This is a genomic window from Amaricoccus sp. (assembly GCF_017995835.1).
Taxonomy (GTDB): Bacteria; Pseudomonadota; Alphaproteobacteria; order Rhodobacterales; family Rhodobacteraceae; genus Amaricoccus.
Window position 1 is genome coordinate 1 of the sequence record NZ_JAGOID010000012.1, and the last position, 50,245, is coordinate 50,245.

48 protein-coding genes, 1 tRNA gene, 2 pseudogenes and 1 riboswitch are annotated in these 50,245 nt (G+C 72.7%); of the genes and pseudogenes, 22 read left to right on the forward strand and 29 right to left on the reverse strand.

Features of this window, described 5'->3' with window-relative positions; genetic code table 11:
* Together KBA23_RS03565 and KBA23_RS03570 are read left to right on the forward strand one after the other, a co-directional pair.
* Positions 1-819: glutamine synthetase family protein (locus KBA23_RS03565; RefSeq protein ID WP_290736975.1), on the forward strand; the 819-nt coding region annotated here is incomplete at its 5' end.
* A gap of 12 nt (positions 820-831) precedes the next feature.
* Positions 832-2,133 carry an FAD-binding oxidoreductase gene (locus tag KBA23_RS03570; RefSeq protein WP_290736977.1) on the forward strand — a complete coding sequence of 434 codons (1,302 nt, stop codon included), beginning with the start codon at positions 832-834 and terminating at the stop codon, positions 2,131-2,133.
* Between the two features lie 63 nt (positions 2,134-2,196).
* On the opposite strand, the gene KBA23_RS03575 is transcribed toward KBA23_RS03570, so the two are convergent.
* Together KBA23_RS03575 and KBA23_RS03580 are read right to left on the reverse strand one after the other, a co-directional pair.
* On the reverse strand, positions 2,197-3,279 hold the full coding sequence (locus tag KBA23_RS03575) for a 2'-deoxycytidine 5'-triphosphate deaminase (protein WP_290736979.1): 1,083 nt from the start codon (positions 3,277-3,279) through the stop codon (positions 2,197-2,199).
* Between the two features lie 10 nt (positions 3,280-3,289).
* A tRNA-Pro gene (locus KBA23_RS03580) sits at positions 3,290-3,366 on the reverse strand.
* A gap of 258 nt (positions 3,367-3,624) precedes the next feature.
* Between KBA23_RS03580 and metG the strand changes: the two genes are divergently transcribed.
* The 3 genes from metG (at position 3,625) to KBA23_RS03595 (ending at position 7,099) form a co-directional block, all read left to right on the forward strand.
* Positions 3,625-5,340, forward strand: coding sequence for a methionine--tRNA ligase (gene metG / locus KBA23_RS03585; protein ID WP_290736981.1), 1,716 nt, complete (start codon positions 3,625-3,627; stop codon positions 5,338-5,340).
* A gap of 86 nt (positions 5,341-5,426) precedes the next feature.
* Positions 5,427-6,353 carry an SMP-30/gluconolactonase/LRE family protein gene (locus KBA23_RS03590; RefSeq protein WP_290736983.1) on the forward strand — a complete coding sequence of 309 codons (927 nt, stop codon included), beginning with the start codon at positions 5,427-5,429 and terminating at the stop codon, positions 6,351-6,353.
* A gap of 146 nt (positions 6,354-6,499) precedes the next feature.
* A complete protein-coding gene (locus tag KBA23_RS03595; protein WP_290736985.1) occupies positions 6,500-7,099 on the forward strand; it encodes an outer membrane lipoprotein carrier protein LolA in 600 nt (199 codons plus the stop codon).
* 109 nt (positions 7,100-7,208) lie between these two features.
* Here KBA23_RS03595 and KBA23_RS03600 read toward each other — a convergent pair whose 3' ends face one another.
* The 12 genes and pseudogenes from KBA23_RS03600 to KBA23_RS03655 all read right to left on the reverse strand — a co-directional run bounded on the left by KBA23_RS03600 (position 7,209) and on the right by KBA23_RS03655 (position 19,363).
* Positions 7,209-7,988, reverse strand: coding sequence for an ABC transporter ATP-binding protein (locus KBA23_RS03600; RefSeq protein ID WP_290736987.1), 780 nt, complete (start codon positions 7,986-7,988; stop codon positions 7,209-7,211).
* Entirely contained in the window at positions 7,985-8,983 is a 999-nt protein-coding gene (locus KBA23_RS03605) for an iron ABC transporter permease (RefSeq protein ID WP_290736989.1), read from the reverse strand. Before KBA23_RS03605 ends, KBA23_RS03600 begins: the two co-directional genes overlap by 4 nt.
* Positions 8,980-9,792, reverse strand: a complete 813-nt coding sequence (locus tag KBA23_RS03610; RefSeq protein WP_290736992.1) for an ABC transporter substrate-binding protein — start codon at positions 9,790-9,792, stop codon at positions 8,980-8,982. The genes KBA23_RS03605 and KBA23_RS03610 overlap by 4 nt, the downstream gene beginning before the upstream one ends.
* On the reverse strand, positions 9,792-11,663 hold the full coding sequence (locus tag KBA23_RS03615) for a TonB-dependent siderophore receptor (protein ID WP_290736994.1): 1,872 nt from the start codon (positions 11,661-11,663) through the stop codon (positions 9,792-9,794). The genes KBA23_RS03610 and KBA23_RS03615 overlap by 1 nt, the downstream gene beginning before the upstream one ends.
* Before the next feature lie 151 nt (positions 11,664-11,814).
* Positions 11,815-12,024: riboswitch (cobalamin riboswitch) on the reverse strand.
* A gap of 129 nt (positions 12,025-12,153) precedes the next feature.
* Positions 12,154-13,005 (reverse strand): 3-deoxy-8-phosphooctulonate synthase, encoded by an 852-nt coding sequence (gene kdsA / locus KBA23_RS03620; RefSeq protein WP_290736996.1) that lies wholly within the window; start codon positions 13,003-13,005, stop codon positions 12,154-12,156.
* Between the two features lie 19 nt (positions 13,006-13,024).
* On the reverse strand, positions 13,025-14,170 hold the full coding sequence (locus tag KBA23_RS03625) for a hypothetical protein (protein ID WP_290736998.1): 1,146 nt from the start codon (positions 14,168-14,170) through the stop codon (positions 13,025-13,027).
* A gap of 247 nt (positions 14,171-14,417) precedes the next feature.
* Positions 14,418-14,769 (reverse strand): annotated as a pseudogene (locus tag KBA23_RS03630) (NADPH:quinone oxidoreductase family protein); the annotation flags it as partial.
* 79 nt (positions 14,770-14,848) lie between these two features.
* Positions 14,849-15,568, reverse strand: a complete 720-nt coding sequence (gene cysA, locus KBA23_RS03635; RefSeq protein WP_290737000.1) for a sulfate ABC transporter ATP-binding protein — start codon at positions 15,566-15,568, stop codon at positions 14,849-14,851.
* Positions 15,569-15,589: 21 nt separating this feature from the next.
* Entirely contained in the window at positions 15,590-16,477 is an 888-nt protein-coding gene (cysW, locus tag KBA23_RS03640) for a sulfate ABC transporter permease subunit CysW (protein ID WP_290737002.1), read from the reverse strand.
* 309 nt (positions 16,478-16,786) lie between these two features.
* A complete protein-coding gene (gene cysT, locus KBA23_RS03645) occupies positions 16,787-17,620 on the reverse strand; it encodes a sulfate ABC transporter permease subunit CysT (protein WP_290737004.1) in 834 nt (277 codons plus the stop codon).
* Between the two features lie 5 nt (positions 17,621-17,625).
* Positions 17,626-18,807, reverse strand: a complete 1,182-nt coding sequence (locus KBA23_RS03650) for a sulfate ABC transporter substrate-binding protein (RefSeq protein ID WP_290737006.1) — start codon at positions 18,805-18,807, stop codon at positions 17,626-17,628.
* Between the two features lie 94 nt (positions 18,808-18,901).
* Positions 18,902-19,363: an Rrf2 family transcriptional regulator gene (locus KBA23_RS03655; protein WP_290737009.1), complete on the reverse strand. Its 462-nt coding sequence runs from the start codon at positions 19,361-19,363 to the stop codon at positions 18,902-18,904.
* A gap of 97 nt (positions 19,364-19,460) precedes the next feature.
* On the opposite strand from KBA23_RS03655, the pseudogene KBA23_RS03660 reads away from it, so the two are divergent.
* The 3 genes and pseudogenes from KBA23_RS03660 to KBA23_RS03670 all read left to right on the forward strand — a co-directional run.
* A pseudogene (locus KBA23_RS03660) lies at positions 19,461-19,769 on the forward strand (IS3 family transposase); the annotation flags it as partial.
* A gap of 224 nt (positions 19,770-19,993) precedes the next feature.
* The gene (locus tag KBA23_RS03665; protein WP_290737011.1) at positions 19,994-20,959 is read left to right on the forward strand and encodes an NADPH:quinone oxidoreductase family protein; all 966 of its coding nucleotides are present in this window, start codon (positions 19,994-19,996) and stop codon (positions 20,957-20,959) included.
* 174 nt (positions 20,960-21,133) lie between these two features.
* On the forward strand, positions 21,134-21,832 hold the full coding sequence (locus KBA23_RS03670) for a L,D-transpeptidase (protein WP_290737013.1): 699 nt from the start codon (positions 21,134-21,136) through the stop codon (positions 21,830-21,832).
* Between the two features lie 472 nt (positions 21,833-22,304).
* Here KBA23_RS03670 and KBA23_RS03675 read toward each other — a convergent pair whose 3' ends face one another.
* Complete coding sequence (locus tag KBA23_RS03675; RefSeq protein ID WP_290737015.1) at positions 22,305-23,258, reverse strand: magnesium transporter CorA family protein; 954 nt, start codon at positions 23,256-23,258, stop codon at positions 22,305-22,307.
* Positions 23,259-23,342: 84 nt separating this feature from the next.
* A complete protein-coding gene (locus tag KBA23_RS03680) occupies positions 23,343-24,215 on the reverse strand; it encodes a LysR family transcriptional regulator (protein ID WP_290737018.1) in 873 nt (290 codons plus the stop codon).
* Positions 24,216-24,338: 123 nt separating this feature from the next.
* Here KBA23_RS03680 and KBA23_RS03685 point away from each other — a divergent pair, with 123 nt between their 5' ends.
* Positions 24,339-24,584 carry a DUF1127 domain-containing protein gene (locus KBA23_RS03685; protein WP_290737020.1) on the forward strand — a complete coding sequence of 82 codons (246 nt, stop codon included), beginning with the start codon at positions 24,339-24,341 and terminating at the stop codon, positions 24,582-24,584.
* On the opposite strand, the gene KBA23_RS03690 is transcribed toward KBA23_RS03685, so the two are convergent.
* Positions 24,552-25,238, reverse strand: a complete 687-nt coding sequence (locus KBA23_RS03690; protein WP_290737022.1) for an arylesterase — start codon at positions 25,236-25,238, stop codon at positions 24,552-24,554. The two genes, KBA23_RS03685 and KBA23_RS03690, sit on opposite strands and share 33 nt — an antisense overlap.
* On the opposite strand from KBA23_RS03690, the gene KBA23_RS03695 reads away from it, so the two are divergent.
* The 4 genes from KBA23_RS03695 to KBA23_RS03710 all read left to right on the forward strand — a co-directional run bounded on the left by KBA23_RS03695 (position 25,237) and on the right by KBA23_RS03710 (position 30,893).
* Positions 25,237-25,908 (forward strand): ABC transporter ATP-binding protein, encoded by a 672-nt coding sequence (locus KBA23_RS03695; RefSeq protein ID WP_290737024.1) that lies wholly within the window; start codon positions 25,237-25,239, stop codon positions 25,906-25,908. The two genes, KBA23_RS03690 and KBA23_RS03695, sit on opposite strands and share 2 nt — an antisense overlap.
* Positions 25,909-26,233: 325 nt before the next feature.
* Positions 26,234-28,759: an FtsX-like permease family protein gene (locus tag KBA23_RS03700; RefSeq protein ID WP_290737025.1), complete on the forward strand. Its 2,526-nt coding sequence runs from the start codon at positions 26,234-26,236 to the stop codon at positions 28,757-28,759.
* 147 nt (positions 28,760-28,906) lie between these two features.
* Positions 28,907-29,686 carry a Bax inhibitor-1/YccA family protein gene (locus KBA23_RS03705; RefSeq protein WP_290737026.1) on the forward strand — a complete coding sequence of 260 codons (780 nt, stop codon included), beginning with the start codon at positions 28,907-28,909 and terminating at the stop codon, positions 29,684-29,686.
* A 172-nt stretch (positions 29,687-29,858) separates the two neighbouring features.
* Positions 29,859-30,893 (forward strand): LacI family DNA-binding transcriptional regulator, encoded by a 1,035-nt coding sequence (locus tag KBA23_RS03710; RefSeq protein ID WP_290737027.1) that lies wholly within the window; start codon positions 29,859-29,861, stop codon positions 30,891-30,893.
* A gap of 32 nt (positions 30,894-30,925) precedes the next feature.
* Here the strand turns inward: KBA23_RS03710 and KBA23_RS03715 are convergent, their stop codons facing one another.
* Positions 30,926-32,476: a CYTH and CHAD domain-containing protein gene (locus tag KBA23_RS03715; RefSeq protein ID WP_290737028.1), complete on the reverse strand. Its 1,551-nt coding sequence runs from the start codon at positions 32,474-32,476 to the stop codon at positions 30,926-30,928.
* A gap of 363 nt (positions 32,477-32,839) precedes the next feature.
* Here KBA23_RS03715 and KBA23_RS03720 point away from each other — a divergent pair, with 363 nt between their 5' ends.
* The gene (locus tag KBA23_RS03720; protein WP_290737029.1) at positions 32,840-33,367 is read left to right on the forward strand and encodes a hypothetical protein; all 528 of its coding nucleotides are present in this window, start codon (positions 32,840-32,842) and stop codon (positions 33,365-33,367) included.
* Between the two features lie 31 nt (positions 33,368-33,398).
* Here KBA23_RS03720 and KBA23_RS03725 read toward each other — a convergent pair whose 3' ends face one another.
* From KBA23_RS03725 to ade, 8 genes are all read right to left on the reverse strand, one after another.
* Positions 33,399-33,965, reverse strand: a complete 567-nt coding sequence (locus tag KBA23_RS03725; protein ID WP_290737030.1) for an ion channel — start codon at positions 33,963-33,965, stop codon at positions 33,399-33,401.
* Positions 33,966-34,014: 49 nt separating this feature from the next.
* On the reverse strand, positions 34,015-34,527 hold the full coding sequence (locus KBA23_RS03730; RefSeq protein WP_290737031.1) for a histidine phosphatase family protein: 513 nt from the start codon (positions 34,525-34,527) through the stop codon (positions 34,015-34,017).
* Positions 34,518-35,285 (reverse strand): adenosylcobinamide-GDP ribazoletransferase, encoded by a 768-nt coding sequence (gene cobS, locus KBA23_RS03735; RefSeq protein WP_290737032.1) that lies wholly within the window; start codon positions 35,283-35,285, stop codon positions 34,518-34,520. The genes KBA23_RS03730 and cobS overlap by 10 nt, the downstream gene beginning before the upstream one ends.
* On the reverse strand, positions 35,282-36,289 hold the full coding sequence (gene cobT, locus KBA23_RS03740; RefSeq protein ID WP_290737033.1) for a nicotinate-nucleotide--dimethylbenzimidazole phosphoribosyltransferase: 1,008 nt from the start codon (positions 36,287-36,289) through the stop codon (positions 35,282-35,284). Before cobT ends, cobS begins: the two co-directional genes overlap by 4 nt.
* Positions 36,286-37,170: a DMT family transporter gene (locus tag KBA23_RS03745; protein ID WP_290737034.1), complete on the reverse strand. Its 885-nt coding sequence runs from the start codon at positions 37,168-37,170 to the stop codon at positions 36,286-36,288. The genes cobT and KBA23_RS03745 overlap by 4 nt, the downstream gene beginning before the upstream one ends.
* 45 nt (positions 37,171-37,215) lie before the next feature.
* Complete coding sequence (locus tag KBA23_RS03750) at positions 37,216-37,506, reverse strand: HU family DNA-binding protein (protein ID WP_290737035.1); 291 nt, start codon at positions 37,504-37,506, stop codon at positions 37,216-37,218.
* A gap of 184 nt (positions 37,507-37,690) precedes the next feature.
* Positions 37,691-39,118 carry an AMP nucleosidase gene (locus tag KBA23_RS03755; RefSeq protein ID WP_290737048.1) on the reverse strand — a complete coding sequence of 476 codons (1,428 nt, stop codon included), beginning with the start codon at positions 39,116-39,118 and terminating at the stop codon, positions 37,691-37,693.
* A 68-nt stretch (positions 39,119-39,186) separates the two neighbouring features.
* Positions 39,187-40,983: an adenine deaminase gene (ade, locus tag KBA23_RS03760; RefSeq protein WP_290737036.1), complete on the reverse strand. Its 1,797-nt coding sequence runs from the start codon at positions 40,981-40,983 to the stop codon at positions 39,187-39,189.
* A gap of 80 nt (positions 40,984-41,063) precedes the next feature.
* On the opposite strand from ade, the gene KBA23_RS03765 reads away from it, so the two are divergent.
* A complete protein-coding gene (locus KBA23_RS03765) occupies positions 41,064-41,741 on the forward strand; it encodes a DNA alkylation repair protein (RefSeq protein WP_290737037.1) in 678 nt (225 codons plus the stop codon).
* A gap of 316 nt (positions 41,742-42,057) precedes the next feature.
* Here the strand turns inward: KBA23_RS03765 and KBA23_RS03770 are convergent, their stop codons facing one another.
* Together KBA23_RS03770 and KBA23_RS03775 are read right to left on the reverse strand one after the other, a co-directional pair.
* Complete coding sequence (locus KBA23_RS03770; protein WP_290737038.1) at positions 42,058-42,447, reverse strand: hypothetical protein; 390 nt, start codon at positions 42,445-42,447, stop codon at positions 42,058-42,060.
* Between the two features lie 99 nt (positions 42,448-42,546).
* Positions 42,547-43,299, reverse strand: coding sequence for a LuxR family transcriptional regulator (locus tag KBA23_RS03775; protein ID WP_290737039.1), 753 nt, complete (start codon positions 43,297-43,299; stop codon positions 42,547-42,549).
* A gap of 148 nt (positions 43,300-43,447) precedes the next feature.
* Here KBA23_RS03775 and moaA point away from each other — a divergent pair, with 148 nt between their 5' ends.
* The 4 genes from moaA to KBA23_RS03795 all read left to right on the forward strand — a co-directional run bounded on the left by moaA (position 43,448) and on the right by KBA23_RS03795 (position 48,254).
* On the forward strand, positions 43,448-44,479 hold the full coding sequence (gene moaA / locus KBA23_RS03780; protein WP_290737040.1) for a GTP 3',8-cyclase MoaA: 1,032 nt from the start codon (positions 43,448-43,450) through the stop codon (positions 44,477-44,479).
* 147 nt (positions 44,480-44,626) lie between these two features.
* A complete protein-coding gene (locus KBA23_RS03785; RefSeq protein ID WP_290737041.1) occupies positions 44,627-45,049 on the forward strand; it encodes an OsmC family protein in 423 nt (140 codons plus the stop codon).
* 8 nt (positions 45,050-45,057) lie between these two features.
* On the forward strand, positions 45,058-47,172 hold the full coding sequence (ligA, locus tag KBA23_RS03790; protein ID WP_290737042.1) for an NAD-dependent DNA ligase LigA: 2,115 nt from the start codon (positions 45,058-45,060) through the stop codon (positions 47,170-47,172).
* Positions 47,169-48,254, forward strand: coding sequence for a Tat pathway signal protein (locus tag KBA23_RS03795; RefSeq protein ID WP_290737043.1), 1,086 nt, complete (start codon positions 47,169-47,171; stop codon positions 48,252-48,254). The genes ligA and KBA23_RS03795 overlap by 4 nt, the downstream gene beginning before the upstream one ends.
* Before the next feature lie 7 nt (positions 48,255-48,261).
* On the opposite strand, the gene KBA23_RS03800 is transcribed toward KBA23_RS03795, so the two are convergent.
* Positions 48,262-48,813 (reverse strand): methylated-DNA--[protein]-cysteine S-methyltransferase, encoded by a 552-nt coding sequence (locus tag KBA23_RS03800; protein ID WP_290737044.1) that lies wholly within the window; start codon positions 48,811-48,813, stop codon positions 48,262-48,264.
* A gap of 89 nt (positions 48,814-48,902) precedes the next feature.
* Between KBA23_RS03800 and KBA23_RS03805 the strand changes: the two genes are divergently transcribed.
* The 3 genes from KBA23_RS03805 to KBA23_RS03815 all read left to right on the forward strand — a co-directional run.
* Entirely contained in the window at positions 48,903-49,463 is a 561-nt protein-coding gene (locus tag KBA23_RS03805) for a helix-turn-helix domain-containing protein (RefSeq protein WP_290737045.1), read from the forward strand.
* On the forward strand, positions 49,460-49,981 hold the full coding sequence (locus KBA23_RS03810; protein ID WP_290737046.1) for a GNAT family N-acetyltransferase: 522 nt from the start codon (positions 49,460-49,462) through the stop codon (positions 49,979-49,981). Before KBA23_RS03805 ends, KBA23_RS03810 begins: the two co-directional genes overlap by 4 nt.
* Before the next feature lie 43 nt (positions 49,982-50,024).
* The coding region (locus KBA23_RS03815; RefSeq protein WP_290737047.1) for an FAD-dependent oxidoreductase at positions 50,025-50,245 on the forward strand (221 nt) is incomplete at its 3' end.

Genomic DNA, 50,245 nt, shown 5'->3' on the forward strand with positions numbered 1-50,245 from the left:
GAGTACGGCAAGGTGATCGACGACATCTACGAGTTCTCCGAGGCCCAGGGCTTCGAGATCGACACGATCATCCAGGAGGGCGGCGCCGGCCAGGTCGAGATCAACTTCATCCACGGCGATCCCCTCAAGCTCGCCGACCAGGTGTTCTTCTTCAAGCGCACGATCCGCGAGGCGGCCTTGCGCAACAACTGCTTCGCCACCTTCATGGCCAAGCCGATGCAGCACGAGCCGGGCTCGGCCATGCATGTCCATCACTCGGTGGTCGACGTCGGGACCGGCCGGAACATCTTCACTGGCGAGAACGGCGGGCCGACCGACCTGTTCCATGCCTTTATCGCCGGGATGCAGCGGCACCTGCCGACCGTGGTCTGCATCCTCGCGCCATACGTCAACTCCTACCGCCGCTTCGTCCCCGGCGGCTCGGCCCCGATCAACCTGGAATGGGGGCCGGACAATCGCACCACCGGCATCCGCGTGCCGATCTCCTCGCCCGAGGGGCGTCGGGTCGAGAACCGGGTGATCGGCATGGACTGCAACCCCTATCTCGCCATCGCCGCGTCGCTCGCCTGCGGCTATCTCGGGATGAAGGGCGGGCTCACCCCGCGCGAGGCGGTGTCGGGCGAGGCCTATCACCGGCCGCGCGCGCTGCCGCGCGACCTGCTCGCAGCGCTCGACCTGTTCGAGAACTGCCCCGACGTCACGGCGACGCTGGGCGAGGAGTTCTGCACGCTTTACAAGGCGATCAAACGCGACGAGGTGGAGACCTATCTCCGGGTGATCTCGCCCTGGGAGCGGGACCACCTGCTTCTGAACGTCTGAGCCCGGCGCCCGATGCCGGGGCTCGACCTCCTGACCGCCAACGACCGGCCGGGCGTCCATGCCGGTTCTTGGTACGCCGCTTCGACGTCGATCCCGCCGGCGGAGCCGGCGCTGACCGGGGAGGCGGCGGCCGACGTCTGCGTGATCGGCGGCGGCTACACCGGCCTTTCCGCCGCGCTGCATCTCGCGGAGGCGGGCTACGGGGTCGTGCTGCTCGAGGCGAACCGGATCGGCTGGGGCGCCTCGGGGCGCAACGGCGGGCAGGTGGGGCCGGGGCAGCGGCAGGACCAGGACTGGCTGGAGGCGCAAGTGGGGCGGGTCGCGGCGCGGGCGCTCTGGGACCTCGCCGAGGAGGCGCAGGCGCTGGTGCGCGACCTCATTGCGCGGCACGCCATCGACTGCGACCTGCGGCGCGGGATCGCCTATGCCGCGCACAAGCCCGGCTACGTCGCCGAGTATAACGCCTATGGCGAGAAGCTCGCGCGCGACTACGGCTATGACGCGGCGCTGCCGCTCGACGCGGCGGGCGTTGCGGCGATGCTCGGGACGGACGCCTATTTCGGCGGGCTCCACTATCCCCGCGCGGCGCATCTCCAGCCGCTCGCCTATGCGCTGGGGCTCGGACGGGCGGCGAAGGCGGCGGGCGTGCGCATCCACGAGCGGAGCCGGGCGCTGCGCCGGGCCGGCGGGCGGGTCGAGACCGCGGCGGGCGCGGTTGCGGCGCCCCACGTCGTCGTCGCCTGCAACGGCTACCTCGGCGGGCTCGAGCCGGCGCTGGCCGCGCGGGTCATGCCGATCAACAACTTCATCATCGCCACCGAGCCGATGGGCGAGGACCGCGCCGCGGCGCTGATGCGGGGCGGCGTGGCGGCGGCGGACAGCCGGTTCGTGGTGAACTACTGGCGGCTCTCGGCGGACGGGCGGATGCTGTTCGGCGGGGGCGAGAGCTACGGCTACCGGTTTCCCCGCGACATCGCCGGGCTGGTTCGGCCGCGGATGCTGGGGACATATCCCGGGCTCGCCGATCTGCGGATCACGCACGCCTGGGGCGGGACGCTGGCGATCACGGCGAACCGGATGCCGGCCTTCCGGCGTCTCGACGGGTTCGCGCTGGCCGCGGCGGGCTATTCCGGGCACGGGGTCGCGATGGCGACGCTGGCGGGAAAGCTGATCGCCGAGGCGCTGCGGGGATCGGCGGAGCGGTTCGAGGTCTTTGCACGATTGCCCCAGCCGTCCTTCCCCGGCGGCACGCTGCTGCGCTGGCCGCTGCTCTTCCTCGCCATGAGCTGGTACGCGATGCGCGACCGGCTGTGAGGCGATCTCCGGGCAAGACGGCGCGAAGGCCGCTTGCCCGGGAGAGGCGAGGCAGGTCTGGCGTCACGCCGCGCGGAAGTGCTTCGACAGCTTCAGCCCCTGGCCCTGGTAGTTCGACCCGAGACCCTCGCCGTAGAGCCGCTCCGGCCGTTCGGCCATCCGCTCGTAGACCAGCCGCCCGACCACCTGGCCGTGGTCGAGGGCGAAGGGGGCCTCGTGGCAGCGCACCTCGAGCACCCCGCGCGCGCCCCGGCCGCCCGCGGGGGCGTGCCCGAAGCCCGGGTCGAAGAAGCCGGCGTAATGGACGCGGAACTCGCCGACCATGGCAAGGTAGGGGGCCATCTCGGCGGCGTAGTCGGGCGGCACGTGCACCGCCTCGCGGCTGACGAGGATGTAGAAGGCCCCGGGATCGAGGATGATCCGACCCTCGCTCGCCGTCACCGGCTCCCAGAAGTCCTGCGGCGCGTAGGCCCCGATCCGGTCGAGGTCGATCAGCCCGGCATGGGGCTTCGCCCGCCAGCCGGCGATCCCGCCCGCCTGCGGCCGCAGGTCGACCGAGAAGGCGAGCCCGCCGGCGATGTGCGCCTCGCCGTCGACCAGCCGCTCCGCGGCGTTCAGCCGCGCGAGGGCGGCGTCGTCGAGGGTGGCGTCGCCGCGGCGGAAGCGGATCTGGTTGAGCCGCATCCCCGGCCGGACCAGCACCGAGAACGACCGCGGCGAGATCTCGGCGTAGAGTGGGCCGGCATAGCCGGCGGCGATGCGGTCGAACTCGGTCCCGCGGTCGGTGATCAGCCGGGTGAACAGGTCGAGCCGCCCGGTCGAGCTCTTGGCGTTCGCCACCGCCGAGACTTCCGCGGGCAGCGCCAGCGCCTCCTGGAGCGGCACGACGTAGACGCAGCCCTTCTCCAGCACCGCGCCCGGCCCGAGGTCGATGCGGTGCATCCCGAACTCGGCGAGCCGGTCGGCGAGGGGCGCCGCGCCTGGCAGGAACGAGGCGCGCACCCGGAACGCCTCGGCGCCGAGGCGTAGGTCGAGGCTCGCCGGCTGGATCTGCCCGGGCTCGATGGCGCGGGCGGCGGTGATCTCGCCGCGCCCGGCCATGCGCGCGATCTCCCGGTCGGGGATCACCCCGGCGGCCGTGGTCATGCGGGGGATTTGGTCGGGCTAGCGAGATTCGAACTCACGACCTTTCGACCCCCAGTCGAACGCGCTACCAGACTGCGCTATAGCCCGACACGCCCGCCTCTATAGCCGCCGGCGCGGGCGGGGCAAGCGGAAAACGCCCCCGAAGGGGGGGCGGGTCGCGGGGGGCATCGAGCCCCCCGCGACCCGACGCGCACGCAGGCGCGCCGCAGGGAGGCGCGGGGCTCGCCAGGGGACATCGGCCACGGGGCGCGGCTCGGGGGACTTGCCCCGCCGGAGGGGCAGGAGGCGCTGGCGGGGGCGGGGCAAATCGCCTATCCCGGCGGGGCTGCTCGCGAAGGATCCTCGATGCCCCGCACCCTCATCACCTCGGCGCTGCCCTATATCAACGGGATCAAGCACCTCGGCAATCTCGTCGGCAGCCAGCTGCCGGCCGACGTCTACGCCCGCTACCTGCGCGCGCGCGGCCATGAGGTCATGTTCATCTGCGCCACCGACGAGCACGGCACGCCCGCCGAGCTCGCCGCCGCCAAGGCGGGCGAGCCGGTCGCCGACTACTGCGCGCGGATGTGGGGCGAGCAGAAGGCGCTGGCCGAGGGCTTCCGCCTGTCGTTCGACCATTTCGGGCGCTCCTCCAGCCCGGAGAACCGCCGGCTCACCCAGCATTTCGCCGGCCGCCTCGCCGACGCCGGCCTGATCGCCGAGGTGATGGAGCGGCAGGTCTATTCTCCCGCGGACGGACGCTTCCTGCCCGACCGCTACATCGAAGGCACCTGCCCGAACTGCGGCTATCCACGCGCCCGCGGCGACCAGTGCGAGAACTGCACCAAGCAGCTCGATCCGACCGACCTGATCGACCCGCGCTCGGCCATCTCCGGCTCGACCGACCTCGAGGTGCGCGAGACCAAGCACCTCTACCTGCGCCAGTCCGCGCTCCGCGAGGAACTGCGCGCGTGGATCGACTCCAAGACCGACTGGCCGATCCTCTCGACCTCGATCGCGCACAAGTGGCTCGACGACGGCGATGGGTTGCAGGACCGCGGCATCACCCGCGACCTCGACTGGGGCGTGCCGGTCATGCGCGGGACCGAGCCCTGGCCGGGCATGGAGGGCAAGGTCTTCTACGTCTGGTTCGACGCGCCGATCGAGTACATCGCCGCCACCGCCGAATGGGCGCACGCCAACGGCCTGCCCGAGAGCGCCTGGCGGCGCTGGTGGCGCGAGGACGAGGGCGCGGCCGACGTGCGCTACGTGGAGTTCATGGGCAAGGACAACGTGCCCTTTCACACGCTGTCCTTCCCGGCGACCATCCTCGGCTCGGGCGAGCGTTGGAAGCTCGTCGACTACATCAAGAGCTTCAACTATCTCAATTACGACGGCGGGAAATTTTCCACCTCGCAGGGCCGCGGCGTCTTCATGGACCAGGCGCTCGCCATCCTGCCCTCCGACTACTGGCGCTGGTGGCTGCTCTCCAACGTGCCCGAGGGCGGCGACGCCAACTTCACCTGGGAGAGCTTTCAGGCCGGGGTGAACAAGGATCTCGCCGACGTGCTCGGCAACTTCGTCTCCCGCGTCACCAAGTTCGCCGCCGCGCGCTTCGGCGCCGCCGTCCCCGACGGGGGCGACTGGGGGCCGCTCGAGGTCGAGGCGGCCGAGAACGTGGCGAACGGGATCGTGGCCTACCAGACGGCGATGGACGCCATCCAGCTCCGCCGCGCCGCGCAGGAGCTGCGCCAGCTCTGGGTGACCGGCAACGAATACCTGCAAGCCGCGGCGCCCTGGACCGCGATCAAGACCGACCCGGGGCGTGCCGCCACGATCACCCGCTTCGCCTTCGACCTGATCGCGCTCTACGCCGCGCTCTCGGAGCCGTTCATCCCCGACGCCGCCGCCGCCATGCGCCATGCGCTCGGCCTCGACGCCGCCCCGTGGCCGGACGATCCCGCCGACGCGCTCGGCCGGCTGCCGGCGGGCCAGCCCTTCGAGGTCCCGCCTGTCCTCTTCGCCAAGCTCGACGACGCCCGCCGCGCCGAACTGGAGGCGCAGTTCGCGGGGGCGGCCTGAGCGGCGACCCATGAGGTTCTCGCCGCCGCGCTTGACCGCGGCCCGGTCGGCGGGCTTTCCTCCGCCAGAACTGGACGGGGGAAGCGATGTATCACGGCTGGATCGAGGGCACCGGCTTCGATGCGCGCGACCGGCGCTTCGCGCGGCTCCTGACCGGTCACGGCCGGGTCGAGCGGCTCTGGACCGGGGCGCGCTGGTGCGAGGGTCCGGCATGGTTCGCCGCGGGGCGATACCTGATCTGGTCGGACATTCCCAACGACCGGATGCTGCGCTGGGACGAGACCGACGGCTCGGTCTCCACCTTCCGCCAGCCGGCGATGAACTCCAACGGCAACGCCGTCGACCGCGAGGGGCGGCTCGTCACCTGCGAGCATCGCGGCCGGCGCGTCACCCGCACCGGGCATGACGGTCGGGTGACGGTCCTCGCCGACTGCCACGACGGCAAGCGTTTCAACTCGCCCAACGACGTCGTGGTGAAGTCCGACGGCTCGATCTGGTTCACCGATCCGAGCTACGGGATCATGTCCGACTACGAGGGCGACCGCGGCGACAGCGAGATCGGCGCCTGCCACGTCTACCGCATCGATGGCCGGACCGGCGCGGTCACTGTCGTCGCGGACGATTTCGACATGCCGAACGGCCTTGCCTTCTCGCCCGACGAGAGCCGGCTCTACGTCGCCGACACCGGCGCCTCGCATTCCGAGGACGGCCCGCGGCACATCCGCGTCTTCGACGTCGACGGCGACAGGCTCTCGGGCGGGGCGGTCTTCGCCGAATGCGAGGCGGGGTTCTTCGACGGGTTCCGCGTCGACACCGGGGGCCGCATCTGGACCTCGGCCGGCGACGGCGTGGACTGCTACACGCCCGAGGGCGAGCTGATCGGCAGGATCCTGATCCCCGAGCTGGTCGCCAACGTCTGCTTCGGCGGGCCGAAGCTCAACCGGTTGCTGATCTGCGGCACGACCTCGCTCTATTCCTGCTTCCTGACCGCGCAGGGCGTGAGCCCGGTGTGACGATGGCGCGCGTCTGCGCTCCTGGGGCTTGCGGCGCCGAGGCGGCAGGGTTCGGCGGCGCGGCTGATCTCCGCCATACGCGGGGGTGTCGAAACCGTGAGCGGCGACGTGGTGCGCGCCGTCGCGGGTCGGGCTAAGAGGGGCGCATGGATCGCCGCACGCTTGTCGCCGCCCTCGCCGCCGCCGCGCTCGCGCCGCGGCTCGCCGCCGCCCAGTCCGTCGACGTCTCGGCGATCGACGCCTACCTGCGCCGGTTGCGCACCGCCGAGGGCCGGTTCCGCCAGACCAATCCGAACGGCTCGGTGCAGACCGGGCGGGTCTATCTGTCGCGGCCGGGGCGGATGCGTTTCGAGTACGACGCGCCGAAGGGGGCGATGGTGATCGCCGACGGGGTCAACGTCGCGGTGTTCGACCCGAAGTCGAGCCGCGTCTCGACGCGCTATCCGCTCGGGCGCACGCCGTTGTCGCTGCTGCTGCGCGACGACGTCAGCCTGCGCGAGCCCGGCATGGTGCGCGGCGCGACCCGCGACGGCGGCGAGGTCACGCTCACCGTGGTCGATCCGCGCATGCCGGACGAGGGGCGGCTGGCGCTGAGCTTCGCGGAGAATCCGGTGGCGCTGCGTCGCTGGGTGGTGACGACCAAGGCCGGGCAGCGCACCGCCGTGGACCTGAGCGGCCTCAGGACCGGGGTCGCGCTCGATCGCAGCCTCTTCAACATCGAGCTTGCCGAGATCAAGGCGCGCTGAGACCCGCCCGGCGTCGAGGCTGCGTCGCCCGGGTCAGGCGGGCGACGCAGCCTCCGGGCGGGACGGAACCGGACCCCACCAGGCCGTTTCCGCCCGCCCTGTCGGCTGCCTAGCCGCGCTCCGGACGCGAAGGGGCCGGGCCGACAGGAACAAGGATCGGGCCATCCGCGTCCCGATCGAGGTGCGCGACGATTCCGTAGACTTCCGCCAGCCGCGCCGCGGTCAGCACCGCCTCCGGCGGCCCGTCGGCGACGATGCGGCCGCCGTGGAGCAGCGCGGCGCGGTCGCACCAGCGCGCGGCGAGGGACAGGTCGTGCAGCGCGACAAGAACGCCGCGCCCGGTGCGCGCCAGCAGGCGCAGCCGCGCCATCAGCGCGATCTGGTGGGCCGGGTCGAGCCCCGCCGCCGGCTCGTCGGCGAGGAGCAGCGGCGCCTCCTGCGCCAGCGCCCGCGCGATCAGCGCCCGCGCCCGCTCGCCGCCGGAAAGCTCCGTCGCGGGCCGCGCCTCGAAGCCGGCGAGGTCCATCGCCGCGATCGCCTCCGCCACGGCCGCGCGGTCCGCCTCCGGCGTCGCGCGGTGGGGCAGGCGGCCGAGGCCGACCAGCGCCGCGACGTCGAGCGCCCAGGCGATCTCGCGTTCCTGGGGCAGGTAGGCGACGCGCAGCGCCCGCGCCCGGGCGTCGAGCGCGCCGAGCGCCGCGCCGCCGAGCCGGATCACGCCGCTTGCCGGCGCGATCCCGGCCGCCGCCCGCAGCAGCGTCGACTTGCCGGCCCCGTTCGCGCCGAGCAGGGCGACGACCTCGCCGGGGGCGACCGCGAGGTCCACGCCGGCAAGCACAGGCCGCCGACCGCGCGACGCCGTGACCCCTTCGAGCGCGAGGAGGCTCACGTCAGCGTCCTGCGGCTGCGCCAGACGAGGTGCAGGAACAGCGGCGCGCCGACGAGCGCGGTGACGACGCCGAGCTTCAGATCGCGCTCGGGGGCGATCAGCCGCACCGCGACGTCGGCGGCGAGAAGCAGGATCGCGCCGCCGAGCGCCGAGGCCGGCAGCAGCGCCGAGGGCCGGCCCCCGACCAGCGGCCGCAGCAGGTGCGGGGCGACCAGTCCGACGAAGCCGATCGCGCCGGCGACGGCCACGCCCGCCCCGGTGGCGAGCGCCACGCCGAGGACGACGCGGATCCGCGCGCCCGGCAGCGAGACCCCGAGCGAGGCGGCCGCGTCCTCGCCGAGGGTGAGCGCGTCGAGGCTGCGGCCGAGGGTGAGGAGGAGCGCCATGCCGGCGACGAGGAACGGCCCCGCCAGCCAGAGCTGGGGCAGCGAGCGGTCGACGAGCGATCCGAGGAGCCAGTGCACGATCTCCGAGGCCGCGAAGGGATTGGGCGCGAGATTGAGCGCCAGCGCCGTCAGGGCGGAAGCCAGGGACGAGACGGCGAGCCCGGCGAGGATCAGCGTGATCGACGACGACCCCGCGCCAGCGAGCCCCTGCACGAGCAGCGCCGCCCCGAGCCCGAAGCCGAGCGCCATCAGCGGCAGCGCCAGGGGGAAGGCGGCGGAGAGGCCGGAATAGAGCGCGATGACCGCCCCGAGCGCGGCTGAGCCGGATACGCCGACGAGCCCGGGCTCGGCGAGCGGGTTGCGCAGGTAGCCTTGCAGCGCCGCCCCGGAGAGGCCGAGGCCCGCGCCGATCAGCAGGCCGAGCGCCGCGCGGGGCAGGCGCAGCTCGCGCATGATCAGCGCTTCGGCCGGCGGCGCGCCGCCGAGGAGCGCCGCGAGGCTTTCCCCCGGCGGCAGCCGCGCCGGACCGACGAGGAGCGAGGCGACGACGAGCGCCGCCGCGAGCGCGGCGAGAACCCCGAAAACCAGCGCGGGGCGCGGGCGGCTCACGGCTCGGTCCGGGCTGCGCGCAGGGCCGCGACGGCCCGGGCGAGGCGTGGCGTGCCGCAGACCCAGAGGTTGTCCGCGACCGCGGCGCGCTCCGCGCCGAGCGCGGCGACGATCGGGTGCGCCAGCGTCTCCTGCGCCAGCGCCGGCGAGCCGTAGTCCTGGCCGAGGACGAGGAAATCGGGGGCTTCCTCCGCCAGCGTCTCGAGCGGCAGCCGTCCCATGCCGACGATCCCCATTCCGGCGGCGACGTTGTCGAAGCCGGCGGCGGACAGGATCGCGTCGGCAAGCGTGCCGGCGCCGGAGGTCCAGGAATTGGCGTAGAGGATCGCCGCCCGCGGCCGCTGGCCCGGCGGAGGCGGCGGCGGCGCGGCGAGGGCGGCGTCGAGTTCGGCGACCAGCGCCTCGGCCCGCGCCTCGCGCCCGAGCGCCGCGCCCATGCGGCGGAAGCTGGCGCGCACGTCGTCGAGGTCGGTCTCGATCGGAAAGGTCTCGACCGGGATGCCGAGCCGGCGCAGCATGTCGAGCGTCGCCGGCGGCCCGCTCGCGCCCGCCAGCACCAGGTCGGGCGCGAGCAGGAAGAGTTCCTCGGCGCTGCCGTGATTGACGGGATAGCGCGCCGCCTCGGCGGCCATCGCCGAGGCGACCGGGTCGCGCGCCACCGCGCTCACCGAGACGAGCTGACCCGGCGCGGCCATCAGCATCGCGAGCTGGTCGGTGCAGAGGTTCGTCGACGCCACCCGCGCCGGCGCCGCGGCGACCGGCGCCGCCGCGAGCCCGAGAGCGAAGGCGAGGACGAGCCGCCCGCGCATCAGAAACGCGCGGTCACGCCGGCGTAGAAGGCCCGGTCCGACGTGCCGTAGCCGCGCGCGGTCTGGTACTGCTCGTCGAACAGGTTCTCGGCCCGCACATAGACCTCGGCCGCCTCGGTGACGGCGTAGGCGACGCGCGCGTTGACCACCACGAAGTCCGTCGCCCAGCCCTCCGACTCGATCACCCCGCCGGTCATGAAATCGATGGCGCTGTCGTCGACGTAGTCCCAGACGAAGTCGGCCCCGAGATCGTAGCTCAGGCGCTTGTAGGCCCCCGTCGCGGTCAGCGACAGGTCGTGCTTCGGAACGCGGTTGATCGGCGTGCCGTCCGGCGTCTCGGTGTCGGTGTAGGTATAGGCGCCGCGCAGCGCGAAGAACTCGTTGAACGTCCACTGCCCCGACAGCTCGAGCCCGCGGCTCCGCGTCGTGCCGTTGGTCTGCACGTAGCGTCCCCAGGGCGCGGCGGTCAGGCTCTCGAACTCGATCAGGTCCTCGATCTCCAGCCAGAACAGCGTCGCCGCCACCTCGCCCCTGTCGGCGAAGCGGCGGCTGACGCCGATGTCGGCGCTGACGCTTTCCTCCGGTTGCAGGTTGGGGTTCCCGTAGAGCGAGAACAGCTCGTAGTTCGACGGCGCCCGGAAGCCGTTGGCGAGCGCGCCGCGGATCGTCGTCTCCGGCGTGACCAGCCAGGCGAAGGTCGCCCGCGCCGTCGGATAGTAGCCGAACTCGGAATGGTCGTCCGCCCGGAACGCCCCGTTGAAGACCAGCGCCCCGGTCGGGGTCCACGTCCCCTGCATCCACGCGCCCGCGATCCAGTTCTCCGCGGTCTGATCCCAGGTCGATTCGGATTCCTCCCGCGTCCAGTCCGCGCCGAACTGGAGCCCGACCGCTTCCGACACGTCCCAGCCGCCGAGATACTCCGCCTTGGTGCGATGGCCCTTGAAGGTCGACGGCGTGCCGAACTGGGTCAGGTCGCGGTCCGTGTCATAGTAGCTGAGCGCCAGCGTGTTCTCGAGGCCGGCGTCGGTGGTGAAATCGGCGCCGCCGCGCAGGCCCCAGGTGTCGGTCTCGTAGGGGTTGTCGGCGTCCTGGCCCGGCCCGGCGCCGTTGTCGAAGTTGCCCTCCTGCCGCTGCCAGAAGCCCGCGGCGAAGAGGTCCGCCTGTTCGGTGAGGTGAAAGCGCCCCGACCCCGACAGCCGCGTGGTTTGGTAGTCGTCCTTCTCGTCGTTGCCGTCGAGCTCCTCGGCGGACGAGAAGCCGTCCGATTGCAGGCGCACGCCGGTCAGCGCGAATTCGGCCCGATCGGTCATGCCGGTCAGCGTGTAGGCCCCGCGGAAGGTCGAGTAGCTGCCGCCCTCGAGCAGCAATCTGTTCTGGAACCCGGGTTCGGTCGGCCGCGGCGAGGTGACCGAGATCACGCCGCCGACCGCCTGCCCGCCATAGAGCGCCGACTGGCTGCCCTTCAGCACCTCCACCCGGCTCGCGTCGTCGACGAGCAGCCCGGAGAGCGAGGGCGCGACCTGCGTGCCCGCCGGGTCGGAGATCTCGATCCCGTCCACCTCGACCTTGACGTATTGCGGCGTCGCGCCCCGCACCGCGAAGCTCGACACCGCGCCGGCCGGGCCGTTCTGGCCGACGGTCACGCCCGGCAGGTCGCGGATCTGCTGGAGCACGAAGGGCCGGCCGTCGGCCTGCATTTCCGCGTCGTCGAGGATCGAGACCGACGAGCCCGAGCGCGACAGCTCGGTCGGCGCGCGGTTCGCGGAGACCGTGATCGGATCGAGCACGAGCTCCGGCGCGGCCGTCTGGGCCGCCGCCGCGAGCGGAAGGGCGACGCCGGGCAGGACAGCGGCGAGGATGAAGGGACGCATGGACGCCTCCTGTGCCGTGGCCGGGAACGCGGGCTGCTGATGCGCCCCGGCCGGGTTGACGAGCGTCCTCGGCTCGGGCTCGCGCCCTTCGCGTCGGACGGCGATGTCTCACCGCTGCGGACGACCGCACCTCCCGCGCGCCCCGCGCGGGCCGGATGGGTGACGCCGGGGCAGGTCTCCTGACTCGCGGGTCCGGGCCGTCGCGTCCGCCTTCCCGGGGGCTCGGCCCCAGTGGCATTCCGGACGCAGGCTCGCCGCCTACAGTTGCGGGGGCAGCCGCGGATTGGGGGAGAGAGACCCCGCACCGCGTTCCCTTTTCATCCCGACCGTTGGGCCGGGAACCCTGGCGGCACCGACATCGCTTCGGTCTCGAGCGAATGTCAATGGCGGCGCCTGCCGCGCTGGCGGCGCGGGACTGCGCGGACGTTCTTTCCGGCAGGGTTGTGCGTTTCGCGTCACAGCCGGTCCGCCCTTGGACGCAGCCGCCCCGTCAGACGGAGAGCGGCCGCGCCTTGGCCAGCCGGTCGAAGGCGGCGAGATCGGCGATCAGGGCCGGCATCCGGTCGAGCTCGATCATGTTCGGCCCGTCCGAGGGGGCGTTGTCGGGGTCGGGATGGGTCTCGATGAAGACCGCCGCCACCCCGATCGCCACCGCCGCCCGCGCCATCACCGGGGCGAACTCGCGCTGCCCGCCCGACGAGCCGCCCTGGCCGCCCGGCTGCTGCACCGAATGGGTGGCGTCCATCACCACCGGATAGCCTGTCCGCGCCATGATCGGCAGCGAGCGCATGTCGGCGACGAGCGTGTTGTAGCCGAACGAGGCCCCCCGCTCGCAGAGCAGGATGCGCTCGTTGCCGGTCGAGGCGATCTTGGCCGCGACGTTCGGCATGTCCCAGGGCGCGAGGAACTGGCCCTTCTTGACGTTGATCGCCGCGCCCGTGCGCCCCGCGGCGAGCAGGAGGTCGGTCTGGCGGCAGAGGAAGGCAGGGATTTGCAGCACGTCCACCGCCTGCGCCGCCGGGGCGCAATGCTCCGGCAGGTGGACGTCGGTCAGCGTCGGGCAGCCGATCGCGGTCCGCACGTCCTCGAGGATGCGCAGCCCCTCCTCCATCCCGAGCCCGCGCGTCGCCCGGAGCGAGGTGCGGTTGGCCTTGTCGTAGGAGGACTTGAAGATCAGCCCGACGCCCTCGGCCGCGCAGGCGGCGGCCAGCCGCTCGGCGATGGCGAGCGCGTGGTCGCGCCCCTCGAGCTGGCACGGCCCGGCGATCAGCGCGAGGGGCCGGTCGTTGCCGACGGTGATCCCGCCGATCTCGACGGGCCTGGCCTCGGAGATTCCGGTCAAATCCGCTCCCCGCGCGCGCTCAGCTCCGTCGTCCGGCTGCGGCCCGGACGGGCTGGCCCGCCGAACCGAACAGCCACATGATGCGGCGGGCGAAGCCCTGCGCTCCCTTGCGTCGGGCTCCCGACCCGACCGCGGCCTTCATAGCCGAAAGCCGGTCCGGATCCACGACCAAAAGTTCCGCCGCCCGCATGCGAGCCGTGTCGTAGTCGGGGGCGACACCGTCGATCAGGCCATAGTCGAGGTCGGAGAAGGTCACCCCGTAGCGATCCCGCAGCCAGAGGGCGTCCGTCGAGGCGCGGCGCACGGCCTGAGCGACCTCCGGCCGCAGACGCGCCGCCTTGCGGCCCGGCACTTCGGCGTCGGCCCGTTGCACTGCGTCACGGAACCGGAGGAAGCCCATCGCGTCGCGCGCCGCCCTCACCTCGGGCCCGTGGTCGGCGTCGATCAGGAGCGTGGCTGCCTCGGCCGAGATCGACTCGTTCGCGTCCGACGAGCGCAGGATAACCGGCCCGACGACCGGCGCGACGTAGCGCGAGACGAAATCCGACACAATGTCTCCGTCGACGAGCGCCGCCCGCTCGAAGAGGTGGACATCCACCTTCCGCCCGAAGCCCTGCTCGACCAGCGGCAGCTCGCGTCGGAGTTGGTCGCCGTCGATCGACCGAATGGGGCGGCCCCGTTTCGCTCCCTGCTGCATCCGCGACGCAAAACGGCTCGCCGGTTCGCGGACGTACATCACGACCTCGATGTCCTGAGACAACTCCTCGAGCCGGCGACGGAAGGCCGCGTAGTCGGTTTTCGTCGGGCTACGGAAGAAATACTCGCTGCTCAACACCAGAAGCGCGGGATCCGCCGCCTCGACCGTGCGGCGGATGCCCGCCCACATCGCCTCCGCGTCCGTCCGAGCGGCCTCCGGGTCCGCGTGGTAGCGTCGCGCCATCGTGGGCGGCAGATCCGCCACCGCCATGAACAGGGGGCACAAGTAGCGATGGTTCTCGCGGCCCTGTCCGCCGTCCGGATAGCAGACGCCCTGCTGCAACAGCGATCGGCGTGCGTTGAAGAACGACGTCTGGAGCGCGGTCGTGCCCGTCTTGCTCAAGCCGATGTGAAGAATCACCTTCATGCAATGCCCTCCCCGCAACGGCGTCGAACCGTCCCCTCGCATCTCGTGCTTGCCTAGCACGGCGGGGAAGGTTGCCGATGGTCAACGCGTCAGGACGGTTAACAACGATGCCGAAGTTCTGCCCGGTGTTTGTCTTTTAACAGGCTGCTGAAGGACGCGGTTTGAAGAAAACCGATATCGCCCTCGGGGCAGCGGCAGCGGGGTAGGGATGCGCGGGACGGGTCAGGGTCGCTCTTCAGCCATGTCGATCTCGAGGAACGTATCCCGGCGCGCCGCCGCCCGGCCGCGTCCGGGCGGCGGCGAGCTTCGCCTCTCCCCGCGCCGAGGCGATCACCCGCGCCCCGATCAGCTTGCCGATCTCCACCGCCGTCAGCCCGACGCCGCCGGCCGCGCCCGTGACCAGCAGCGTCTCGCCCGGCTGCAGCCGCGCCCGCCAGCTCAGCGCCACGTCCAAGGTGCCATAGGCGATCGGGAACCCCGCGACCTCCGCATCCGCCGAACACGCCGGAGACCTCGAGGCCGGGCGAGAACGGCAGCGGCGGCTTCTCCCGCAGCCGAACCTCGCCCGGCCCCGGCTCCGGCGCCTCCACCTCGTCGAGCCTCAGCGCCTCGCCAAGACCATGAATCCGCATCGCCCGCATAGAGCATCCTCCGCCCGACCGCGCCAAAGGAGCACGGATGCCCGGCCGAGGAAACCGCCCGCCGGACAGCCCCGGAGGATCAGGCGGCGAGGAACTCGCGCACGAAGCGGGTGGCGGGCCGGGCCCGGATCGCTTCGGGCGCGCCGATCTGCTCGATGCGGCCCATCGACATCACCACCACGAGGTCGGCGAGCTCCATCGCCTCGTCCTGGTCATGGGTGACGAAGACGGTGGTGAGCCCGGTCTGGTCGTGGATTTCGCGCAGGCCCGTGCGCAGCTCCTTGCGCACGCGGGCGTCGAGGGCGCCGAAGGGCTCGTCGAGGAGCAGCATCCGCGGCTCGATGGCGAGCGCGCGGGCGAGCGCGACGCGCTGGCGCTGGCCGCCGGAGAGCTGCGCCGGGTAGCGGCGGGCGATGTCGGGAAGCTGGATCAGGGCGAGGAGCTTGTTCACGCGCCGGTCGATCTCGGCCGCGGTCGGCCGCTCGCGGCGCGGCCGGGCGCGCAGGCCGTAGGCGATGTTCTCGAACACCGTCATGTGCTTGAAGAGCGCGTAGTGCTGGAACACGAAACCGGCGCGGCGCTGCTGGACGCTGAGGTTGGTGGCGTCCTGGCCGTCGAAGCGCACGCGCCCCTGGTCGGGCCGCTCGAGCCCCCCGAGGATGCGCAGGAGCGTCGTCTTGCCCGAGCCCGACGGCCCGAGCAGCGCGACGAGAGCGCCGGACGGGATGGCGAGGCTGACGGGATGGAGCGCGGTGGTCAGGCCGAACTCCTTGGCCAGGTCTTCGATCTCGATGTGCATGGTCGACTCCCCCTTGTCGGATCAATGGCGGCGGCTGGCCGCGAGCTGGTCGGCGTAGCGCCATTCGAGCGCGGACTTGAGCGTCAGGGTCACGAGGGCGAGCAGCGCCAGCAGCGCGGCCATCGTGAAGGCGGCGACCGAGAGGTATTCGTTGTAGAGCATCTCGATCATCAGCGGCATGGTCGCGGTCTGGCCGCGGATCTTGCCCGAGACCACGGCGACCGCGCCGAACTCGCCCATGGCGCGGGCGTTGCAGAGCAGGACGCCGTAGAGCAGCGCCCAGCGGACGTTCGGCAGCGTCACCGTCAGGAAGGTGCGCCAGCCGGAGGCGCCGAGCGTCAGCGCCGCCTCCTCTTCCGAGCGGCCCTGTTCCTGCATCACCGGGATGACCTCGCGGGCCACGAAGGGAAAGGTGACGAACATCGTGGCGAGCACGATCGCCGGGACGGCGAAGACGACCTGCACCCCGTGGGCGATCAGCCATGCTCCGAAGGCCGAGTTGGCGCCGTAGAGCAGCACGAGGCAGAGGCCGGCGACGACCGGCGAGACCGAGAACGGCAGGTCGATCAGCGTGATCAGGAAGGCCTTGCCGCGGAAGTCGAACTTGGCGATCGCCCAGGCGGCGGCGAGGCCGAAGATCGCGGTGAGCGGCACGGCGATGGCCGCGGTGATCAGCGTGAGCCGGACCGCCGCGAGGAGGTCGCGGTCGCCGAGCGACGAGATCGCGGCGGCGAGGCCGTTCTTCAGGGCCTCGGCGAACACCGTCGCCAGCGGCGCGAAGAGCGCGATCCCGAGCAGGCCGACGACGACGGCGATCAGGGAGCGGCGGAACCAGGACGGCTCCTCGGTGGGCGAGGCGCGGAGCGCGGGGCCCTCGCGGCGGGGCGGGTCGATCGCTGCGTCAGCCATGGCGGGCACTCCGGGCACAGGTGAAGCGCCGTCCCGGGGCGGCGGGGACACGGGAGCGAACGGCCGCGAGGCGGCCGGCCGGGACAAGGGCCGCGGCGAGGATCGCGAGCGACCCGGCGGGGCCGAGGGCGAACGGCGCGAGCGGCGCGGCCCCGGGCGCCGACGCGCAGGCGGCGGCGAGCAAAAGGGCGGCGGGCAGAAGGGCGCCGGTCCCGGGAAACGCGGGGTCGCGAGCGGCCCGGGACCGGCTGGGAACGGCGCGGGCGGCGGGGACCGCATGCGCCGTGTCGGAGGCGGAGCGTCCGCGCATCAGCCGAACCTCCTGCGACTCCAGACCTGGATCAGGTTGATGGCGAGCAGCATCGCGAAGGAGATCGCCAGCATGGCGATCGCGATGGCCACCGCGCCGTCGTAGTCGAACTCCTCCAGCCGGATGACGATGAGGAGCGGCGCGATCTCGGTCACGCCCGGCAGGTTGCCGGCGATGAAGATCACCGAGCCGTATTCGCCGACCGAGCGGGCGAAGGCGAGCGCGCAACCGGTGAGCAGCGCCGGCGACAGCGTCGGCAGGATCACCCGCACGAAGGTGCGCAGGCGCGAGGCGCCGAGCGTCGCCGAGGCCTCCTCGACCTCGCGCTCGAGCTCCTCGATCACCGGCTGGACGGTGCGGACCACGAAGGGCAGTCCGACGAAGACCAGCGCGACGAAGATCCCGAGCCGGGTGTAGGCGATCTGGATCCCGAAGGGGGCCAGCGCCTGGCCGAACGCTCCGTTCGGCGCGTAGAGCGTGGTGAGCGCGATGCCGGCCACGGCGGTCGGCAGCGCGAAGGGCAGGTCCACGGCCGCGTCGATCAGCCGCCGGCCCCAGAAGCGGTAGCGCGTCAGCGTCCAGGCGACCGCGAGGCCGAAGACGAGGTTGAAGAGCGCCGCGTAGAGCGACGTCATGAACGACAGCCGGAGCGCGGCCCAGACCCGCGGCCGGTTGATCGTCTCCCACAGCCCTCCCGGCCCGATCGACGCCCCCTCGAACAGGAGCGCGCCGATCGGCAGGAGCACTACGGCCGAGAGCATGGCCGCGGTGATGCCGAAGGAGATGCCGAACCCCGGCAGCGGCGACGAAGCGCGAAAGGCGACCCCTCGCATTGCGCTTACTGTCCGACGTAGATCTGGTCGAACACGCCGCCGTCGGCGAAGTGCTCGGGCTGCGCCTGGCCCCAGCCGCCGAAGTGGTCGATCGAGACCAGTTCGAGCTTCGGGAAGCGCGCGACGTCCTCGGGGTTCGCCGCGGACGCGTCCCAGGCGCGGTAGAAGTTCCTGAAGGCGATGGCCTGGCCTTCGGGCGAATAGAGGTAGTCGAGATAGGCCTTGGCCGCCTGCGCCTGCGCCTCGCTGTGGATGTTGCCCTCGACGATCGCCACCGGCGGCTCGGCGAGCATGGAGACCGAGGGGAAGACGATGTCGAACTTGTCCTCGCCGAGCTCCTTCAGCGCGAGGTGCGCCTCGTTCTCCCAGGCGAGCAGGACGTCGCCGATGCCGCGCTGGGCGAAGGTGGTGGTCGAGCCGCGGGCGCCGGTGTCGAGGACGGGCACGTGGCTGTAGAGCTTGCCGACGAAGCCGCGGGGGTCCTCGCCGTTCTGCTCGGCCCAGGCCCAGGCCGCGAGGTAGCTCCAGCGCGCGGCGCCCGAGGTCTTGGGGTTCGGGGTGATGACCTGCATGCCGTCGGCGATCAGGTCGTCCCAGTCCTCGATGCCCTTGGGGTTGCCCTCGCGGACGAGGAACACGATGGTCGAGGTGTAGGGCGAGGAATTGTGCGGCAGCTTCGACTGCCAGTCGGCCGGGATCTTGCCCGACCGCGCCGCGATCGCGTCGATGTCGGAGGCGAGCGCCAGCGTCACCACCTGGGCGTCGAGCCCGTCGATCACCGCGCGGGCCTGGCTGCCCGAGCCGCCGTGCGAGGCCTCGACCGAGACCGGCGGGTTGCCGGCGGCCGCCCATTTCTCGGCGAAGGCGGCGTCGATCTCGCGATAGAGTTCGCGCGTCGGGTCGTAGGAGACGTTGAGGAGCGTGAGCGCGTCCTGGGCCGCGGCGGGCGCGGGCGCAAGCCCGGTCCCCGCCAGCACGGCCGCCAGCGCCAGCGCGCTCGCGCCGGCGAAGGGCCAGCGCCGCCGGGCGGCCGGCGTCTCGGTCGCTCGGCGCACGGGCTGGGGCGCGAGATGCACGCCGCCGAACATGTCGACGACGAGGGTCACGGCCTCGGGCGCGGTCCGGGTTTCGACGGCGGCGGCCGGCGTCGTCTCGGGGCGCGCCTCTCGGGGCAGGTAGCTGTCCATGGATGCCTCCAGTGATTTCCCCATTATCACGACAGACTCTATCGTGTTTAGCAAGAAGAAGATCCCGGAAAGTTAATCCTGTGTTGTCAGCGCGTTAGATGTTGGTCGCCGCCTCGGCGTCCGCCACGATGGCCGAATCGTCGGCCATCAGATCGGCCAGCGTCAGCGATTCGAGCATCAGGAGGTAGCCGGCGAAAAGCTCGCCGAAGACCTTGCGCAGGCGGCAGGTCGCCTCGTCCGCGCAGTCGTCGCAGCGGCGGTAGGCGAGCCGCGACAGGCAGGGCAGCGGCGCGATCGGGCCGTCGACGAGGCGGAGCACCTCGCCGATGGCGATCTGGCGCGGCTCCTTGATCAGGAAGTAGCCGCCGTCGCGGCCGCGGCGGCTGCCGATGTAGCCGCCGTTCCTCAGGTCGATCAGGATGTGCTCGAGGAAGCGCTTGGGCGTGCCGCCGCGCTCGGCCACCTCCTCGATGCGCAGCGAGCTTCCTCCACGGGCGCGTTCCTCGCCGAGGACGATCAGGGCCTTGATGGCGTATTTCGTCTTGAGTGACAGCATCCTGCGACCCGAAGTAGGGCATCGGGTCCGCGAATGAAAGCCCCGCGAACGGCGCGAGAACGGGATCGAGCGCCCCCTCGGCGGGGTCGAGAAGGACGCCGCCTCGGGGCATCCGCCACGACCACGGCAGCCAGTACATGTCGCGCGACTTCCAGACGGAGATCGCCTGGCTCGTCGCCGGCCTTCGTCCGCGCCCCGGAGGGCAACGGCTGCGCCGAGCGCTTCATCCGGACGCTGAAGGAGAACCTGCTGGGTCAGAACCTTCCGCACCGTCAAGGAGCTCCGCCTCGCCCTGATCGAGTTCCGGCGGACCTGCAACGAAAGCTGGCTGATCGAGCGGCACGGGCACCGCTCCCCGGCCCGGTTCCGACGCGACCGGATGGACGTCATGCCATTGGCCGCATAATCGCAATCGGGTGTCTTGTCTTATGATGACGGTGGCTCTCTCTATAGGCAGATCGACATTATCCGTCGACAGGCGGGGTGCGTCGTCAACGGCGCCCCTTGTCCGCGATGCTTGCAGGATGTTCGCCACAGAACCGGGGCGAGCGCATGGGCGCCAAGGTCCGGGGGCGGTTTCCTCGGCCGGGCATCCGTGCTCCTTTGGCGCGGTCGGACGGAGGATGCTCGATGCGGGCGATGCGGATTCACGGTCTTGGCGAGGCGCTGAGGCTCGACGCGGTGGAGGCGCCGGAGCCGGGGCCGGGCGAGGTGCGGCTGCGGGTGCTCGCCTGCGGGCTCAACTTCGCCGACACGCTGATGGTGGCGGGCAGGTACCAGGAGAAGCCGCCGCTGCCGTTCTCGCCCGGCCTCGAGGTCTGCGGCGTGGTCGACGCGATCGGGCCGGGGGCGGAGGGGCTGGGTCCGGGGCAGCGGGTGGCGTCCTATGTCGGGGCGGGCGGGCTCGCGGAATACGTCTGCGTCGCGGCGGCGCGCTGTCTGCCGGCGCCGGAGGCGATGGCGGATGCGGAGGTCGCGGGGTTCCCGATCGCTTATGGCACCTCGGACGTGGCGCTGAGCTGGCGGGCGCGGCTGCGGCCGGGCGAGACGCTGCTCGTCACCGGCGCGGCGGGCGGCGTCGGGCTGACGGCGGTGGAGATCGGCAGGCTGATCGGGGCGCGGGTGATCGCTTCGGCGCGGGGGGAGGCGAAGCTCGCGGCCGCCCGGGCGGCGGGGGCGGACCACGTGATCGACGCCGGCGCGGACCTGCGGGCGGAGGTCAAGGCGCTGGGCGGGGCGGACGTGGTCTGTGACACGATCGGGGGGGCGACCTTCGACGCCTGCCTGCGGGCGGCCAACGTCGAGGCGCGGATCCTGCCGATCGGCTTCGCCGGGGGCGAGCCGACGCTCGTGCCGGCGAACCTGGTGCTGGTGAAGAACCTGACGGTGATGGGGCTCTACTGGGGCTCCTATGCGACGCTGAGGCCGTCGGTGCTGACGGAGAGCTTCGCGCGGCTGTTCGCCTGGTGCGAGGCGGGGCGGCTCAGGCCCCATGTCAGCCACGAGCTGCCGCTCGAGGCGGCGAACGAGGGGCTGGAGCTGCTGCGGACCCGGGCGGCGACGGGGAAGGTGGTGGTGCGGGTGGCCGAAGGGTAGGCCCTCGCCCGGGGAGGTCGCCGCGTGCGCGTCCGACCCGGGCCGGCGGGCGGCGGGACGGCGCCCATGACGGTGGTTTCTCTCCGCCGGGAGGACCGCAGGCGCATTCGCGGGTTGCGGCGACGGGCGGTCGGGATCAGCATCAGGGAAACAGGCTCGGAACGGGAGGCGCGGGTGCGGAGGAATTTGTGGGGGCGGCTGTTCGCGGCGGCGATCCTGTTGCCGCTGGCCCTGGCGGCCTGCGCGCCGAGCCAGGCGGTGCGGAGCGAAGCGGAGTGGCCGACGCGGGACGTGCTGGCCGCCTACGGCGAGATGGACGCCGGCCAGTTCGTCGTGCCTGCGATCCCTTTGAGGTATCTCACCCCCACGACCGTGCGCCAGCTCGTCGACTTCTGGACGGACGAGCCGCCGGGCTCGATCGTGGTCGATCCCTATTCGTACTTCCTCTACTATGTGATGGGCGACAACAAGGCGGTCCGCTACCGGATCGGGGTGGGCGCAGCCGGGCGGACCTTCGCCGGACGGGCGAGCGTGGGGTTCAAGCGCGAATGGCCCTACTGGACGCCGACCGCCAACATGATCCGGATCGAGCCGGCGCTCTACGGCCCCTGGGCGGGCGGCATGGCGCCGGGCCCCGCGAACCCGCTGGGGGCGCGGGCGATGTACCTCTACCGGGGCGGCCGGGACTCGATGTACCGCATCCACGGCACCTACGAGCCCGGGTCGATCGGCAATTCACAGTCCGCCGGCTGCATCCGGATGTTCCAGCAGGACGCGATACACCTCTACGGCAAGGTGCAGATCGGCGCGCGGGTGCGGGTGCTCGGGCCGGCCGAGACCGGACTCGGGACATCGCCGAGCCGGCCGGCCTGAGGCCGCGCCGGGCTGCGGCGGCTATTGCGGCGGCGTGTGCGTCGTGCCCCGAAGGCTCGCGAGGTTCGCGGCGACGGTCCGGTTCGAGGGGTGATCCGCACCGAACGATGGTTCGGCGGGAAAAGTCGGTGTTGCCAGACACGATACCCGTCTCCGGCTGATCCTTCGGCTTTCTCCCCGGATCGCACTTGCCGGGCGCCGGTGGCGCCCGCGCGATCCGGTCGGCACGCGCCTGCCCCGGATAGTGCAGTCGCGTGCCGATTTCGCCAACGGTCGAAATCGGCGGGGACATCGGCGGGGTCTCCGCATCAACCGGAGGCCGTATGAGCCCTTTGATACCGGCGAGTCTACCAGGCCGCCCCGGTGCAACACGGGCTAACACGCGTGATAGGTAGGCTAGCTGCCTGATTGCACACGATAAAAGTGTTAAGGGTCAAAAAGGTTCGCGAGTCGTTTCATGAGCCCGCCGGTATCAGAGCCACCCGCGGAGCTTGAAGATCCAGTAGGAGCCGACGGCGGAGGCGACCATCAGGCCGAGGGCTATCGGATAGCCGAAGGCCCAGTGCAGCTCCGGGATGACGTCGAAGTTCATGCCGTAGATCGAGGCGACCAGCGTCGGCGGCAGGAAGATCACCGCGGCGACGGAGAAGATCTTGATGATGGCGTTCTGCTGGATCGAGATCATCCCGAGCGTGGCGTCGAGCAGGAAGTTGATCTTCTGCGACAGGAAGGTGGTGTGCTCGTTGAGGAAGCGGGCGTCGCGGGACAGCGACTTCAGCCGGGCGCGGGTCTCCTTGCCGGCGCGCGCGGCGGCGAGGAAGGCGATGGCGCGTTCCAGCGTCACCAGGCTGGCGAGGACGTGCGAGATCATGTTGGCCTCGGCGCCGACGGCTTGCAGCACGCCGCGATAGCCCTGGCGCGCGCTGTCGGCGCCGCCGTCGAAGACCTCGGCGGCGACGCCTTCGATGCGCCGGCCGGTTTCCTCGAGCAGGTCGGCGAGGCGCTCGATCACCGCGTCGAGCAGGGCGAGGAGCACGGTCTCGCCGTCGGCGCAGCCGAGGTCGAGGCGTTCGGCGCGCAGGGGGAAGGTCTCGAAGGCGCGGGGGGTGTCGTAGCGCACGGTGACGAGACGGGCGCCGGCGAGGATGAAGGTGACGGGCGTGGCGGTGGGGCGGCCGGCGCCGGCGCGGACGGGCAGGGTGGCGGTGACGAAGGCGGCGCCGTCGACGTGGTACAGGCGCGAGCTGTCCTCGATCTCGACCATCTCCTCGAGCGTCGGCACGTCGATGCCGAGGAGCCGCTCGACCAGGGCCTCCTCCTCGTCGTCGGGCGCGAGCAGGTCGATCCAGACCGCCGCTTCCGGCGTGGCCGCGAGGTCGGCCACGGGGCGGAGCCGTCCGTCGGCGAGCGTGAAGGCTCGAATCATGCGGCTCTCCCCTGGCCGGCGCGGCGGGCATCCTGCCAGCGGCGGCGGGGGAGGAACACCCCGGGCGCGCGGCCCCGGCCGCGGCTACTCGGCGGCGATGCGGTCGCAGAGGCCGTAGGCCTGGCGGACGAACTCGGCGAGGCGGGCGGCGAGCGCCGCGCGGGGGCCGGAGCCGACGTAGAGGCCGACGTGGTAGGCGGGGAGGTCGGGCAGCGCGCCGCCGTGGCGGATGGTCTCGCAATGGGCGGGGACGGCGCTCTCGAGCTGGACGCAGATGGCGAGGTCGGCGGCGACGGAGGCGTCGACGGCGGAGAACGACTCTGCGTCGACGGTGAGTTCCCATGGCATCCCCGCGGCTTCCAGCGCGTCGATGGCGGGGCGCTTGAACAGGCAGCGCGTCACCGAGGCGAAGGGCAGGGGGCGGGCGCGCCATGACTGGCCGCCGGGCGCGCCGACCCAGACCAGCGGCTGGCGGTCGAGCGACACGCCGCCGGGCTCGATCTCCGGCTCGGTGGTCAGGATAACGTCCATCTCGCCGCGGGCGAGCTGTTCCTTGAGGTTCGCGGTGTAGGTCGAGTGCAGCCGGACGCGGACGCGGGGGAACTCGGCGGCGAAGCGCTGCATGGCGCGGGGCGCGTGCGGGTGGATGATGTCGTGGGGGACGCCGAAGGCGACCTCGCCCTCGAAGGCCTGGTTGGTCAGCCGTCCCCAGGCCTCGTCGTTGAGGGCGAGCATGCGGCGGGCGTAGCCGGCGAGCTGCTCGCCCTGGCCGGTCAGCGCGACGCCACGGCCGGAGCGGTCGATCAGCGACTGGCCGGTGGTCTCCTCCAGCCGCTTGAGCTGCATCGAGACGGCGGACTGGGTGAGGTTGAGCTGCGCCGCCGCGCGGGTGACGCCGCCCGCGTCGGCGACGGTGACGAAGGAGCGCAGGGCGGAGAGGTCGAGGTTTCGGGGCATATCAATGTCCGTGATGGGCGACGCCACGTCTATTCGTTTCTATCATGCCCCAGTGAGGAGTATGAATCAAGCATGGTGATGCGATGTTCGCTCACCATTACGAATCAAGATGGAGCCAGAGCGATGTCCGCCACGACCCGGCGCATGCTTCCGACCTTTTCCTGGCCTGGCCTCGCGGCCTTCCTGCCGGGCTCGACCCTGGCGAGGGTCGTGGAGTTCGATCGCCGCTGGCGCGAGCGCGAGGCGGTGCGGCTGCTCGACGACCACCTGCTGCGCGACATCGGGGTGACGCGGGGCGACCTTGAGGCGGCGCTGAGCCGGCCCGAGGAGGCGCGGCTACTGCGCCGCGAGAACGAGATCGAGGACTGACGGGCCGATGGCCGCGACGATCGCCGCCACCCCGGCGGCGTTCGGGTGGATCATGTCCGCCTGCATGAGCGGCCGGGCGGCGTCGGGGTCGGTGAGATCGCCGATCCCGGCGAAGAAGTTGGGGTAGAGCAGGGTCTCGTGCTTCGCCGAGAGGTCGGTGAAGATCGCGTCGAAGGCGGCGCGGTGGTCGGGGCCGAAATTGCCGATCCCGGGCACGCCCACGAGCAGGACGGGCAGGTCGCGCCCGGCGATGGCCGTCAGGATGGCGTCGAGGTTGGCGCGGGTCTCGGCCGGGTCGATCCCGCGCAGGAGGTCGTTGGCGCCAAGCTCGACGATCACCGCGTCGATGTCGGGGGTGAGCGTCCATTCCACGCGGGCGAGGCCGCCGACGCTGGTGTCGCCGGAGACGCCGGCGTTGACCACGCTCGCGTCGGGGGCGCCGTTGGCGTGGAGCCAGGCCTCGAGCTGGGGGACGAAGGCCTCGGGTTCGGCGACGCCCCAGCCGTGGATGAGCGAGTCGCCGAGCGCGGCGATGACGACCGGATCGGCGGCCGCCTGCGTTGCGAGGGCGAAGAAGGCGGTTGCGGCGAGCTTGAGGATGCGGGGCCGCGTCCCATATGCCTCGGGCGTCGTCTTCGAGGGTTCCGGTCTCATGTCGTCTCCCGTCATCGCGCTCGAGGATGTCGAGCTTACGCTCACGGGCAACGCCGGGCCGGTCAAGATCCTGCGCGGCGTGACGCTCGACGTGGCGCAGGGCGAGACGCTCGGGCTGGTCGGGCCGTCGGGGTCGGGCAAGTCGTCGCTCCTGATGCTGATGGGCGGGCTGGAGCGGGCCACGGGCGGCGCGGTTCGGGTTCTGGGCCAGGACCTCTCGGCGCTCGGCGAGGACGCGCTGGCGCGGTTCCGCCGCGGCCGGGTCGGCGTGGTGTTCCAGTCGTTCCACCTGATCCCGACGATGACGGCGCTCGAGAACGTGGCGACGCCGCTGGAGCTGGCCGGCGCGGGGGACGCCTTCGAGCGGGCGGCGGCGGAGCTGGACGCCGTCGGGCTCGGGGCGCGGCTGGATCACTATCCGGCGCAGCTTTCGGGCGGCGAGCAGCAGCGGGCGGCGCTGGCGCGGGCCTTCGCGCCGCGGCCGGAGGTGCTGCTCGCCGACGAGCCGACGGGGAACCTCGACGGGGCGACGGGGGCGGGGATCATCGACCTGTTGCTCGGGTTGCGCGACCGGCACGGGGCGACGCTGGTGCTGGTGACCCATGCGCCGGAACTCGCCGCGCGCTGCGACCGGGTGGCGCGGCTGCGCGACGGCAGGGTCGAGGCGTGATGCCGACTCCCACTGATCGGTTCGGTCGATGCGGTGCGCGCGCCGACATCCCCGCCGATTTCGACCGTTGGCGAAATCGGCGCGCGACTGCCCTGTCCGGGGCAGGCGCGTTCCGCGCCAGCCAGGGCAGCCGCGCGCCGATGCGAGCTTGGGAGATATCGGATGGTCCCTCGGCCCGCGCTTGCGGCGCGCGCCGACCGGATCGCGCGGGCGCCACTGGCGCCCGGCAAGTGCGATCCGGGGGGAAATCGGATGGGCGCAGCCAGAGGCTGCGCTATGGCGTGAGGGCCGGTCGGCGGCGGGCCGGGGCGCGGGGGCCGGTCCGGTGAGGGCGCCTGTGGCGCTGCGGATCGCGCTGCGCGAGCTGCGCGGCGGCATTGCCGGGTTCCGGGTGTTCCTCGCCTGCCTCGCGCTCGGGGTGGCGGCGATTGCGGCGGTGGGCTCGGTGCGCTCGGCGATCGAGGCGGGGCTCGACCGGGAGGCGGCGCGGCTTCTCGGCGGGGACGTGGAGCTGGAGTTCACCTATCGCTTCGCGGATGCGGCGGAGCGCGCATGGATGGCGGAGAACGCCGTCGCGGTCTCGGAGATCGTCGATTTCCGCTCGATGGCGGCGCGGCCCGGCGGCGAGCGGGCGCTGGTGCAGGTGAAGGCGGTCGACGACGCCTATCCGCTCATCGGCGCGGCCGTGCTGGAGGGGGGCGGGGATCTCGCGGGCGCGCTGGCCGGGACGGACGGATTGCCGGGGATGGTCGCGGCGGGGCTGCTGCTCGACCGGCTGGGGGCGGGCGTCGGCGACGTGCTGCGGCTCGGGACGCAGGATTTCCGGGTGACCGGGCGGCTGGCGTCGGAGCCGGACGCGGCGGCGAGCGCCTTCGCCTTCGGGCCGCGGGTGATCGTGCGGCGCGACGCGCTGGCGGCGAGCGGGCTGCTGGGGGAGGGGACGCTCTTCAACTCGTCCTATCGGCTGGTCGTGCCGGAGGGGGCAAGCCTCGCGGGGCTGAAGGCGGAGGCCGAGGGCCGCTTCGCGGATCGGGGGCTGCGCTGGCGCGACCGGCGCGAGGGGGCGCCGGGCGTGGGGCGGTTCGTCGAGCGGCTGGGGTCGTTCCTGGTGCTGATGGGGCTCGCCGGGCTCGCGGTCGGCGGGGTCGGCGTGGCGGCGGCGGTGCGCAGTCATCTGGAGCGCAAGACCGAGACGATCGCGGTGCTGAAGACGCTCGGGGCATCGGGGCGGACGATCTACGCGGTCTATCTCGCGCAGGTGGCGGCTCTGGCGGCGGTGGGCGTGGCCGCCGGTCTCGCGCTCGGGGCGCTCGCGCCGTTTCTCGCCGCGCCGCTGGCGGCGGACCGGCTGCCGGCGCCGATGGTGCCGGCGATCTACGAGCGGGCGCTGGCGGAGGCGGCGGTGTATGGCGCGCTGACGGCGTTCGTCTTCACGCTCTGGCCGCTGGCGCGGGTGAGGGACGTGCGGGCGGCGGCGATCTTTCGCGACGTCGGCGGGATCGAGCGGGGCCGGCCGGCGGCCGGCGCGATGGCGGCGACGGCGGCGCTCGCCGCGGCGCTGGTCGGGCTCGCCGCCCGGCTTTCGGGCGAGCAGACGATCGCGCTCTCGATGGCGGCGGGCGTCGCCGGCGCGCTGGTGGCGCTGTGGCTGGCGGCCCGCGCCGCGCAGGCGCTGGCGCGCCGCGCCGCGCGGGCGGGCGCGGCGCGGGGGCGGCCGGCGCTGCGCTGGGCGCTCGGGGCGGTGGGCGGGCCGGGGGCGGAGACCGCGGCGGTGGTCATGTCGCTCGGCCTCGGGCTCTCGGTGCTCGCCGCGGTCGGGCAGATCGACGGGAACCTCAGGCGGATGATCGCGGCCGACCTGCCGGAGCGCGCCCCGGCGTTCTTCTTCGTCGACATTCAGAACGACCAGCTCGAGGCGTTTCGCGAGATCGCCGCCGGGGTGCCCGGCGTGGAGGAGATCGAGACGGCGCCGATGCTGCGCGGCGTGATCGCCCGCGTGAACGGCCGGCCGGCGCGCGAGGCGGTCGGGCCGCACTGGGCGCTGAACGGCGACCGGGGCGTGACCTATGCCGCGGCGCCGCCCGAGGGGACCGAGATCGTCGAGGGGGAGTGGTGGCCCGAGGACTACGCCGGGCCGCCGCTGATGAGCTTCGCCGCCGGGGAGGGGGCGGAGATGGGGCTGCGCCTCGGCGACGAGATGACGATCAACGTGCTGGGGCGGGAGCTCACGGCGCGGATCGCGAGCTTCCGCAAGGTCGAGTTCCGCAGCATGGGCATCAACTTCCTGATCGCGGTCGATCCGGCGGCGCTCGCGGGCGCGCCGCATACCCACATCGCCACGGTCTACGCGGCGCCGGAGGCGGAGGCCCCGCTGGTGCACGCCGTGGCGGACGCGATGGCGAACGTCACGGCGGTGAGCGTGCGCGAGGGGATCGCGCGGTTCGGCGAGGCGCTGGCGGGCATCGCGGCGGCGACGCGCTGGGCCGCGGCGGTGACGCTCGCCACCGGGATCGTCGTGCTGATCGGCGCGGCGGCGGCGGGCGAGTGGCGGCGCGTCTACGAGACGGCGGTGCTGAAGACGCTCGGGGCGGAGCGGCGGACCATCCTCGCGAGCTTCGCCTTGCGCGCCGCCATCGTCGGCGCGGCGGCGGGCGTGGTGGCGGTGGTCGCAGGCGCCGTGGGCGGCTGGTGGGCGGTGACGCGGCTCCTCGAGGGCGACTTCCGCTTCGAGCCCGGACCCGCCCTCGCCATCGTGGCGGCGGGCGCGGCGGCGAGCCTGCTCGCCGGTCTCGCCTTCGCCGCAAGGCCGCTCGCGGCGCGACCGGCGCGGACATTGCGGGCCCGTGGCTGAGGCAAGGACGCGCATCGCACGAAAACGTATGTGATTCTTCGGCATGATTCGTCTTGGTTCTGCTTGAAACGGTCCCGGTTTTTCCCGATATTGCCATCAGGGCCGGAGGCGCGTCCTTGCGGCCGACCCGTTTGCATGGAGGGATCGATGGCGGAATTCGAAACGGTGCGTCGCCCCGGCGTCGGCGCCGGAGTCCGCACGACGACGTACGACGAGGGCCTGCGCGCCCACATGAGCAAGGTCTACGGCACGATGTCCGTGGGCATGATCATCACCGCGCTCGCCGCATGGGCCGTCGCCGGCCTGTCGGTCTCCGGCGTCCCGACCGAGTACATGATCGGCGAGGGCAAGTATCTGACGAGCTTCGGCGTCGCGATCTATGCCTCGCCGCTGAAGTGGCTCGTCATGTTCGCGCCGCTGCTCTTCGTGTTCGGGCTGAGCGCGGGCATCTCCCGCATGTCGGCCGGCGCGGCGCAGATCGCGTTCTACGCCTTCGCCGCGGTGATGGGCGTGTCGATCTCGTCGATCTTCCTGGTGTTCACCGGGATGTCGATCGTGCAGGTGTTCCTGGTGACGGCGATCGCCTTCGCGGCGCTGAGCCTCTGGGGCTACACCACGCGGAAGGACATCTCCGGCTGGGGCACGTTCCTGTTCATGGGCCTGATCGGCGTCGTGGTGGCCTCGATCGTCAACATCTTCCTCGGCTCGCCGGCGCTGATGTTCGCGGTCTCGGCGATCGGCGTGCTGGTCTTCGCCGGCCTGACCGCCTTCGACACCCAGCGGCTGAAGAACGAGTACCTCCAGCTCGCCGGCACCCAGGGCGAGGCCTATCTCGGCCATGCCGCCATCCTCGGCGCGCTGAGCCTCTACCTGAACTTCATCAACATGTTCATGATGCTGCTGTCGCTCTTCGGCAACCGGCAGTAAGTCCCGACGCGGATCGCGAGAGCCGCCGGACCGAAGGGTCCGGCGGCTTTTTCGTGCGCGCCGCCCGCCGGCAGAATGCCGCCGATTGTCGGAAACTCCGTCCCGGAAAGCGATTGCGCGCTTTGACCGGCATGGTAGGTGGCCTTCGGGGAAACGCTTCGGAGGCGCGCCTTTGTCCCGGAAGGGCAAGACGCTGAAAGACCTCGCGGCCAAGCTCGACATCTCGGTGGCCACCGCCTCCCGGGCCCTGTCCGGCCATGCTCGCATCGCACCGGAAACGCGCGAGCGGGTCGCCGCTGCCGCGCGCGAGATCGGCTATGTGCCGAACCGCGCCGCCCGGGCCCTGGTCTCGGGCCGTTCCGGCCTCGCCGCGCTGGCGCTGCCGGTGCGCGGCTACGGCGTCGGCGACGCCTTCCTCGGCGAATTCGTCTCGGGGCTGACGGCCGGGCTCGGCCGCACCGAAGTCGATCTGATCCTGACCACCGTCCCGGCGAGCCGGACGGAGCTCGACGTCATCCGCAGCCTCGTGGTCGGCGGCCGCGCCGACGGCGTGGTCATCGCCCGCGTCACCGAGGCGGATCCGCGCGTCGAGTTCCTGACCGCGCAGCGCTTCCCCTTCGTCGCCCACGGCCGCACCAGCGACGGCGGGGCGGGTTTCTCCTGGCTCGACACCGACGGCCATCTCGCCTTCGCGCAGGCGTTCGACATGCTCCATGCGCTCGGTCACCGTCGCTTCGCGCTGGTGACCATCGACGAACCGACGACCTTCCGCGCCCACCGCGAGGCCGGGCTGCGCGACGGGATCGCCGTTCGCGCCGATCCGGCGGTCACGTTCGAGACGATCGCCGTGCCGCGCTTCGACCGGGCCCGACGGGCGGCGGCGGTGCGCGGCCTGCTCGGCCGGGCGGACCGGCCCACGGCCGTGCTCGGCGTCTTCGACGGCATCGCGATCGGCGTCATCGAGGAGGCGGCGAAGCTCGGGATCGACGTGCCGGGCGGCCTCTCCGTCGTGGGGTTCGACAACACCCCCGAGGCGGCGCTCGCCGCGCCGGGGCTGACCACGTTCGATTCGCTGATTCACCAGAGCGCCGAGGCGATGGCGGGGATGCTCACCCGCGCCATCGCCGATCCCGACGCGCCCCCCGAGACCCGCCTCATTCGCCCGCCCTTCGTCCCCCGCGGGAGCCACGGCCCCGCTCCGGGTTGAGGGCGGCGGGGGCGGCGCCGCTGGCCGCGGGCTCAGCGCCAGAAGGGGGCGGCGTGGCCGAAGGTGCGCCAGCGCTCGAAGAGGCGGGGGCGGTCAACCTGCGCGCGAGCGGAGAGGACGCCGAGCGTCCAGCCGACGGCGCGTTGCACGGCCGGGTCGCCGGCGCCGGGGGCATCGTCGCCGGTCAGCTTCCCGGTCGCCATCGCGCCGTCGTTGAGGCTGCCGAAGGCGTCCTGCAGGTCCTTGAGCGGCCGCAGGAACGCCTCGACCTTCTTGCGGGGAAAGACCGGGCCCAGCATCTCGGCGGCGTAGCGCAGCTTCTTCAGCTCCTTGCGGAGTTCGTGCAGGGCCTCCGCGTCGCGCGTCTCGATCCGCCGGCCCCGCTTCACCGCCTTGCGCAGCCTGGCGTCGAGGAGGACGGGGGCCCGTTCGGCGACCGGCGTCGCGAGGCGCGCCGTCTGCGCGTAGTCGGCCGGGTCGAGCCAGCCGCGCGCCTCGATGGTCTCGAGAAGGTCGAAGACGAACCCGGTCGTCTCGGACCCCGCCAGGTGCGCGCGCACCTCGGCGCGGATCGCGTGGCGCCGCTCGGCCAGCGCGGCGTCGAGCGCCGCGCGCGCCGGCGCGTCGAGGCCGGTCCCGGCGGCGCCGGCGACGACCTCGTCCATCAGCACGTCGGCGTCGCGCAGGCGGCCGACCACCCGTCCGAGCCGCTGCGCCGCCGCCGAGAGCGGACCCAGCCGTTCCGCGCCGAGGCTCGGCCCGAACACCGCGAGCGCGGTGCGCAGCCGTCGCAGCCCGACGCGGAGCTGGTGCGGTCCCTCGTGGTCGTCGGAGGCGAGGGTGACGACGAGGTTCTGCGCCACCTGCGCGAAGCAGTCGCGCAGGACGTCGCGCGCGGCGGTCTCGATGTTGGTCTCGGCGTCGAAGGCGACGGTCCCGGCGTTCCGCGGGCGGGGCGGTCCGGGCGGCGGCTCGCCCCGGGCGAGGCGATAGCCGAGCGCGCTCTTGTTGGCGGTGGCGAAGCGCACCGGCCCGTTCGGAAACAGCAGGCGCGCGAGATCGAAGACCGCGGCGATCTCGCCGTCGATCAGCTCGATCTCCGCTTCGAGGATCGGCGCGCGCGCGCCGCCCGAGACGACCTCGCCGCGGTCGAGCGCCAGCTCGACGACGCCGTCCCGCATCCGCAGCCGCTCGATGATGCGCTCGACGCGGGTCTCGAAGACGGGCTGAAGCGGAGCGCCGCCCGTGGCCTCGGCGATGGCGGCATAGGCGCCGCTCGGGTCGGGCCCGCCGAGCGCGAGACGGCCGCCGGGGGCGGGAACCTCGATCTCCTCCTGCGAGAACAGCCCCGCGCCGCCGGCGCGGCGGCCGCGCTTGACCGTCTGCACCCAGCGCCGCCCGATCCGGCGCAGCCGCAGCGCGACTCCTGCCTCGGCCAGCGCATGCCCGGCGGTGTCGACATAGATCGAGACCAGCCGCTTGCGTTGGCGCGGCCCCTCGCGGAGGCCCGGGAGGGCGGGGCTGCGGGCGAGCCGCGCCGCCTCGGCGTGGTCGAGCGCGATCTTCAGCTCCGTCTCGATCATGTCACACTCGGCTCCATGCCGCGCCGCGGTCGCGAAGTCGTTTTTGCGGAACCGGCCCGGTCGTGCTAGCGTTGAAATCGGAAAGACGCGTTGTACTCGTTCGCCCAGTTCGTGGAGTCCGCATGGCCCCGAGACCGATCGCTCAAGTCCCGATCCGCCTTCTGGCCGCTCTTTCCCGTATCCGGTCCTTCAGCCGCCGCCCCTCCGAGAGAGGATTAACCTTTGTCCGATAGGTTGCGCAAGATCGGGGGCCGGCGGGGGAGCGTGACGTGAGGTGATCATGGCAGGACGCGCGTCCAGGACATCGCAACCCGCCGGGGGCCGTTTCTCCCCCCCGGCCCGATCGCTCCGGTCCCGTCAGCCATGAAGAACGCCAGCCTCGGCCCCGAACTCGGCATCGCCTCGGATTTCGTCCGCTCCGGCATGGAAAAGGCCGGAATACCGCTGACGCGGACGCTCGAGGCGTATCTCTCCATCACCTTCGCCCGCTTCATCGGCAAGGCGATCGACGCCGACCTGCTGACGGTCCGGATGACCCGCGCCCTCGACGGGCGCGCGCCCCGCGACATCCTGCGAGCGCTCGCCGACGAGTGCCTGATCGCCTGCGCCTTCTTCCAGGAGCGCCTGCTGCGCAACGGCACGATCCGCCACTATGTCGGCGTCGGCCAGACCGCCTACGACGCGGCGGACATGACCGAGCAGGCCTACGGCTTCGTGCACATGCGCGACGTGATCGCGGTGGCGGCCGGTCGCGGTCGCGACGACGACGCCCGCGTGCTGCTCGACCGCGCCCGCGCCGGCAGCGGCGACGCGCGCGCCGAACTGGCCGACCGGAACGTCGTCCTCGGTCCGTGGGGCGCCCGCAAGGGCGGCGGCCTCGTCTGGCGCTGAGCGCCGTGGCGCGCCTCGGCCGGAGGGCGCGTCAGCCTCCGGATCCCTCGCCGTCCGGGCCGTCGGCCCCGGCGTTCCGCCGGGCCTGCTGGCGGTCGATATGGCCGACCTGGGCCATGATCGACACCAGCACCGACCCGGTCCAGCCGAAGGTGAACAGGCCGGCCATGGCGATGATCGGCCCGAGCAGACGCCATTGCTGCGGCAGTTGCACCGCGCCCTCGCCGAGCGTCGTGTAGCTCTCGAGCACGTAGTAGTAGCTGTCGCGCAGGGTGGCGAAGAGCCCCTGCCAGTAGAGCGGCAGCGCGAAGAGCAGCGTCTCGATCATGTGCAGCGTCGCCAGCGAGCCGACGGCGGCGGCGAGGATCAGGTTGCTCCGCCAGTGCCGGGTCGCAGAGGTCACGCGGGCCCAGTGGTGGTTGAAGATGCGCACCACGACGCGCAGGCCGACGCCGTGGACCAGGATCGTGGCGATCAGCATCAGGAGGCCGATCCCGACCTCGAAAACCGGCGACGCCTGCGCCAACTGGGCGCCGGTCTGCGCGAGGTGTTCGCCGGTCTGCGCGAGTTGCTCGCCGGTTTGCGCCAGATTTTCCATGAGCCTTTCCCCGTCGCGCGCCCCCGTTTGCGGCGCGGGGCGCCGGCTGTCAACGTCCGCGGAGGTCGAGCCAGCGGCCGAAGCCGAGGCGCATCTCCCAGCCCCCGGCATGGCCGAGAACGGCCGCGGCGGCGCGGGCGACGCCGGCATGGGCGACCCACAGGGTTCCGGGCGTGGCCTCGGCGAGCGCGGCGGCGACGCGCGCGCCGAGTTCGGCCACGGTCTCGCCACCATGGGGGCGGGCGTGGCGGAAGTCGGCCGCCCAGGCGTCGAGCTCGGCGCGCGGGATGTCGGCCCAGGCGCGGCCCTCCCAGGCGCCGAAGTCGAACTCGGCGAGGCGGGGATCGGTCGCGAGCGGCAGGCGACGGGCGGCGGCGATGCGCTCGGCGAGGCGGAGGCAGCGCGAGAGCGGGCTCGACCGGATGGCGGAGACGGGGGGAAGGCCCGCAAGGATCGCGGCGGCGTCGGCCTCGAAATCGGGCGCGAGCGCGAGGTCGGTGCGGCCGTAGCAGAGGCCCTCGTGCCCGTCCGGGCGCGTGTGGCGCAGGATGATCACAGGCACGCCAGCGCGCCGAGGTAGAAGCCGATCTCGCTCGTCTGCTGCACGGCGCCGAGACAGTCGCCGGTATAGCCGCCGAGCCGCCGCTCGAAGCGGCTGCGCATGAGGACGTGGCCGAGCGCGAGGCCGCCGAGGCCGGCGACGGCCGCGAGCGGCGCGGCGAGGGCCAGCGGCAGGACGGCGGCGAGGCCGCAGGCGAGCGCGACGGCGAGGCTGCGGGGGCCGACGCCGCTGGAGACCGGCTTGCCGGTCCCGTGGTCGCGGACGTAGCGGCTGGTGGCGAGAACGAGGACCGACGAGGCGCGGCTGGCCGCGTGGCCGGCGACGAGGGCGAGGGGTGCGAGCGCGACGGGCAGGGACGCGAGGACGAGGATGCGGCCGGCGAGGATGAGCGTCAGCGCCGCGGCGCCGTAGGTTCCGATGCGGCTGTCGCGCATGATCTCCAGCGCCCGCTCGCGGGCCGTGCCGCCGCCGAGCCCGTCGCAGGCGTCGGCGAGTCCGTCCTCGTGGAAGGCGCCGGTGGCGAGGAGGCCGGCGGCGACCGCGAGCAGCGCGGCGACGGCGGGCGGCCAGACGAGGCCGGCGGCCCAGAAGACGGCGCCGGCCAGCGCGCCGACCAGCGCGCCGACCGCCGGGTGCCAGCGCGGGGTGGCGGCCATGCGCGCCGGCGTCCAGCCGAGCTCGCGGGGCAGGGGAAGCCGGGTGAGGAACTGGACCGCGAGCAGGAAGATCGCCCATTCCTCGCCGAGGCGGGCCCTCATGCCCGCGACACCCCGGCGCTCTCGAAGCTCGCCATGTCGCGCAGCATGTCCGCCGCGGCCCGGACGATCGGCCAGGCGAGCAGCGCGCCCGAGCCCTCGCCGAGACGCATCCCGAGGTCGAGAAGCGGCCGGGCCCCGAGATGGTCGAGCAGCGCTCCGTGGCCGTTCTCGGCCGAGCGGTGCGCATAGACGAGCGCGCCGCGGGCCTCGGGCGCCATCGCCCCGGCGCAGGCGGCCGCGGCGGTGGCGATGAAGCCGTCGACGAGCACGACCCGACCGGCCGCGACGGCGCCGAGCATGGCGCCCGTCATCATGGCGATCTCGAAGCCTCCGTACTCGGCCAGCGCCGCCTCCGGATCGAGGCGGTCCGCGGTCCGGGCGCAGGCGCGGCCGACGATGGCGCGCTTGCGGGCGAGCCCGGCGTCGTCGAGCCCGGCGCCGCGGCCGACGAGCGTGTCGAGGGGCAGGCCGGTCAGTTTGTGCGCCACGGCGGCGGCGGCGGCGGTGTTGCCGATCCCCATCTCGCCGAAGGCGGCCGCCGTCGTCACCGGCCCCGCGCCGAGCGCGCGGCCGGCGTCGAGCGCGCGGGCCAGTTCCGCGCGCGACATCGCGGGACCGTGCAGGAAGCTCGCGGTGCCCGGCGCGATCCGCCGCGAGACCAGGCCGGGCGCGTCGAGCGGCGGCCCGGCGACGCCGGCGTCGACCACCGTCACGGGCACGCCGAGGCCGGCGGCGAACACGGTCGCCGCCGCGCCCCCGGCGAGGAAATTCGCGAGCATCTGCCGGGTGACGTCCTGCGGATAGGCCGACACCCCCTCGGTGGCGACGCCATGGTCGGCGGCGAAGATCGTCAGTGCGCAGGCGTCGAGTCGGGGCTCCAGCGTGCCCTGCGTGCGCGCGATCTGCGCCGCCAGCGCCTCGACCCGGCCGAGCGCGCCGAGCGGCTTGGTCTTGCCGTCGATGGCGGCCCGCAGACGCGCCTCGAAGTCGCGCGTTTCGCTCATTCGGGAAGGAGGGGCTCGGGCGGCTTCCGGCTGATCTGGACCGCGAGGATCCCGGCCATGATGATGGCGACGCCGAGACCGTCGCGCAGCGTCACCTGCTCGTCGAGCACGAGCGCCGCGACGGCGACCCCGAAGAACGGGTTGAGGAAATGAAAGGTCGCGGCCCGCGTGGCGCCGATCCGGCCGACGAGGACGAACCAGATCATCGTGGCCGCGAGCCCGGGGAACAGCACGGTATAGACGAAGGCCAGGATCAGCTCCGGCGTCCAGTTCACCGTCCACGTCTCGAAGAAGAACGCCACGGGCAGGAGCAGCACGGCGCCGACTAGCATCTGGAGCCCGACGATGATCCAGAGCCCCCCGGATCCGGAGGCCCCGCGCACCAGCAGCGTCGCCACCGAGAGCGCGACGACTCCGGCGAAGCAGAGCGCCAGCGCCACCGGGTCGGCGCCCGAGCCGAGCCGGGCGGTCATGATGACGAGGACGCCGGCGAAGCCCGCGACGAGTCCCGCCGTCGCGAGCGGCGCGAGCCGCTCGCCGAGGGCCGCCCAGGCGAGGCCCGCGACGATCATCGGCAGCAGGCTCGCGACGATCACCGCCACCGAGGCGTCGAGCGTGCGCATCGCGAGGAAGTTGAGGCCGAGATAGAGCGCGTTCTGGCAAAGGCCGAAGACCAGCACCGACGTCCACTGCGCCCGCCCCGTCGGCAGGCGCTGGCGCAGGGCGGCGCCGATGGCGAGCGCGATCCCTCCGGAGATCAGGAACCGGACGGTAAGGGCGAGGAACGGCGGCGCGTCCTGAACCACGATGCGCGCCGAGGTGAAGGCCGAACTCCACATCGCGACGAACGCGACGCCAAGTCCGATCGCCTTCCAGTCCATGTCCGCTCCCCGGAGGAGGTTCGCCGCTTCGCCGGTCCGGTGGCGTCAGGCGTTGATGACGTCCTTGAGCTGCTTGGCGATGGTGACTTTGGCCACCCGGTCGGCCGGCTTCGTCATCTTCTCGCCGGTCGAGGGGTTGCGCACCTCGCGTTCGGGCCGGGTGCGGCAGGCGAACTTGCCGAGGCCGGGCAGCGTGACGGCGCCGCCCGCGGCGACCTCGCGCGTGACGACGTTCGTCAGGGCGTCGAGGGCCCGGTTGGCCGCGGTCTTGTCCAGGCCGGCGTTCTCGGCGATCGCCGCCACCAGCTGGGTCTTCGTCATGGGCTTTTGTGTCATCTGGCGTTCCCTTGTCTCATCGCCCTCGAAAAGCCTCGCGCCTTGAGTTCACGCGGGCGTGCGGGGCACTAGAACCTCTCGCGCCGGCGAACTCAATCGCCGACACGCGGGTCCAAGCGCATTTTTGCCCATGCTGCTACAATTATGACGCGAGTTAGGCGCTCGCCCAACCCGCGCCGGTCGGTCAAAGGAAGGCGGTCTCGTCGAAGCTCCGCAACTTGCGCGAGTGGAGTCGTTCGAGCGGCATGTCGCGGAGCGTCTCCATGGCCCGGATCCCGATCAGGAGATGCTGGGCGACCTGGCGCTTGTAGAAGGCGGTCGCCATCCCGGGCAGTTTCAGCTCGCCATGGAGCGGCTTGTCGGAAACGCAGAGCAGCGTGCCGTAGGGCACGCGGAAGCGGAAGCCGTTGGCGGCGATGGTGGCGCTCTCCATGTCGAGGGCGATGGCGCGGGCCTGGGAGAGCCGTTGCACCGGGCCGCGCTGGTCGTCGAGCTCCCAGTTGCGGTTGTCGATGGTGGCCACCGTGCCGGTGCGCATGATCTTCTTGAGTTCGTAGCCGGCGAGCCCGGTGACCTCGGCGACGGCGTCCTCGAGCGCGACCTGCACCTCGGCGAGCGGCGGGATCGGCACCCAGACGGGGAGGTCGTCGTCGAGGACGTGGTCCTCGCGCATGTAGGCGTGCGCGAGCACGTAGTCGCCGAGGCTCTGCGAGTTGCGCAGGCCGGCGCAGTGCCCGAGCATCAGCCAGACATGGGGCCTGAGCACCGCGATATGGTCGGTGATGGTCTTGGCGTTGGAGGGTCCGACGCCGATGTTGACCATCGAGATCCCCGAGTGGTTCTCGCGGATCAGGTGATAGGTCGGCATCTGCGGCGATTTCAGCGCCGAGGGAATGGAGGGCTGCTCGCGCGTCGCCACCGTGTTGCCCGGCCCCACGAAGCTGGTGTAGCCCGATCCGGGGTCAGCCAGGGCGGCCCGGGCGTATTCCACGAACTCGTCCATGTAGAACTGGTAGTTGGTGAACAGGACGTGGTTCTGGAAATGCGTCGGGCTCGTCGCCGTGTAGTGAGCGAGCCGCGCCAGCGAGTAGTCGATGCGCTGCGCCGTGAACGGCGCGAGCGGACGCGCGCCGTCGGGGCCGAGCCGCAGGACCCCGTTCACGATATGGTCGTCAGTGGTGTTGAGGTCCGGCACGTCGAATATGTCGCGCAGCGGCCGGTGCAGCGTGTCCTCGATCGAGCCCTCGACATATGCGGTCTCGCCCATGGCGAAGTGCAGCGGGATCGGCGTGTCGCTGTCGCCGACGCGGACCGGCATCCCGTGGTTCTCGATCAGGAGCCCGATCTGCTGGGTCAGGTAGCCGCGGAACAGGTCGGGCCGGGTGATCGTGGTCGCATAGACGCCGGGCTCCACCACATGCCCGAACGAGAGCCGCGAATCCGCCTTGGCGAAGCTGCCCGTGGTCACGCCGATCATCGGGTAACAGGCGCGATAGCGCCCCTGCGGCGTCTCGCCCGCCATCACCGCGGCGAAGCGGTCGCGCAGGAACGCAGTGGCGCGATCATAGCGCCGCGCGATCTCGGCCACCGCCTCGGCCGCGTCGGTCAGCATGACGTCGCCCTCCGAATCCGGAGAGATCACGGGCAGTTCGACGAGTGGCTGGCGGTGGTGCATGAGGCTCACCCGGGAAGGAAAAGGTCGGTCTTCTCGAAGCGATCGACATCGATCAGCCCGAGATCGGAGATGCGCAGCGACGGGATGACGACGAGGGCGAGCAGCGAATGCTGCATGTAGGCGTTGTTGAGCCGGCAGCCGCAGGCCGCCATCGCCGCGACGACGCCCTGGGCGCAGTCGGCGACCTCGGCGGCCGGCGCGTCCGACATCAGCCCGGCGATGGGGAGCGCGACATGGGCGAGTTCGATGCCGTCGCGCCAGACCGTCACGCCGCCGCCGATCTCGCGCAGGCGGTTGGCGGCGCGCGCCATCTCCTCCTTCGACGTGCCGACGACGATCATGTGGTGGCTGTCATGGGCCACCGTCGAGGCGACGGCGCAGGGCGTGTCGTAGCCGAAGCCGGCGACGAAGGCGTTGACCACCCCGCCGGTGGCGCGGTGCCGCTCGACGAGCGCGATCTGGCAGACCTCGCCCGCCGCCTCCACCAGCCCGTCGCGCACCGCGAGATCGGCCTCGAGCGCTCTCGTCGGCGCCTGGTTCTCGACGACGCCGATCACCCGCGCCCGCACCCGGTTGGCGGCGGCGGGGGCGGGAATGTCGAAATCCGTGGCGACGAGGTCGCGCTTCATGTTGACCGTGCGCCGGGCGCTGTCCGGCCAGTGGAACCCGGGCGTCGGCGCGAGGCAGACGCCGCCCTCCGCGACGATCTCGCCGCGCGCGATCACCGTCTCGACCGGCAGCGCGCGCAGGTCCGAGGTCAGGATGCAGTCGGCCCGCCGCCCCGGCGCGATCGACCCGAGTTCGCGCTCCAGCCCGAAATGCGTCGCGGTGTTGATTGTCGCCATTTGCAGCGCGATGAGCGGATCGAGCCCGCAGTCGATGGCATGGCGCACCACGCGGTCCATGTGGCCCTCGTGGACCAGCGTGCCGGAATGGCAGTCGTCGGTGCAGAGGATGAAGTTGCGCGGATCGAGGCCCTTCTCGGTGACGGCGGTGATCTGCGCCTCGACGTCGTACCAGGCCGAGCCGAGCCGCAGCATGGCGCGCATCCCCTGGCGAACGCGGGCGATGGCGTCTTCCTCGCGCGTGCCCTCGTGGTCGTCGGCCGGTCCGCCGGCGGCATAGGCGGGAAAGTCGGTCAGGTCGGGGCTGGCGTAGTGCCCGCCCACGGTCTTGCCGGCGCGCTGGGTCGCAGCGATCTCGCCCAGCATCTTCGGATCGCCGTGCACCACGCCGGGATAGTTCATCATTTCCCCGAGGCCGACGATGTTCGGCCAGCCCATCGCCTCGGCGACCTCCGCGGGCCCGAGTTCCGCGCCCGTGGTCTCCAGCCCCGGCGCGGAGGGCGCGCAGGAGGGCATCTGCACGAAGACGTTGACCGGCTGGTCGAGCGCCTCGTCGTGCATCAGCCGCACGCCCGCGAGCCCGAGCACGTTCGCCACCTCGTGCGGGTCGACGAACATCGTCGTCGTGCCGTGCGGCATCACCGCGCGGACGAATTCGGTGACCGTGAGCATGCCGCTCTCGACATGCATGTGCCCGTCGCAGAGGCCGGGGATCAGGAAGCGGCCCTTCGCGTCGATCACCCGGGTGGCGGGCCCGATCATCGCGGTCGCATCGGGACCGCACGAGGCGAAGCGCCCCGACCTGATGGCGATGTCGGCGCCGGGGATGACCTCGCGCGAGTGGACATTCACCCAGGCGCAGTTGCGGATGACGAGATCGGCGGGGGCGCGGCGCGCGGCGACCGCGATCAGATCGGCGGCCACGTCGGGCCAGGCGGGGAAGGGCGGTCTGGACATGGGGCCAGATCTCACGGACGCATGGGAGGCAGCAAGCCCTTTCTCCCGGCGCCGCCGCCGGGCCGCATCGCGAGGCCGCCATGCCCGACCCCCTCGAGGAGCTCGAAGCCCTCGCCGATCCCGAGCGAGCCGCCACGATGGCGGCCTACCACAAGGCGCCGCGCCGCTATCTCGGGGCGCCCGTGCCGGAGGTGCAGGCGCTCGCCGACCGCTGGCGGGCCGGGCGCGACGTCCCCGGCCGCGTCGCGCTGGCGGCGCGGCTCTGGGACAGCGACATCCATGAGGCGCGCATCGCGGCGGCCAAGCTCCTGACCCAGGCCCGCATTCCCGACCACGAGCCGGAAGCATGGGCCGAGTTCCTGCGCTGGGTCCCCGGGTTCGACGCCTGGGCGATCGCCGATCATGCCTGCAAGGCGGGGCAGCGCCGGCTCGTCGCCGTGCCGGACCGCCTCGACGTCGTCGAGGCATGGGTCACGGACCCCAACCCCTGGGTGCGCCGGGCGGCGCTGGTGGCGACGCTGCCCTGGACGAGCGCGAATCACCCCGACGCGGCGGAACGCGCCGCGCGCGAGCGCATCCTCGGCTGGGCGGCGCGCCTTGTCGCGGACCGCGACTGGTTCATCCAGAAGGCCATCGGCTGGTGGCTGCGCAGTCTCGCGCCGCACGACCCCGCGCGCGTCCGCGCCTTTCTCGCCGGGCCCGGTTCCGGCCTGAAGCCCTTCGCCCGCCGCGAGGCCGAGCGCCGCCTGCCGCCCTGAACCGCCGGCCGTTCCTCCGAGCGGCCGCCGGCCGTCCTGAACCGCCGGCGTCTTCTCCGGCCGGCGCCGGCCTGTCGGTCTGCGCCGGCCGGACCGGGGCGCCGCGTCGATGTCGGGCCAGCGGCGCCGTCGCGCCCGCGGCGCGCTGCGCCGTGGCGCCTGCGTCACCGTCTCTCTGCCCCGGGCGGCAGACGGGCGGGAAACCGCGCCGCGCGGGCTCGGTGCGTTTCACGTGGGGCGGAAAATCCTGTCGGAACAGCGGTGGGGGGCGGGGAGGGCGGGCGGCCGGCTTGCTGCGTCCGCCCTTGCGCCAGCGTCAGCGGCGCGGCGTCCGGCCGATGCGGCCGAGGTCGGCTTCGATCGAAAGGACGAGCCGGTCGCGCGGCGAGGACATGTCGCAGTCCGTGGCGCCGGCGGCCAGAGCCCGCCAGATCTCGAGCTTGGTGCGCACGTCCTCGAGGTTGCCGGCCCGCACCGAGATCGCCTTCTCGGCCACGGCCGTCTCGAGCTCCATGAGCGTCTCCACCTCGGCGACCGCCGCGCAGGCCTCGGACCAGGTCGGCTCGACTTCCATCGCCTTCTCGGCCAGGAGCGCGTCGATCGTGCGCAGGTAGGCGCGAAGCAGCGCGAGGTCGTCGGGGAGCGCGTCCACCCCCCCGCGCATCGCGCGCAGCAGCCGGTCGTCGATCTTGGAAATCGTCTGCATTCCCCCTGCGTCCCGCCCATCGCTTCGTCGGTGTGGTTAATTGCGCGCGCCGCTTCGGCGCAATCCCTCCCGCGGACTAGCGCGATCGCGTGATCCCGCTCAAGCGTCGGGTCGGATCAGGCCGAAGCCGAGGCCGCGGAGCGCCGCCGACAGCCGGTCGACGACGCCGAGCTTGAGATAGATCCGGCGCAGGTGCGCGTCGACGGTGTGGCTGGAGATGCCGAGGATCTCGCCGATCGTGGCGTTCGACTTGCCCCGCGCCACCCAGGCGAGAACTTCCGCCTCGCGTTCGGACAGCGTCGGCAGCCGACCGAGCTGCGGCACGAGGAGATCGCAATAGCGCAGATGCATCGCCTGGCCCGCCCAGCGCAGCGCGCCGATGTCCTCGGCGGGCAGGCGGGACTCTGCGATCTCGACCGCGAAGAGCCCGTTGCGCCCGTTGGGCCCGTAGACCGAGAAGGCGAGGCCGTTGGTCACGCCCGCCGCGCGATAGCGCGCGAGATGGCTGCGCTCGCGTTCGCTCAGGTCCGGCCGACGCTCCAGCTCGTCGAGATAGACCGGCTGCACGCAGTTGACCGCGTTGGCGGCGAGGACGGCCAGCCCGGCCTGGCGGGCGGCGAGATACTGCGCGAGCAGCGCCTCGCCGAAGCCGTCGTTCTCGACCCGGAGGCAGGCGGCGTCGGTCGCGCCGGGGGGCGGCAGGTGGTGGTAGCCCAATCTCTGCACGCCGCGACTGCGCGCGAAGGCCACCATGGCCGCCCAGACATCCTCAAGGCGTTCGAGCCGCTCGATCCCGATCTCGAACGTCGTCGGGTCGATCAGGGCGGCGTCTGGCGTCAGCGACTCAGCCATGCGACTGATAATAACACCACCGCGAGCATTTCAACTTCCAAGCTCTCGATTCCGGCGAGAATTGCAAATCTTGCGTGCAAGCAGCCGGGCGCGCTGCTTGAACCCGGGCGACGCCGGCCATAACTTCGGTCTCCAGGGGAGAACACCCGTGCCAGCCATTCCCGCTCCGGCGTCCGCCGGCCCGCGCCTGATCGACCCCTTCGCCCGGGCGATCAGCTACCTGCGCGTGTCGGTGACGGATCGCTGCGACTTCCGCTGCGTCTACTGCATGGCCGAGCACATGGATTTCCTGCCCAAGGCCGAGCTTCTGAGCCTCGAGGAGCTCGACCGGCTGTGCAGCGCCTTCGTCGGTCTCGGCGTCGAGAAGCTCCGCATCACCGGCGGCGAGCCGCTGGTGCGCAAGGGGGTGATGGGCTTCTTCCGCGCCATGTCGCGCCACCTCGCCTCCGGCGCGCTGCGGGAGCTGACGCTGACGACCAACGGCAGCCAGCTCGGCCGCCTGGCGACGGAGCTGGTCGATTGCGGGGTGCGGCGCGTCAACGTCTCGCTCGACACGCTCGACCCGGCGAAGTTCGCGCGCGTCACCCGCTGGGGGCGGCTGGCGCAGGTGATGGCGGGAGTCGACGCGGCCGAGGCGGCGGGGCTCGCGGTCAAGATCAACACGGTGGCGCTGAAGGGCGTCAACGACGACGAGGTCCACGACCTCGTCGCCTGGTGCGGGACGCGGGGCTTCGATCTCACCTTCATCGAGGTCATGCCGATGGGCGACCTCGGCGCCGAGGACCGGCTCGACCAATACTGGTCACTGCGCGACCTGCGCGCCGAGCTGGCGAGCCGCTGGACGCTGCGCGACACGCCGGAGCGGACCGGCGGGCCGGCCAGATACGTGCGGGTGGCGGAAACCGGCCAGCGCATCGGCTTCATCACGCCGCTCACCCACAATTTCTGCGAGAGCTGCAACCGGGTCCGGCTGACCTGCACCGGACAGCTCTTCATGTGCCTCGGCCAGGAGGATGCGGCCGACCTGCGCGCCGTGCTGCGGGAGACGACCGACGACACGGCGCTCGAGGCGGCCATCCGCGCCGCCATCGCCCGCAAGCCGAAGGGCCACGACTTCGACTATTCCCGCCGCACCGTGGCGGGGCAGGTGTCGCGACACATGAGCCACACCGGCGGGTAACCGTACGGCTTCCGGAGGGCAGGGCGCGTGATGGCCACAGGACGGCGCGCGGCCGATTGCCGTTGCCCCGCCGCCGCGAGCCGCTAGATCTACGGGCATCGAATCCGGGCGCGGCCGACCGCCGGCCCAAACCACAGGGAGAGAGACATGAAGCGCACCGGCTCCGCCGTCTGGAAGGGCGGCATCAAGGACGGCCAGGGAACGGTCTCGGCCGAATCCGGGGTGCTCGCCGACGTCCCCTACAGCTTCGGCAAGCGTTTCGGCGAGGAGAAGGGCACCAACCCCGAGGAACTCATCGGCGCCGCCCACGCCGCCTGCTTCTCCATGGCGCTCTCCGGCGCGCTCGGCGCCGCCGGGATGACTGCGGACGAGATCGCCACTTCCGCCGCCGTCACCGTCGTGCCGGTCGAGGGCGGCTTCGAGATCACCCGGATCGACCTGACGCTGCGGGCGAAGATCCCGGGCGCGAGCGACGAGGCCTTCCAGAAGGCCGCCGCCGGCGCCAAGGCCGGCTGCCCGGTCTCCAAGCTCTTCAAGGCCGAGATCACCCTCGACGCCAAGCTCGTCTGAAGGCAGCGATGGACGGCCGTCCGGTCGCCGAGCTGACCGAGGCGGAGGCGCGCGCCGAACTCGCGCGCCTCGCCGAGGCGATCGCGGCGGCCAACCTCGCCTATCACCAGGCCGACGCGCCGGCGATCTCCGATGCCGACTACGACGCGCTCAAGGGCCGCAACGCCGCGATCGAGCGCGCCTTCCCCGCGCTGAAGCGCGCCGACAGCCCCAGCGAGCGGGTCGGCGCCGCGCCTGCGGAGACCTTCGCCAAGGTCCGCCACGCCGTGCGGATGCTGAGCCTCGAGAACGCCTTCGCCGAGGCCGAGATCGCCGACTTCGTCGAGCGCATCCGCCGCTTCCTCGGCCTTGCCGCGGACGCGCCCCTCGCCTTCACCGCCGAACCGAAGATCGACGGGCTCTCGTTGTCGCTGCGCTACGAGGCGGGTCGGCTCGTGCAGGCCGCCACCCGCGGCGACGGCGAGACCGGCGAGAACGTCACGGCCAACGCCCGAGTCGTCCCCGACATCCCTGCTGCGCTCGGCCCCGGCGCCCCCGACGTGCTCGAGGTCCGCGGCGAGGTCTACATGAGCCACCCCGACTTCGCGGCGCTCAACGTCCGCCAGGTCGCCATGGGCGCCCGCGCCTTCGCCAACCCGCGCAACGCCGCCGCCGGCTCGCTGCGCCAGCTCGACGCCCGCATCACCGCAAGCCGGCCGCTGCGCTTCTTCGCCTATGCCTGGGGCGAGACCTCCGAGCCGCTGGCCGGGACCCAGACCGGCGCCATCGCGCGGCTCGCCGCGCTCGGCCTGCCGACCAACCCGCTGACCGTGCCCTGCGACGGGACGGAGGCCATGCTCGCCTCCTACCGCGCCATCGAGGCGCAGCGCGCGACGCTCGGCTACGACATCGACGGCGTCGTCTACAAGGTCGACCGCCTCGACCTGCAAGCCCGGCTCGGCTTCCGCTCCACCACACCGCGCTGGGCGATCGCGCACAAGTTCTCGGCCCAGCGCGCCAGCACGCGGGTCGAGGCCATCGACGTGCAGGTCGGCCGCACCGGCGCGCTGTCGCCGGTGGCGCGGCTGCTGCCCGTCACCGTCGGCGGCGTGGTGGTGGCGAACGCCACGCTGCACAACGAGGACTACATCGCCGGGCGCGACTCGAAGGGGAACCCGATCCGCGACGGCCGCGACATCCGCGTCGGCGACTGGGTGCGGATCTATCGCGCCGGCGACGTGATCCCCAAGGTCGAGGACATCGACCCGACCCATCCCCGCGGGCCCGCCGCTTACGTCTTTCCAACGACCTGCCCGGTCTGCGGCTCGGACGTCGTGCGCGAGCCCGGCGAGGCGGTCAGCTACTGCACCGGCGCGCTGATCTGCCCGGCGCAGCAGGTGGAGAAGCTCAAGCACTTCGTGTCGCGCGGGGCCTTCGACATCGAGGGGCTGGGGGCGAAGGCCGTCGAGGCCCTGCACGCCGACGGCTGGATCGTCGAGCCGGCCGACATCTTCACGCTGGAGGCGCGGCACGGTCCGGGCTGCGCCACCCAGGTCAGGAACCGCGAGGGCTGGGGCGAGAAGTCGGCCGAGAACCTGTTCGCAGCCATCGAGGAGCGCCGCCGCATCCCGCTCGACCGGCTGATCTTCGCCCTCGGCATCCGCCATGTCGGCGAGACCGCCGCGCGCCTGCTCGCCCGCCGCTACGGCTCCTGGGCGCGCTTCGCCGCCGCGATGGAGGCCGCCCGCGGCCACGAGGGACCGGCCTGGGAGGAACTCGGCGACATCGACGGCGTCGGGCCGGTGCTGGCGGCGAGCGTGGTCGACTTCTTCCACGAGCCGGCGAACCGCGCCGCGCTCGACCGCTTAGTCGCCCGTCTCGACATCGGGGACGTGGCCGCCCCGGCGACCGAGGGCTCGCCGATCGCCGGCAGGACCGTGGTCTTCACCGGCACGCTGGAGCGGATGACCCGCGCCGAGGCCAAGGCCCGCGCCGAGGCGCTCGGCGCCAAGGTGGCGGGCTCCGTCTCGGCCCGCACCGACTACGTCGTCGCCGGGCCGGGCGCGGGCTCGAAGGAGAAGAAGGCGCGCGAGCTGGGCCTCGCGGTGCTGAGCGAGGACGACTGGCTGGAGCTCATCGGATGATCGGTCAACTCGCCGTGTTCGGGCTCGCCGCGGCAGCCGGCGTCGCGGCCGCCGGGGCGGGCGGCTGGCGGGCCGCGGTCGGCTCGACGGCGGACTACGACCGCTGGGCGGCGGGGCTCCGCGCCTGGCGCGCTCCGCCGGCCGAGGTCGCGGAACTGGTCCGGCTGGCGGCGCTGGCGCCGAACGGGCACAATACCCAGCCTTGGCGGTTCCGGGTCGGGGACGGGCGCATCGAGATCCTGCCGGATCTTGCGCGACGGACGCCGGTCGTCGACCCCGACGACCACCATCTCTGGACGAGCCTCGGCGCGGCGGCCGAGACGCTGGCGGTCGCCGGCGTCGCGCTCGGCCGGCCGGGGGAGGTGGAGGCGGAAGGCGAGGGGATCGCCTACGTCCACGGCGCCGGCGCGGCGCGGCCCCATCCGCTCGCCGCGGCGATCGGGCGGCGGCAGACGACGCGGGCGGACTACGACTGTCGGCCGCTCGCGGCGGAGGACGCCGCGGCGCTCGCGGCGGCTGCGGCGCTTCCGGGCGTGCGGATCGTCCTCGTGACCGAGCCGGCGGCGATGGGCCGGCTGCGCGACCTCGTCGTCGCCGGCAACGACGTGCAGATGGGCGACGCCGCCTTCATGGCCGAGCTCGCTGCCTGGATCCGCTTCAATCCGCGCACCGCCATGGCGACGGGCGACGGGCTCTATGCCGGGGCGAGCGGCAATCCCTCTATCCCGACCTGGCTCGGCCGGTCGATCCTGCCGCGGATCATGACCCCGGCTTCCGAGGCCGCGCGCTTTGCGCGCCAGATGCAGACCTCCGCCGGCTGCGCCGTGGTCTTCGCCGAGGAGGCGGGTCCGCGCGGCTGGATACAGGTCGGGCGGGCCTGCCAGCGCTTTGCCCTCGCCGCGACCACGCGCGACATCCGCATGTCCTTCGTCAACCAGCCGGTCGAGGTCGCGGCGCTCCGGCCCGAACTCGCCGCGCTGGCCGGCGAGCCGGGACAGCGGCCCGATCTGCTGATCCGCTTCGGGTTCGGCCCGCTCCTGCCGTTCTCGCCGCGCCGGCCGGTCGCCGACGTCCTCGCCTGAAGGGCGTTCAGCCAAAGAGCCCGGGCAGATCCGGCGTCCCGCCCGGATGCACCCCCTCGAGCGCCAGCAGCCGCCGCTTGGTCTCCGCGCCGCCCGGCGCGGAAAAGCCGCCGAGCCGGCCTTCCGCCGCCAGCACCCGGTGGCAGGGCACGACGATCGGCCAGGGGTTGCGCCCCATCGCCACGCCGACCTCGCGGGCGGCCCCGGGCGCGCCAACCGCTTCGGCGAGCGCGCCATAGGTGGTGGTCACGCCGCGCGGCACCCGGCGCAGCGCCGCATAGACCCGGCGCTCGAACGGCTCCACGCCGGCCTCGTCGAGAAGCACGCCGCCGAACTCCGCCGGCGCGCCCGCGACATGCGCGACGATCGCGGCGATGGCCGCGGCGACGTCCGGCGGCGGCGGGGCAGGGCCGGCGCCCATCCGCTCGAGCCGCCGCCGCACCGCGCCCTCGCGGTCGGGCAGCAGTACGCGGCGCAGCCCGTGGCCGCTCCAGGCGACGGCGCAGCGCCCCAGCGCCGTGTCGAAGGCCTGCCCGCCGATCCCCGCCCTGACCTCCACGGCGCCCATCCCGAAACCATAGCGCCGCGAGCCTGACCGGTCGATGTCCTTCTTGACGCGCCTCCCGGTTTCAGGAAAGTTTCCCGAATATGAGCGAATACCTCGACGACACCCTCGACCGCCAGCTCGCCGACCGCCTCCGCGCGCTGCGCGGCGCGCAGGGCTGGTCGCTCGACGAACTCGCCCGCCGCTCCGGGGTCAGCCGCGCCACGCTGTCGCGGCTGGAGAACGCCGAGACGAGCCCGACGGCCGCCGTCCTCGGCCGCCTCTGCGCCGCGCACGGCCTGACCCTGACCGCGCTGATGCGCCTCGTCGAGGACGGCTTCGCGCCGCTCGTCCGCCCCGCCGACCAGCCGGTCTTCCGCGACCCCGCCGCCGGCTTCACCCGCCGCGCCGTCTCGCCGCCGGCCCGCGACCTCGCCGGCGAGGGGCTCGACGTCACCCTCGCCCCCGGCGCCCGCCTCGCCTACGACGCGCCGCCGCGCCCGGGCCTCGAACACCACCTCTACCTGCTCGAAGGCGCGCTCGACGTCACCATCGAAGGCCGCCGCCACGCCCTCGCCCCCGGCGACTGCCTGCGCTACCGCCTGCACGGCCCCTCCGCCTTCGCCACCGACACTGGCGCCCGCTACGTCCTGTTCCTGACATGATCGCCGTCCGCCGCCTCGACGCCGACGGCCTCGCCGCCCGCCTCCCCGCCCTCGCCGACATCCTCCACGCCTGCGTCGAGGACGGCGCCAGCGTCGGCTTCCTGCTCCCCTTCACCGCCGCCGAGGCCGCCGCCTTCTGGCGCGAGACCGTCCTGCCCCCGCTCGCCGCCCGCAAGCGCCGCCTCCTCGTCGCCGAGGCGCAGGGCCGCCTCGCCGGCACGGTCCAGCTCCTCCACGACACGCCCCCGAACCAGCCCCACCGCGCCGAGGTGGCCAAGCTCCTCGTCCACCCCGACCACCGCCGCCGCGGCCTCGCCCGCGCGCTGATGGCCGCCGTCGAGGCCGAGGCCCGCGCCCTCGGCCGAACCCTCCTCACCCTCGACACCCGAACCGGCGACGCCGCCGAACCGCTCTATGCCGCCCTCGGCTTCGCTGCCGCCGGCGTCCTGCCCGGCTGGTGCCTCGATCCCCGCACCCGCCAGCCCGACGCCACCACCTTCATGTACAAGCCGCTCTGACGCCCCGCTTCCCTTCCGTCCCGCTTTCCCCTACCTCACCCCCATGACCCGACCCGCCCCCATCCACGTCGTCGGCGGCGGCCTCGCCGGCGCCGAGGCCGCGTTCCAGGCCGCCGAGATGGGCGTGCCCGTCATCCTCCACGAGATGCGCCCCCACACCGGCACCTTCGCCCACCAGACCGCCAACCTCGCCGAACTCGTCTGCTCCAACTCCTTCCGCTCCGACGACGACGAGCAGAACGCCGTCGGCCTCCTGCACTGGGA

Bases quoted from the DNA above. Each gene is read 5' to 3' on its own strand.
- KBA23_RS03570 (WP_290736977.1), top strand. From the start codon at position 832: ATGCCGGGGCTCGACCTCCTGACCGCCAACGACCGGCCGGGCGTCCAT.
- KBA23_RS03575 (WP_290736979.1), bottom strand. From the start codon at position 3,279: ATGACCACGGCCGCCGGGGTGATCCCCGACCGGGAGATCGCGCGCATG.
- metG (WP_290736981.1), top strand. From the start codon at position 3,625: ATGCCCCGCACCCTCATCACCTCGGCGCTGCCCTATATCAACGGGATC.
- KBA23_RS03590 (WP_290736983.1), top strand. From the start codon at position 5,427: ATGTATCACGGCTGGATCGAGGGCACCGGCTTCGATGCGCGCGACCGG.
- KBA23_RS03595 (WP_290736985.1), top strand. From the start codon at position 6,500: ATGGATCGCCGCACGCTTGTCGCCGCCCTCGCCGCCGCCGCGCTCGCG.
- KBA23_RS03610 (WP_290736992.1), bottom strand. From the start codon at position 9,792: ATGCGCGGGCGGCTCGTCCTCGCCTTCGCTCTCGGGCTCGCGGCGGCG.
- KBA23_RS03615 (WP_290736994.1), bottom strand. From the start codon at position 11,663: ATGCGTCCCTTCATCCTCGCCGCTGTCCTGCCCGGCGTCGCCCTTCCG.
- KBA23_RS03625 (WP_290736998.1), bottom strand. From the start codon at position 14,170: ATGCGAGGGGACGGTTCGACGCCGTTGCGGGGAGGGCATTGCATGAAG.
- cysA (WP_290737000.1), bottom strand. From the start codon at position 15,568: ATGCACATCGAGATCGAAGACCTGGCCAAGGAGTTCGGCCTGACCACC.
- cysW (WP_290737002.1), bottom strand. From the start codon at position 16,477: ATGGCTGACGCAGCGATCGACCCGCCCCGCCGCGAGGGCCCCGCGCTC.
- cysT (WP_290737004.1), bottom strand. From the start codon at position 17,620: ATGCGAGGGGTCGCCTTTCGCGCTTCGTCGCCGCTGCCGGGGTTCGGC.
- KBA23_RS03650 (WP_290737006.1), bottom strand. From the start codon at position 18,807: ATGGACAGCTACCTGCCCCGAGAGGCGCGCCCCGAGACGACGCCGGCC.
- KBA23_RS03655 (WP_290737009.1), bottom strand. From the start codon at position 19,363: ATGCTGTCACTCAAGACGAAATACGCCATCAAGGCCCTGATCGTCCTC.
- KBA23_RS03665 (WP_290737011.1), top strand. From the start codon at position 19,994: ATGCGGGCGATGCGGATTCACGGTCTTGGCGAGGCGCTGAGGCTCGAC.
- KBA23_RS03675 (WP_290737015.1), bottom strand. From the start codon at position 23,258: ATGATTCGAGCCTTCACGCTCGCCGACGGACGGCTCCGCCCCGTGGCC.
- KBA23_RS03680 (WP_290737018.1), bottom strand. From the start codon at position 24,215: ATGCCCCGAAACCTCGACCTCTCCGCCCTGCGCTCCTTCGTCACCGTC.
- KBA23_RS03685 (WP_290737020.1), top strand. From the start codon at position 24,339: ATGTCCGCCACGACCCGGCGCATGCTTCCGACCTTTTCCTGGCCTGGC.
- KBA23_RS03695 (WP_290737024.1), top strand. From the start codon at position 25,237: ATGTCGTCTCCCGTCATCGCGCTCGAGGATGTCGAGCTTACGCTCACG.
- KBA23_RS03690 (WP_290737022.1), bottom strand. From the start codon at position 25,238: ATGAGACCGGAACCCTCGAAGACGACGCCCGAGGCATATGGGACGCGG.
- KBA23_RS03705 (WP_290737026.1), top strand. From the start codon at position 28,907: ATGGCGGAATTCGAAACGGTGCGTCGCCCCGGCGTCGGCGCCGGAGTC.
- KBA23_RS03715 (WP_290737028.1), bottom strand. From the start codon at position 32,476: ATGATCGAGACGGAGCTGAAGATCGCGCTCGACCACGCCGAGGCGGCG.
- KBA23_RS03720 (WP_290737029.1), top strand. From the start codon at position 32,840: ATGAAGAACGCCAGCCTCGGCCCCGAACTCGGCATCGCCTCGGATTTC.
- KBA23_RS03725 (WP_290737030.1), bottom strand. From the start codon at position 33,965: ATGGAAAATCTGGCGCAAACCGGCGAGCAACTCGCGCAGACCGGCGAA.
- cobS (WP_290737032.1), bottom strand. From the start codon at position 35,285: ATGAGGGCCCGCCTCGGCGAGGAATGGGCGATCTTCCTGCTCGCGGTC.
- cobT (WP_290737033.1), bottom strand. From the start codon at position 36,289: ATGAGCGAAACGCGCGACTTCGAGGCGCGTCTGCGGGCCGCCATCGAC.
- KBA23_RS03745 (WP_290737034.1), bottom strand. From the start codon at position 37,170: ATGGACTGGAAGGCGATCGGACTTGGCGTCGCGTTCGTCGCGATGTGG.
- KBA23_RS03750 (WP_290737035.1), bottom strand. From the start codon at position 37,506: ATGACACAAAAGCCCATGACGAAGACCCAGCTGGTGGCGGCGATCGCC.
- KBA23_RS03755 (WP_290737048.1), bottom strand. From the start codon at position 39,118: ATGCTGACCGACGCGGCCGAGGCGGTGGCCGAGATCGCGCGGCGCTAT.
- ade (WP_290737036.1), bottom strand. From the start codon at position 40,983: ATGTCCAGACCGCCCTTCCCCGCCTGGCCCGACGTGGCCGCCGATCTG.
- KBA23_RS03765 (WP_290737037.1), top strand. From the start codon at position 41,064: ATGCCCGACCCCCTCGAGGAGCTCGAAGCCCTCGCCGATCCCGAGCGA.
- KBA23_RS03770 (WP_290737038.1), bottom strand. From the start codon at position 42,447: ATGCAGACGATTTCCAAGATCGACGACCGGCTGCTGCGCGCGATGCGC.
- KBA23_RS03775 (WP_290737039.1), bottom strand. From the start codon at position 43,299: ATGGCTGAGTCGCTGACGCCAGACGCCGCCCTGATCGACCCGACGACG.
- KBA23_RS03785 (WP_290737041.1), top strand. From the start codon at position 44,627: ATGAAGCGCACCGGCTCCGCCGTCTGGAAGGGCGGCATCAAGGACGGC.
- ligA (WP_290737042.1), top strand. From the start codon at position 45,058: ATGGACGGCCGTCCGGTCGCCGAGCTGACCGAGGCGGAGGCGCGCGCC.
- KBA23_RS03795 (WP_290737043.1), top strand. From the start codon at position 47,169: ATGATCGGTCAACTCGCCGTGTTCGGGCTCGCCGCGGCAGCCGGCGTC.
- KBA23_RS03805 (WP_290737045.1), top strand. From the start codon at position 48,903: ATGAGCGAATACCTCGACGACACCCTCGACCGCCAGCTCGCCGACCGC.
- KBA23_RS03810 (WP_290737046.1), top strand. From the start codon at position 49,460: ATGATCGCCGTCCGCCGCCTCGACGCCGACGGCCTCGCCGCCCGCCTC.